The organism is Paenibacillus sp. GCM10027630 (assembly GCF_042676305.1).
GTDB lineage: Bacteria > Bacillota > Bacilli > Paenibacillales > NBRC-103111 > Paenibacillus_S.
The window spans coordinates 57,672-111,326 of record NZ_JBHTGY010000038.1; the positions used below are offsets into that span (position 1 = coordinate 57,672).

At 47.1% G+C, this 53,655-nt stretch carries 38 protein-coding genes (1 of these 38 cut by a window edge); 34 read left to right on the top strand and 4 right to left on the bottom strand.

The features are described from left to right. Window positions 1-24, bottom strand: the start of a protein-coding gene (locus ACFQ0C_RS20260; protein WP_379368944.1) for a hypothetical protein. 129 nt of this gene lie to the left of the window's left edge; the window shows 24 of its 153 coding nt (coding positions 1-24); its start codon is at window positions 22-24; its stop codon lies off the left edge, out of view. 231 nt (window positions 25-255) lie between these two features. Here ACFQ0C_RS20260 and ACFQ0C_RS20265 point away from each other — a divergent pair, with 231 nt between their 5' ends. The 11 genes from ACFQ0C_RS20265 to alr all read left to right on the top strand — a co-directional run bounded on the left by ACFQ0C_RS20265 (window position 256) and on the right by alr (window position 20,129). After that, window positions 256-2,019 (top strand): VWA domain-containing protein, encoded by a 1,764-nt coding sequence (locus tag ACFQ0C_RS20265; RefSeq protein ID WP_379369013.1) that lies wholly within the window; start codon window positions 256-258, stop codon window positions 2,017-2,019. Window positions 2,020-2,041: 22 nt separating this feature from the next. After that, a complete protein-coding gene (locus ACFQ0C_RS20270; protein WP_379368946.1) occupies window positions 2,042-5,431 on the top strand; it encodes a tubulin-like doman-containing protein in 3,390 nt (1,129 codons plus the stop codon). A 1,602-nt stretch (window positions 5,432-7,033) separates the two neighbouring features. After that, a complete protein-coding gene (locus ACFQ0C_RS20275; RefSeq protein WP_379368948.1) occupies window positions 7,034-9,385 on the top strand; it encodes a hypothetical protein in 2,352 nt (783 codons plus the stop codon). A gap of 54 nt (window positions 9,386-9,439) precedes the next feature. Continuing rightward, window positions 9,440-10,744, top strand: coding sequence for a vWA domain-containing protein (locus ACFQ0C_RS20280; protein WP_379368950.1), 1,305 nt, complete (start codon window positions 9,440-9,442; stop codon window positions 10,742-10,744). Between the two features lie 18 nt (window positions 10,745-10,762). Beyond that, the gene (locus tag ACFQ0C_RS20285; protein WP_379368952.1) at window positions 10,763-11,404 is read left to right on the top strand and encodes a hypothetical protein; all 642 of its coding nucleotides are present in this window, start codon (window positions 10,763-10,765) and stop codon (window positions 11,402-11,404) included. A gap of 130 nt (window positions 11,405-11,534) precedes the next feature. Next, a complete protein-coding gene (locus tag ACFQ0C_RS20290; RefSeq protein WP_258216815.1) occupies window positions 11,535-12,800 on the top strand; it encodes a TRAFAC clade GTPase domain-containing protein in 1,266 nt (421 codons plus the stop codon). Beyond that, window positions 12,797-15,694: a GAP1-N2 domain-containing protein gene (locus ACFQ0C_RS20295; protein WP_379368954.1), complete on the top strand. Its 2,898-nt coding sequence runs from the start codon at window positions 12,797-12,799 to the stop codon at window positions 15,692-15,694. The genes ACFQ0C_RS20290 and ACFQ0C_RS20295 overlap by 4 nt, the downstream gene beginning before the upstream one ends. A gap of 227 nt (window positions 15,695-15,921) precedes the next feature. Beyond that, window positions 15,922-16,215 carry a hypothetical protein gene (locus ACFQ0C_RS20300; protein ID WP_379368956.1) on the top strand — a complete coding sequence of 98 codons (294 nt, stop codon included), beginning with the start codon at window positions 15,922-15,924 and terminating at the stop codon, window positions 16,213-16,215. A 266-nt stretch (window positions 16,216-16,481) separates the two neighbouring features. Continuing rightward, window positions 16,482-17,717 carry a PucR family transcriptional regulator gene (locus ACFQ0C_RS20305; RefSeq protein WP_379368958.1) on the top strand — a complete coding sequence of 412 codons (1,236 nt, stop codon included), beginning with the start codon at window positions 16,482-16,484 and terminating at the stop codon, window positions 17,715-17,717. Window positions 17,718-17,832: 115 nt separating this feature from the next. Next, window positions 17,833-18,966 (top strand): alanine dehydrogenase, encoded by a 1,134-nt coding sequence (gene ald, locus ACFQ0C_RS20310; RefSeq protein ID WP_379368960.1) that lies wholly within the window; start codon window positions 17,833-17,835, stop codon window positions 18,964-18,966. A gap of 5 nt (window positions 18,967-18,971) precedes the next feature. Further along, complete coding sequence (gene alr / locus ACFQ0C_RS20315; RefSeq protein WP_379368962.1) at window positions 18,972-20,129, top strand: alanine racemase; 1,158 nt, start codon at window positions 18,972-18,974, stop codon at window positions 20,127-20,129. 3 nt (window positions 20,130-20,132) lie between these two features. On the opposite strand, the gene ACFQ0C_RS20320 is transcribed toward alr, so the two are convergent. After that, window positions 20,133-20,897: a sulfite exporter TauE/SafE family protein gene (locus tag ACFQ0C_RS20320; RefSeq protein ID WP_379368964.1), complete on the bottom strand. Its 765-nt coding sequence runs from the start codon at window positions 20,895-20,897 to the stop codon at window positions 20,133-20,135. Between the two features lie 469 nt (window positions 20,898-21,366). Here ACFQ0C_RS20320 and ACFQ0C_RS20325 point away from each other — a divergent pair, with 469 nt between their 5' ends. The 19 genes from ACFQ0C_RS20325 to ACFQ0C_RS20415 all read left to right on the top strand — a co-directional run bounded on the left by ACFQ0C_RS20325 (window position 21,367) and on the right by ACFQ0C_RS20415 (window position 45,956). Next, window positions 21,367-21,753 carry a VOC family protein gene (locus ACFQ0C_RS20325; RefSeq protein WP_258216822.1) on the top strand — a complete coding sequence of 129 codons (387 nt, stop codon included), beginning with the start codon at window positions 21,367-21,369 and terminating at the stop codon, window positions 21,751-21,753. A gap of 128 nt (window positions 21,754-21,881) precedes the next feature. Continuing rightward, a complete protein-coding gene (locus ACFQ0C_RS20330) occupies window positions 21,882-22,538 on the top strand; it encodes an oxidoreductase (RefSeq protein ID WP_379368967.1) in 657 nt (218 codons plus the stop codon). 39 nt (window positions 22,539-22,577) lie between these two features. Further along, the gene (locus ACFQ0C_RS20335; protein ID WP_379368969.1) at window positions 22,578-23,534 is read left to right on the top strand and encodes a D-2-hydroxyacid dehydrogenase; all 957 of its coding nucleotides are present in this window, start codon (window positions 22,578-22,580) and stop codon (window positions 23,532-23,534) included. Window positions 23,535-23,720: 186 nt separating this feature from the next. After that, complete coding sequence (locus tag ACFQ0C_RS20340) at window positions 23,721-25,427, top strand: extracellular solute-binding protein (protein ID WP_379368971.1); 1,707 nt, start codon at window positions 23,721-23,723, stop codon at window positions 25,425-25,427. A gap of 164 nt (window positions 25,428-25,591) precedes the next feature. Beyond that, window positions 25,592-26,485, top strand: a complete 894-nt coding sequence (locus ACFQ0C_RS20345; RefSeq protein ID WP_379369015.1) for an ABC transporter permease — start codon at window positions 25,592-25,594, stop codon at window positions 26,483-26,485. A 16-nt stretch (window positions 26,486-26,501) separates the two neighbouring features. Then, on the top strand, window positions 26,502-27,377 hold the full coding sequence (locus ACFQ0C_RS20350) for a carbohydrate ABC transporter permease (protein WP_258216826.1): 876 nt from the start codon (window positions 26,502-26,504) through the stop codon (window positions 27,375-27,377). A 123-nt stretch (window positions 27,378-27,500) separates the two neighbouring features. Next, window positions 27,501-29,234: a sensor histidine kinase gene (locus ACFQ0C_RS20355; protein WP_379368974.1), complete on the top strand. Its 1,734-nt coding sequence runs from the start codon at window positions 27,501-27,503 to the stop codon at window positions 29,232-29,234. A 37-nt stretch (window positions 29,235-29,271) separates the two neighbouring features. After that, on the top strand, window positions 29,272-30,912 hold the full coding sequence (locus ACFQ0C_RS20360; protein ID WP_379368976.1) for a response regulator transcription factor: 1,641 nt from the start codon (window positions 29,272-29,274) through the stop codon (window positions 30,910-30,912). Between the two features lie 130 nt (window positions 30,913-31,042). Further along, on the top strand, window positions 31,043-32,011 hold the full coding sequence (locus ACFQ0C_RS20365) for a D-2-hydroxyacid dehydrogenase (protein WP_379368978.1): 969 nt from the start codon (window positions 31,043-31,045) through the stop codon (window positions 32,009-32,011). Window positions 32,012-32,023: 12 nt separating this feature from the next. Next, a complete protein-coding gene (locus ACFQ0C_RS20370) occupies window positions 32,024-34,033 on the top strand; it encodes an alpha-amylase family protein (protein ID WP_379368980.1) in 2,010 nt (669 codons plus the stop codon). 25 nt (window positions 34,034-34,058) lie between these two features. After that, on the top strand, window positions 34,059-35,129 hold the full coding sequence (locus ACFQ0C_RS20375) for a bifunctional phosphoglucose/phosphomannose isomerase (protein WP_379368982.1): 1,071 nt from the start codon (window positions 34,059-34,061) through the stop codon (window positions 35,127-35,129). Between the two features lie 146 nt (window positions 35,130-35,275). Further along, window positions 35,276-36,064 (top strand): helix-turn-helix domain-containing protein, encoded by a 789-nt coding sequence (locus tag ACFQ0C_RS20380; RefSeq protein ID WP_379368984.1) that lies wholly within the window; start codon window positions 35,276-35,278, stop codon window positions 36,062-36,064. 183 nt (window positions 36,065-36,247) lie between these two features. Continuing rightward, a complete protein-coding gene (locus ACFQ0C_RS20385; protein ID WP_379368986.1) occupies window positions 36,248-38,584 on the top strand; it encodes an AraC family transcriptional regulator in 2,337 nt (778 codons plus the stop codon). A gap of 288 nt (window positions 38,585-38,872) precedes the next feature. Further along, window positions 38,873-39,778: an ABC transporter permease gene (locus ACFQ0C_RS20390; protein ID WP_379369017.1), complete on the top strand. Its 906-nt coding sequence runs from the start codon at window positions 38,873-38,875 to the stop codon at window positions 39,776-39,778. A gap of 35 nt (window positions 39,779-39,813) precedes the next feature. Then, window positions 39,814-40,695, top strand: a complete 882-nt coding sequence (locus ACFQ0C_RS20395) for a carbohydrate ABC transporter permease (protein WP_258216834.1) — start codon at window positions 39,814-39,816, stop codon at window positions 40,693-40,695. A gap of 63 nt (window positions 40,696-40,758) precedes the next feature. Beyond that, window positions 40,759-42,297, top strand: coding sequence for an extracellular solute-binding protein (locus ACFQ0C_RS20400; RefSeq protein ID WP_379368988.1), 1,539 nt, complete (start codon window positions 40,759-40,761; stop codon window positions 42,295-42,297). Window positions 42,298-42,336: 39 nt separating this feature from the next. Then, window positions 42,337-42,951 carry an MBL fold metallo-hydrolase gene (locus ACFQ0C_RS20405; protein WP_379368990.1) on the top strand — a complete coding sequence of 205 codons (615 nt, stop codon included), beginning with the start codon at window positions 42,337-42,339 and terminating at the stop codon, window positions 42,949-42,951. Between the two features lie 40 nt (window positions 42,952-42,991). After that, entirely contained in the window at window positions 42,992-45,049 is a 2,058-nt protein-coding gene (locus ACFQ0C_RS20410; RefSeq protein ID WP_379368992.1) for an alpha-amylase family protein, read from the top strand. A gap of 22 nt (window positions 45,050-45,071) precedes the next feature. Further along, window positions 45,072-45,956 carry a 2-hydroxy-3-oxopropionate reductase gene (locus ACFQ0C_RS20415; protein WP_379368994.1) on the top strand — a complete coding sequence of 295 codons (885 nt, stop codon included), beginning with the start codon at window positions 45,072-45,074 and terminating at the stop codon, window positions 45,954-45,956. Between the two features lie 172 nt (window positions 45,957-46,128). Here ACFQ0C_RS20415 and ACFQ0C_RS20420 read toward each other — a convergent pair whose 3' ends face one another. Together ACFQ0C_RS20420 and ACFQ0C_RS20425 are read right to left on the bottom strand one after the other, a co-directional pair. Then, entirely contained in the window at window positions 46,129-46,992 is an 864-nt protein-coding gene (locus ACFQ0C_RS20420) for a hypothetical protein (protein ID WP_379368996.1), read from the bottom strand. 128 nt (window positions 46,993-47,120) lie between these two features. Then, window positions 47,121-48,011 carry a LysR substrate-binding domain-containing protein gene (locus tag ACFQ0C_RS20425; protein WP_379368998.1) on the bottom strand — a complete coding sequence of 297 codons (891 nt, stop codon included), beginning with the start codon at window positions 48,009-48,011 and terminating at the stop codon, window positions 47,121-47,123. Window positions 48,012-48,175: 164 nt separating this feature from the next. On the opposite strand from ACFQ0C_RS20425, the gene ACFQ0C_RS20430 reads away from it, so the two are divergent. The 4 genes from ACFQ0C_RS20430 to ACFQ0C_RS20445 are packed head-to-tail and all read left to right on the top strand — an operon-like array spanning window position 48,176 to window position 53,339. After that, window positions 48,176-49,138 carry an ABC transporter ATP-binding protein gene (locus tag ACFQ0C_RS20430; RefSeq protein WP_379369000.1) on the top strand — a complete coding sequence of 321 codons (963 nt, stop codon included), beginning with the start codon at window positions 48,176-48,178 and terminating at the stop codon, window positions 49,136-49,138. Between the two features lie 20 nt (window positions 49,139-49,158). Continuing rightward, complete coding sequence (locus tag ACFQ0C_RS20435) at window positions 49,159-50,256, top strand: ABC transporter substrate-binding protein (RefSeq protein ID WP_379369002.1); 1,098 nt, start codon at window positions 49,159-49,161, stop codon at window positions 50,254-50,256. Window positions 50,257-50,264: 8 nt separating this feature from the next. Beyond that, window positions 50,265-51,932: an ABC transporter permease gene (locus ACFQ0C_RS20440; protein ID WP_258216843.1), complete on the top strand. Its 1,668-nt coding sequence runs from the start codon at window positions 50,265-50,267 to the stop codon at window positions 51,930-51,932. A gap of 33 nt (window positions 51,933-51,965) precedes the next feature. Beyond that, entirely contained in the window at window positions 51,966-53,339 is a 1,374-nt protein-coding gene (locus ACFQ0C_RS20445; RefSeq protein WP_379369005.1) for an MBL fold metallo-hydrolase, read from the top strand. Window positions 53,340-53,655: the final 316 nt, after the last annotated feature.

The following is a 53,655-nucleotide window of genomic DNA, read 5'->3' on the forward strand; positions in this document are numbered from 1 at the left end:
AGCCAGCAGGCAATAAGTCAGCATTTCAATCCTCCTATTAGATGCGTTAAGAACCGTGTTATGAAACTATTAAATCATGATAAGAATATCATAAGAGCGGGAGCAGTGGAATTTTACGTGTTAAAAGATTAATATGAGAAGTAGAAAGAATTCTATTTTACAACCACATTTACCAAATACCTACAAAACCAGACCACCGGTTCGACAATCCGGTTATCGATGAATTCGGAGGATTAACCCGTGAAGACAAATAAAATGATAATAACCCTAGCCGCAGCTGTACTTAGTCTGCTTATCAGCCTGCCGTTCAGTGCATTTGCCGCTCCTGCTGCCGGTGATACCAAAATTGATGCTGTGCTTTCTGTAGATGTCAGCAGCTCGATGAACGAAAGCGATGTTAACAAAGTAAGCTATGAAGCGATGAAAATGTTTATCGACATGGCTTCGGTACAAGGAGATAAAGTAGGTGTGGTCGCTTATACCGATCAGATTTTGCGGGAAAAGGCGCTGCTTAAAATCAATAGTGCGCAGGATAAGCAGAATCTCAAATCATTTATAGACCAATTGACGAGAGGACCCTATACAGATGTTGCAGTGGGGGTCAACGAAGCTGTAAAAATATTGGAATCCGGCGGGGGAGAGGCAGGCCATGTGCCGCTTATTGTCCTTCTGACGGATGGCAACAATTCGTTAAACACCGGCAAGACTCAGGAACAGTCCGATCAGATGCTCAATCAGGCTGTGAAAAAGGCGAAGGAAAAGAACATCCCCATATACACGATCGGCTTGAACGCGGATGGAAAGTTGAACAAGGATGCGCTTGAGCGGATCTCGAACGAGACCGGGGGCAAGCTGTTTATTACAAGCACAGCGGACAATTTGCCGAAAATCTTGAGTGAGATTTATGCGAGCCATTTGAAGCTGAAGGTTGTGCCTTTAACTGGGTTTACCGCGAATGGCGATTTCCAGGACGTGACGGTGAATATCCCGAATGCGAGTGTACTGGAGGCTAATATTTCGATTATGTCCTCCAAACCGGTAGAAGTAAAGCTGGTTAATCCGGCTGGCCAGGAGCAGACGATTCCGTCTGATAAAATTGTATTTTCGTCCTCCTCTGCCTATACGTTAATTAAGCTTTTGAGCCCGGCGCAAGGGGATTGGAAGCTTAGAATTAAAGGTGTTCCGAAAGAAAAAATCGATATTAATTTAATTTATAACTACGATGTGCAGGTGTCGATGGAACTTTCATCGTCTATATCATATAAGCCCGGGGATACTGTGCCGGTTAAAGCCTATCTTCAAGCTAACGGGCAGAAGGCAACGGATGCCAGTTTATATAAAAATGCGAAGGCAACGCTGCTCATAACCGATCTCGATACGAAGAAAACTTCAGAAGTTCCGCTCACCACGGCAGCACAGGGCTTTGAAGGTACAATGAAGGTGGCTGAAGCGCATGACTATGAAGTGAAAGTGAAGGTGGAGGATGCGAATTTCGTGCGCGAATCGCAGCCGGCATCCATTTCAGCGAAAAAGGCAGGAGCAGCGCCTGCGCCGACTGCTCCAAGCACCACACCAGCCGAAGGGAGCAGCGCTACACTAATCACTCCGATTGCATGGATCGGTGGGGCATTGGTGCTGCTGATTGCGGCAGCATTGTTCGCACTATCCATGTGGAAAAAGGCCAATAAAGGCTTTTTTGGGCAAATGGTTGTGGAAGTGAAGGATGAGGACACAGGGGATCGGACGAGCCCGCAATACCGGAAACTGAACACATTCAAGGGTAAGGTTGATTTGCATCAATTGCTGCAGCTGGCGCCTGAGTTTGCTGAGACGAAGCAGATTATTTTTAAGCCCGGCCCCGGAGATACAATCGTTCTGTACAATCAATCCAGCTGCATCATTGAAAAAGGCGGCCGTGTGTTTGATGCCGTGCAGGGCAAGGAGCTTAAGAATAACGACCGAATCAAAATTTCGCTTCAAAACGTAAATAAATCCGTAACTGTAGAATATTTGAAATAATTTGAATGCAGGAGGCAACCTTATGAAAGCAGTTGTAAGAGAGCATATTCAACAGCTGGACGTGTCTTTGGGCGGTGGCATTATTAGTGATAAGATTCGCGTAGATACGATCGACAACCCGATGCTCGTCATTGGTCTTGGCGGTACCGGAATCGATGCGCTTCTACGCCTTAAATATCAGATTAATCGCAGATTTAAGCTTCCTGAGGATCCCTTTACGAAGAAAAAGAAAGAGAAGCCGAATAATGTCGAGTTTCTCGCTTTGGAAACCAATGAGCATGACCGGAATAAGAAATACAAAGGGATCGGTCTTGATCCGTTGACTGAATTCGTGCTGTTGTCTAATGCCGAGATCGGCAGTGTGCTGCAGAACCGCAGCATTTTGGAGCCGTATATTAGGGAGTGGCTATCTCCTGAGTTGACGATTACGGACGGGATTAACGGAGCTTCAGGTGTACGGCAGGCAGGCCGCTTGCTGTTATTCACGAAGATCGTGCAGGTCGTGCAGACGATAGAACGGAAGATCAAGTCATTATCCGTCGGAACGAACAAGAAGCTGATGGTGTTTCTGCTGACGGGTCTGTCCGGTGGAACTGGAAGCGGCTGTTTCCTCGATATTTCTTATATCGTCAGAGGCATTATCGAGCGCGATTATGGCTCTGCTGGCGTAGATAAGGTGAATGTGCTCGGTTATCTTTTTACACCGGATGTGAATCTGGCCAATAAGAGCTTGACCGAACATTCACGCGAATATATCCGTAAGAATGGCTATGCTGCTATGAAGGAATTAGATTACTGGATGAACGTGGATGAGCGGAATGAGCGGTTTAAGCAGCAATATGCCAATATTTTGAATGTGAACTCGCCTATGCCGCCGTTCAATCTGGCCCATCTCATTTCGGCTACGAACTTGGAAGGCAAGCTGCTCGAAAATGCATACGATTATTGCATGAACGTGACGGCCGAAAATATTACGAACTTCATGGCAAGCGAGGACAAGCAGTCCGGCGAGGAATTTGCCATTCATGACTATATAAGCAACATTCGTACGAACATTAACCAAATGCCCAAAACCTATGCGGCCAATTACCAATACAACATCCTGGGTGCGTCCTCTGCCGTGCTGCCGATTGAAGAAATGACGACATATTTGGCTTTTAAGGTGTTCAAGCGGATGGAGAAAATGTTCGATGCTGGCCCGTCCCAAGAGGATGTGGAGAAGCTGGCGCATAAGCTGGGCATCGACCCTGACTCTGTGCATCGTGAATTTGGCAAACGGGTTCCCGAGCCGATTCCCGGCTACCAGAACAGCGAGCGAATGAGCTACAGCAATGTGATTAAACAGCAGGTGGTTAACATTGATACCGAGCTGGAGCAGAGCTTCCTGTCGCGAGCGCGCGAGGAATACATTAAAAGCCGGAGGCAGCTTCCAGGGCAGCTGAAAGAAGGCTTCACCGAGCAGATTACCAAAATGTTCCGCAATCCTGAACAGGGGCCGTTCTACGTTTCTCGTATTATTTTGCAGGATAAAGGCTTTTGTCTTCTTAAGCTGATTTCTTCTTATATTGAGGCTTTAAAAGAAAGCATCTACCGCATCCCGCGCGATATTGAGTCTGCTGAAGAGCAATCATTGCAAAAAATGACCGAGGCTCGCAGCGCCTTTATCTCCAAGGATAAGAAAAAGGATGCCTACATCGAGGCCAAAATTCAGGAATTTCTGCTGCATGCCGACCGTGAGCGAATGGAGCAAATGGTTGAGTTTTATGAGGATTTATATACTTTGATCAATGATGAAAATTCGCGCATTTATCAGGTATTTTCCGAGCTGCTAAGCGAGCTTAATAAAATATTCGAGAAGAACGGCCGAATTCTGGCCAACGGCGCAGAGGAAGTAGATCATAAGGGCAACCGCACCTATTATTGGAACGTTGTCAGTGTTCCGGACATTGCCAAATTAGTTGGAGATGTAACCAATGAGAAAAATGTGAATGATCTGATCCGGGATTTCACGAATGAAATGCTCATTAAATCGAATCAATGGATTAAAGAGCAGGAAGTGGACGTCATCAGCTCGATCTCCGAGTTTCTGACCGATCATTTTGGTGATTTAATTACGAAGTCGATGGAAGAATATTTGGTTATTAAATATGGTCATGAGGATTCAATCGAAAAGCTGGTTGAGTCCAAAATATCGGGACGTCTGTATGAGGAAGCCAAGCCGGTCTTCCATCTGAGCAACAGCTCGGGTAATTTTAACTTCCCTTCGTGGGGGTTTGTATCTGTACCTGTAAAAGCGCCGAACATTTTTAAAGGTATCCGAAATTTCCAGGATAATGCGATTGCTAATTCAAGGTTTACGATTAAGGAAAGTGAAGTCAAAAACCGTATTTTCTGGCTGAACACACAGAACGGCATTCCGCTGTTCCTGTACACGCCGATGAAGGTATATGAAGAAAGCTATGAAAGAACGATTCTTGAGCCCGAAGGCATTGGCCGCCATCTGGTCCAAACAGATAAGGTGAACTGGACGTATTTGCCGTCTCCAATCCCAGAGAAATCCTGGGGAGACACTTACGAGAATAATCGGGTCAAAAAATATAATGCCGAGGTGCGTTTCTCCTTCGAGAGGGCACTCGCGCTGCGTGTTATTCGTGAAAAAGGCGAGGACAGCGGTACGATTAACCGTTACGAATGCTTATTTACGAAGTCTTTCGATCTGAATCGCTGGCTGGAAGCTTACTCTCTTCAGCTATCGGCTTCGAAGCCTAATCTCGGTGAGCTACAGCGCTGTGTCGGCGACTTAAAGCGTTATATGGCTGAAGGGCTGGAAGCTGAGAGCCGCAAGGATATTTTTGGCAGTGTAAATTTGGATATGGCTAAGGAAAATTTGATCCGCTCGCCAGAGCTGTTGAGGCTGGTCAAAGAGGAGCTTCGCAAATACGATCGAATCGCCGATAAGATAGCTGAGTTTGAGAAGCTGCTTAATGCCTATAAGGACGAAGAGAAGCTGATTGCAAACTTTATCGAAGCTATGTATACCGGGGTTATTACGAAGAAAGGCGCACTTTACGTGTATGACCATGATGCTGAAGAAGATCCGTGGGAGCCTTTCATCAACCTGATGCAAGTTAACAAATTTGTGGAGTACGAAATTTATACCAAGCTCCGCGGCTTGGATGAGAAGCGCCAGAGCATCCTGCAGCGCAAAGCTGCGAAACGTAGCCAGCAGTTGACTGCATCAGAGGATATCGGCAGCTTGGTCTCCTTGCTGCGTGACATGGCGGGCTCCTATCAAGAGTCGAAAACGGCACTCGACTATGACCGTGCCGAGCTTGCGGATGGTGAAGAAATGTACCAATTCTACAAGCAAATCTCCACCAAAGTCAGCGATATGGTTAGAAGCCTGAAATAAATGTTTTACCCTATGGTCTGCTGCTGTTAGTTGGACGATGATTTTGTCGGTCTACTGTGGTCGTTGAATTGGATAGTACTTTTGAGTTCTTATGAGTGCTATCCCTTAGACTCAGGGCGTTAAGTGTTTAGGGTCGTTTATGGTTACTATCCCTTAGACTCAGGGAGTGAAGTGTTTGGGATTGTTTATGGTCACTATCCCTTAGGTTCAGGGTGAGAATTGTTTTGGATCGCTTATGGTTACTATCCTATAGGCTCAGGGAGTAAATGATTTGGGATTGCTTATGGTCACTATCCCTTAGACTCAGGGAGTAAATGATATGGGGTTGCTTATGGTCACTATCCCTTAGACTCAGGTTGAGAATTGTTTTGGGATTGCTTACGGTCACTATCCCATAGGCTCAGGGAGTAAATGATTTGGGATTGCTTATGGTCACTATCCCTTAGACTCAGGAAGTGAAGTGTTTGGGATTGCTTATGGACACTATCCCTTAGACTCAGGGAGTGAAGTGTTTGGGATTGCTTATGGTCACTATCCCTTAGACTCAGGGAGTGAAGTGGTTTGGGATTTCTTATGGTTATTATCCCTTAGACTCAGTTGAATAAGTACCTTATGTGCCATTTTACTTTGATCACTCATTAGGAGCGGTGAAGTTAAGCGTGTCCCACAGGGACGGTAGCGCTGAAAGCACAATAGATACAAAGCAGCTCAAACAGAGCTCTCCCACCAAGCTCTTCGAGGGTGTCCAGAGGGCAGAGCCCTTGGAGCCCTCCCTGTAGGGAGGGTTTGGAAGGGTAAGGACAAGGTAAAAACATGGTTAAGCGTGTCCCGCAGGGACGATAGCGCTGAAAGCACAATAGATACAAGACAGCTCAAACAGAGCTCCCCCACCAAGCCCTTCGAGGGTGTCCAGAGGGCAGAGCCCTTGGGGCCCTCCCTGTAGGGAGGGTTTGGGAGGGTAAATAGCACAATAGATACAAGGAAGCCCAAATAGAGCTCCCCTACCTAGCCCTTCGAGGGTGTCCAGAGGGCAGAGCCCTTGGAGCCCTCCCTGTAGGGATGGTTTGGGAGGGTAAAGACAAGGTAAAGCGTGTCCCGCAGGGACGGTAGCGCTGAAAGCACAATAGATAACAAGGCGGCTCAAACAGAGCTCCCCCACCAGGCCCTTCGAGGGTGTCCAGAGGGCAAAGCCCTTGGGGCCCTCCCTATAGGGAGGGTTTTGGAGGGTAAAGATAAGGTAAAAACATGGTTGAGCGTGTCCCGCAGGGACGGTAGCGCTGAAAGCACACTAGGTACAAGACGGCTCAAACAGAGCTCTCCCACCAAGCCCTTCGAGGGTGTCCAGAGGGCAAAGCCCTTGGGGCCCTCCCTGTAGGGAGGGTTTGGGAGGGTAAAGATAAGGTAAAGACAAAGTTAAGCGTGTCCCGCAGGGACGGTAGCGCTGAAAGCACAATAGATACAAGACGGCTCAAACAGAGCTCCCCCACCAAGCCCTTCGAGGGTGTCCAGAGGGCAGAGCCCTTGGGGCCCTCCCTGTAGGGAGGGTTTGGGAGGGTAAAAGCTTGAGGGCAGGGGTGTAATTAAGAAAGGCAGGGAAAAAGGATGAATATTAAAGGGGAATTGGATTCCTTTTCCAAACGATATGCCATGCAGATTGACAGCATGGGCAATGATGGGGATGAGATGCGCAGCATCAATCATCCTGTCGTTTTTGTGTTTCTTGGTGATCACTCAGCTGATGCTCTGGAGGCTGTGCATAGCTTAAACAGGACAAAGTGGAATAATTCTGCGGGTGTGGTTTATCTTCAGCTTGGAACCAAGCAGACTGCGCCACTTGATAACGTGTATGGCTGGAGCTTGCCCGCATCTGCGGAAAGCAAGCAAACCTTGCGCCCATCGATCCGGGAGCAATTTTATGCGGATGAAGCGAAGCGGCTGGAGCTGAATGTGACGTTGCGGCGAATGAACAGCCGCATAGCTGAATTCGGGCGGATGTACACGCATCTGCAGCGCTTGAATATTGCGATTGTCACACGGCTCGACGATCCCTTTAATGTGCTGCTGCCGGAAATAGCCGTGCTGATGGAGACGATCTTCGGAGAGCAATTCCGCTCCGTTGTATTGGATTTGTACGGTTTATTGGAGGAGAAGGCGGTAGGTGATGCTTTCGCTTTTCAATCCTCTCTAGGCGTCAGCTTCCTTCGTGAACTGGATATGTACCAAGGCAGGGATTACACATTTGAGGGGATGCTGCAGTTGACCGGGGAGGGTGTATCACTTCCTGCCGCGCACTCCCCATCCCCATTATTTGATATGGTTTACTTGTTAAGCGACAAGGATGAACGCGGTATTTTTGCCGAGAATGGGATGCAGGGCAATTACGAAGCCATCTGCAATCTCAATCTGCTCAAAAACCGCAAATCGAACAACGAGCTCGATCCGCAGCACGCAGTATACAATAACCAGCATTTTAAGCAGAATGCCACTCCTTCTGACGGCGATGGCCGCAGCTATGCATCGGCAGGCTTTTCTAAAATTACAAGACCCAGTCAGCCGGTTGCTTTGACCGTGCTTTATCATGTTTACCACCGCCTCATAGAGCGGATGCAGGAGAACGCGAGAATGGATCGCGGAAGCATTCAGGAAATGTTAGAGCTGGAACTTCATTACTGGGATCGTGACATTCAGTCGCTGCTGCCTGATCCACAGAAGGCTGTGGAAGGGATGTTCAGTCTTTTACATAGTAAAATTTCATACGCTGAATTAATGACATTAACCTTGCGACAAGCGGAGTCTGCCTTATATGGAGGTAATGCGCAGACCTTTTTTGAAACGAATGTAGTTCGAGGATTGGAAAAAGGTTTTGTGGAGAGCAATTTTGCCGGACGGTTGAAGACGCGATTGGAAAGCAAGGTCATCCGAAATTCGCTTTACGGATATTACAGCGCCTCCTTATGGACCTCATATGAAGAAAGCGGCAGTCTGATCAATGGAATTCGCGAGAAGGCGAAGGAAACGGCCAAGCTGCTGGAGCAAGGCAGAGCTGAGCTGGATCAAGTGTATGCGGAGCGGATAGAGCAGCAGTCTTTTGCGAAAATGTCTTTATGGGACCGATTCACGAACAAAGCCTCGGTCAAAGGCATGACACGTCCTTTTCTGGAGCTTGTGTATGGGATGAAGGTCGAGCTGCTGCTGCTTGAAATGAAGCTGCGGCTTTTGAATGCATATCTTCAGGAACTGGAGGAGCTGCATGACAGGGCTCAGCCATTCGTGGAGCGGTTCCGCCAATTGGAAAAAACTTTGCACGAAGCAAGCCGGGGCAGTATTTCGGTGACCAGCGATTACTTGGGCCGTAATATTAATGAATATTATGGTCACGCGGTGCAGGAGATTTTGACAGAGCTGGAGGGCCGCCGTGATGTACAGTTTTATTTTGACGAACGGCAGATGGGGAACATTTCACTGATGCTTGCAGAAGGGGAAGAGCATGTGCTTCAGCGGTTGATGGAGATGACTCGCAAGGAAGTGTTCAATCATCCCTTGTTTAACCAAACGTTCGAGGATGAGCTGTTGGAGCGCGCAAATGTGACGGCCGGCTATGAGAATCGCGAGGTCCTTTCGAAGGAGGATCTGTTCCGTGATTTGTACAGTACCTTGGAGAATGAAGCTGCAATCCGGGCTGATGTATATAACTCAACGCATAAGCACCGTTATGTTGAAAAATATTTCTTTGGCGATTTTGACAGTGAATTTATTCGTTATGCATTCGCTGTCGATCAGGGCAGCAGGACTTACAAGCTTGGCTGTGTACAGGAAATGAAGCGAAGCGGGATTGAGAAGCTTAATGTAATGGGCGGCTTCCGGATCGAGGATCTAATGTATTACCGGAATGGCAAACGATATTATGATACGTATGTTCAGAATGGATACAGCTTTCACAGCATGGATATATAGCAAAAGGATATAAAGGAAGATAGAGAGTTGCTTGAAAAAAAGGGGGCATGGCCGGTGAAACAGCGCAAATGGAATGGACTGCTAACCGTATGGAGCGTTATTGGCGGATTTATTGGCTTTATTATAGGAGAAATCATGCTTGCTGAATGGGAAGGCACGATGCATGAAACGCTGCTGATGGGTTTATACTTCGGCCAATTTGCTCTTGTTGTAGGTCTATGCTGCTTGTTGGCTGAAGTCATCTCACCTCAGCTGAACGGGAGAAGCTGGAGGCTGCGCTATGCTCGCGATGGTTGGAAGCTTCTTGTTCCAGCTACGCTTCTACTGCTGTTCGCCGCGGGAGTGTTGTTCCAATTTATTTATGGACTTCAGCTGGGCAATCGGGATAAGCCTCAAGATTATGTGCTGCTCATCGATATGTCGGAGAGTATGAAAACCACGGATCCCGAGAAGCAGAGCATTCAAGCCGCTCAAGCTTTGATCCGCAAATTGGATGACCGCAAACGGGTCGCGATCTACACATTTAATGAGCAGCCCAGTCAGATATATCCGTTGACGCAGCTGAAGGATGCAGGGACACGGGAGCAAATTGCCGCTAAGCTGAATACAATTGGAGCGCCTGTGGGACGCACTGATATAGGCAGGGCATTGACTGAGGCTATGGAGCATATGGAGAAGGAGCGTATTCCTAACCGCAGAGCCGCTGTAATTCTCATTTCCGATGGTTTTAGCGAGGTGGATAAAGCGAAGGTACTGGCTCCTTACCGACTGCAGCAGACGCAGGTTCATACAATCGGAATTGATTCAACGGAGAAGGAGGGCATCCAGCTTTTACAAAGCATTGCCGTCGAAACAGGAGGCACGTTCCATGATGTGAAGCGGGTCGAGGGGATTACGGGTGCTTTTGACCAAATATACCAAAATGGAAAGCGTTGGCACTTAATGAACGAGCGAGTGGACACGGCAGCGTCCAATGAATATCGCGGTCTGCTGCGTGTTGCGCTGATTCTGCTAATCGGTGCTTTGCTGGGGCTATCGCTTGGTGTCGTCTTCGACAACCGCTATTTAGCCAAAAGCTTCGCCATCGGTGGAGCAGTGGCGGGCCTCATCGCCGGTATCCTGCTCGAAACCGGGCTGCAGGGCTCAGCGGCGCCATTCCTTGTACGCGGCTTTGCCGACATGGTACTGGCGTTCGTGCTATCGCTCTCCACACTGCTCGTCGCAGTGGGTGATTCGAACGCAGGATCAGGAGTTGGATTACGCCGCGGTGGCGGCGGTACGCGGCGCAGCCAGCTGGAGCAAGGAGAGAGCCGTGGAAGAGGCAAGGATGCCTTGCCGGTTCGCAAGCAGTTTCGATGAGTAAGGAAACGGAGGTGAATGTTCTTGCAATGGGAGGAGCTCGAGGAGCCATATCGGATTAAGCAAACAGCCTGCTACATCCAGAACGGTGAATGCACCGTGACCTGGGCATGGCCGAGGGGTGTGGATTCCGTATACGTATACAGCTTTCCTGATGGAGCAGAGCAGCCGCCGGACTTGCTGGAGCCTAAGCAGCTGAAGCTATTTACCCGGGAGGAATACAAAGCAAGGTCAGGCTACCGGGAGCGCATTGAATATTTGGGTGTACAAGGCTATCGCATATTCCCATGTCTCATGCAAGCTGGCAAGCTGAGGCCCCTCAAGCAAGCGGATGCTGAAAATTATGCACGCGTGAGCGGTGGGAAGGCGAAGATTCGCTACAATATCAAATACAGCCATTCTTGGTTCAGCAAATATAAAACGGTGCGAATTCAGCTTTTTTGCGAGATTTCGGTGTCCAAAGAAGCGCTTTGCTACGTGAAGAAGGAAGGCTCGCCGCCTGCAAATAAGGAGGATGGGATTGCCTATCCATTTATGAGTGACTTCGCTTCGGGCCGTCATGTACTGCCGGAAGTGGAAGTGGGCAAAAATGACTATATCCGGCTGTTTTTTACCGACGGGAAGGCCTTCGGAGAGCTTTATGATTTAATACCTGAATAGTTTTTGCAGACGTAAAACTCGAGCTGTTGCTTACCATGAATTAACATTGCGCCTTCCTTGGGGGAAGAGCGCGTTTGTCGAGATTGAGCGAAGCAAAGCAAGTGTTGCCAGAGCAAAAGGAGGGATAAGCATGTTGGATTTTCTCAAGAAGATGTTTGATAAGAAGCCGCCTGTAAAGGAAAGACCTCCCTATTACAGCATTGTATGCCCGTACTGCTTCAGTAAATTCGAGCCGGATGATGTGGTATTCAGGGCTAGTCACGTCAAGGATAACGATGATGATTTCATGCTGCAGGAGGACCGCAAGCTAAGCGATTGGCGGCGAAAGTTTAACCTGTCGCAGGTGGATATGGAAGCGGTGATCGATCCGCATACCATACCTGATGAGAACAAGAAGTACATGCAAAATGTGCTCGTGGCCGTCACGGACCTGTATGGGGAAACGACGAATAGGAGGCTTTGCCCTAACTGCCATAACGAGCTGCCGATTTCGTCAGGCAAGGTGCCCAGCAATATCATCTCTATTGTCGGAGCCTCACAGGTGGGCAAATCCGTCTATATGACGTCGCTTATCCATACTCTGCAGAATACGACAGCTTCCAATTTCAACGCAGCCTGCATGCCGCTTAGCGCTGAAATTAGCAGGAAGTTTCGGCAAAATTACCACGAGCCGATTTTTGAGAGAGGCAGTATGCTGCAGTCAACGAATCCGAATGAGCAGCAGGAGCCGTTTATTTTTCAATTTGTGTTTAAGGATGAACGGGAGGCTCCCTTGACGCTGGTTTTCTTCGATGTTGCCGGTGAAGGTATGGTGGAGCGGGAATATTTGGACATTTATGCATCGCATATTAAAAATTCGTCTGGCATTCTATTTCTGGTCGATCCCCTTCAAATCCGCAGTATCCGCGATAAGGCCCGCATTCAAATTGGGGAGGAAGAGGGAGAGTTCGCTAATCGCTATGACGAGCCTCGCGAGGTTGTAATCAGCTTGTTCGAAAACTTCATTGCCCATCAGCAAAATAGTAAAACAGACATTCCAACCGCTATTGTGCTGACCAAAAGCGATATGCTGAAGTATTTAATGGAAGAGGATAGCGAATATATACGTCCTAACAGCAATGTGTTCCGCAATGTGGTGCATAAGGGATTTTTGAATCATACAGAATTTGAGAACATCAATGGGGAAATAGGTCGTTTTATCGAGAAGGTAGACAGACCGTTCAAGGACGCGATTGATGTTTATTTCAAAAATACGGCGTTTTTCGCTGTATCTGCGCTGGGCGCAAACCCGGTCAACAAGCAAATTGAGGGTGTCATTAACCCGATCCGGGTCGATGAGCCGTTCATTTGGCTGCTGTACCAGCTTGATTATGTTGCTAGGAGAGATGCGACGTGATAGAGCAAAGGAAACCCATCCAGCAGCAATATTTCACACGTGACCGGGAGGGTATTTTCCGTACTAGCGAAGGTTTCGATACCGTTGCCAAATCGGAAGGCTTGGACAATACTTTTATAAAAAACACGCTGCATCCTTATTGCGTTTACAAGGCTCCCAAGGAGCTGTTGGGACGGGCGGAGGAAGATAGCTCCCTCTATCCTGAGTCTATGGTTGTGTTCCATGCTGAGAACGGCGATATGGTGATAGGGCGCAGTGTCTATATAGGCACTGATTTCACAGGGCAGCGCAGCGCCTCGTTCACGCATCAGTTTATTGTGCCTAATGAGCGCAAGGACGAATTTCTTCGTGATCCTCAGCGTCTGTTCCGGATTCGCAGCTTCGAAAGCTCCTATGATATCCGCAATGGCAAGTCACTGCCGGAGCTGGACGGTATCAGCTACGGGACCGCACCCGTGGAAGCAGTGGAGCAAGAGCGGCTATTGACGAAGCTGGGTATCGATCAAACAAGATTTCAGCAGTTGATTTATGCCGTAATGTCATCAGTTACAAGCAAGAAGAAGGTGTATATCGCGCTTGATGAGGATATTGCAGAGACGGCCGAATCAGCCAAAAAGCTGCTGGAAATTGTCTACCGCTGCCTTCCGTACGCCATCCGGAGCCAGCTTGGCTTCATGACCTTCAACAGCGAGCCGGAAGGGAAGCAGCATCTTCATGTGATTTTTGTGGAAAAGGGAAGCATTAGACTGCCCGACCGTAACATGGAGAAGGAATACATATTTGATTTTCCAAGCAAACGTTTTGTAAATACGGACCTTCCGGGACAAGAGCACTCTTACCTTTCTTTTATTTGGAACAAGCGGAATGATTCGGAACAGCTGGAGCAGCTGTTTGGATTTTGCGAGGAAGCGCTGCAGGGGCTGGATAAAGCTGCTGCTCTTAATGTGCAGACCTATGTTCAGCTTCAAGCCTTATACGAAGTCGAGCAGGGCAATGAGGCGCTCTATGAGGCCAACCGAGCGGAAATAATGCAGAGCATTGTAACTTACGTGAACGCAGATACGGTCCGGCAAAAGCGCCGGCTGAACGAGCTGTTTATCCGCCTGTTAGGAAAGGAAGCAAGGGATAGCGACAGTCTGCCGACGGCTGATTATATCAAATATTTGCTGCACTATTACGGGTTTGCCGATGAGGGAGTCAAGACTCTGCTGGCACGCTGCTTCGTTATCTTCATCAGCCGGGTAGCTAAAAAGACGGAGGACGGCATCGAGAACGCAGCCCCGATTTTCGACCAGCTGCTAGGAAAGTCGTCCATGTTCGATTTGGTCATGAAGGAGCTGTATAACCAGCAATCGGGGACGGCTGAAAGCTACATCGCATACCGAATGGGCAAGGCGGGCACAGTCAAAGCGCTGCTGGAGGAAATCCGGTTCTGGATACAGCAGAGCGAGAGTATGGTTCAGCAGCGTTTTTTTGCCAATGAAGTGCTGAAAAAGGTGAAGCGTCTGCTGCAAACCGACAGCCTGCGCAAGCGAATCGAAGCTGCGAGCAGCTTGTACCGCTATTTCGAGGAGCTGCCTGAGCGGCAAGAGAGGCGTCAATACGAAGATTTCTGCGGCCAGCTGAAGCTGGAAATCAAGCTGCTGCTGCTTGATGGACTGAAGATAACCGATCTGGAGTATGAAGATATGATGCAGCTCAGCTTCATGCTGGAGTTAGTCGATCAGGAGCTGAACAGCCATTTGGACAAAAGCCAAAAGCTGAACCTGCAGCTGCTTGCTACCATCTATAGGGTACTGAAGGTGAATGAGAAGGAAGATTCCGAGCTCAGGAAGGCATTCGACTTTTTTGGGCCTCTCGACTTGGAAAGAGTACAGCAATCGCTGAAAAAGCTGTTAGGCATGCGCATTGCATCCGAGCATTTCAGTAAAATTGTTTATGCATTTTACCAGCCTGGTTCAAGTAACGGCTCCGGTTATGTGGCGGAGTTCGATTATTACGGTTTGCTCCAATATATCGCAGAGGCAACCAGGGGCACGGAAACGATCTATGATTTTCTCGTGTGGTCTGCCAATGATCAGCGGTTTCTAAACATGAAGCAGGAGATCGATGCTAATTACAAGGCGGCAGTAAGCAAATTCTTCGATATGAATGCTCCCAGAGCTTTCCGTGATAAGGAGATTCGATTGAAGCTGCTTGCAACCTCCAACGAGTCATTTGTTGCTTTGTATAAAGCTATCAAGCTTCGGCAGGCCGGTAAGCTAATTCGTTTTGTTGTTAAAAATAGACGAAGGCTGACTCGGCTTGGATTAATTATTTTGCCGCTCATTATACTTATCATTATTTTCCGCAATCCTATAGGAATAGGGCTGGCCGCAATAGGTCCGGCACCAGCTATCCTAATCGACGAGATTCCTGCGATTTCCAAAGAAGCTGTAATTACGGTAACGGTGAGTGCAAAGGGTGAAGATCCCACTGTGTCACTATATGTAAATGGGCAGTTAGAAGGGAATGGAAAAGTTACCAAAAACTTGGACCTGCTTGACGGGGACAATACGTTCGAATTCAAGGCGGTGAACCGCGGCGGCAAAGCATCTGAGGTTGTGAAGAAAAAGGTTTCCTTCAGCTCACCGACTCCGATTGTAACTGTGGAGGCCTTGCCTGAGACTACACGAAACAATAGCATTACGGTTAAAATAACAGCTCTCGACAGGAACGATCCTAGCCCGACTTTATATATTAACGGACAAGCTGTCGGACAAAGCAGTGCGAGTAAAGCAGTCAGCCTTACGCCGGGGGAAAACTTGATAGAAATCAAAGCCGGCAACAAGCAGGGTAAAATGAGCGAGCCGATTGTGAAAAAAATCAAAATGGAGCCTGCTCCAGCTCGCTGACAATCAAAATATAGCAAATTAAGAGCCGGTGATCCTATCTAACTAGGAAAACGGGCTCTTTTTTTTAAAATGTTGGATTTTTAATAGGCCACTTTTGCAAGAAAGCTATCATTATCCGAGGCGGCTGCCCAAATATACAGGATTTTAACAAAACGGGTTCATACATTTAACAATTGGTTTATATAATGAATATTACATTCTTTATATCAGACTGAAGGGGTGGAACGATGAACCTAGTTACTCACAACAATTATAAGAATCAGGATGGACACATATATTGCTGTCTCCGCAATAAAGTCGTAGAGCTTAACAAACAACAGGAGGAGCAATTTTGCCAAGGCTGTAAAATGTTCGGTGGCATGATAGCGGGCGGACAGGGAGTGACCTGTGTATGGGAGGATTTGCGGAATGTGAACCAGCCTCATGTTGTATATGATCCCATCCACGAATTTAATAAAAATCAGAAGCGCTACATTACGTCAGATTTTTTAATCACGTTATCCGCGGCAAGCTTGGGTTAAAGGAATCGACCCATGATACGCGATCGGGCCGGTGCGTGTCAAACCAACGCCGGCTCTTTTGGCGATCCTTCCTCTATCATTTTCCTCATTTTTCGATTGTTAAGCTGTCAGAATGGACGTGTTATCGCCCAACACTGGAGCTCGCCCCTCGGTTACTTTACCATCCACTATATTGATAGTCTTTTTCTTCGATGGGAACCGTGTATAATTACATATAAGTTATTAACTTTGTTCCTTTATATTATTTTTTGAGGAGTCATTTAAACATGCCTGATGAAAAAGATCCCTTCGATAGAAGCTTTGACAGTTTGGAGGCGCTCGCTGATACCATTAGTGATGTGCTGCAATGCCCTATAACCATCGAAGATTCCAATCACCGTCTAATCGCCTATAGCTCCCATGACCCACATACCGATCAGGTGCGAGTTGCAACGATTATAGGACGTCGTGTTCCCGAGAAAGTGATTAGCACTTTATGGAGAGATGGCGTTATTCAAAAAATAATGGAGAGTGACGAGCCTGTTCGTGTTTCCCCTATAAATGATATTGGACTTGGACATCGTCTTGCTGTAGCGATTCGGAAAAACAACGATATTCTCGGGTACATATGGCTATTGGAGGAACAAAAACAGCTTGACGACAATGCCATACAGCAGGTGAAAAAAGCCGCCCTCGCCGCAAAAACGAAGCTGCTGCAGCTTCAATTGAAAAAACGAAAAGAAGAGATGGGTTACCAGGACTTTTTCTGGCAGCTCTTAACCGGACATCTGCATTCAGACATAGTGATCAAGGAAAAGGCGGACAAGCTAGGTATGAATCTTCCTTCATCCTTTCATATCATCGTCCTGCAATTCGAACCTGAAATCACTGAGAGCATGCAGCAGCAGATCGAATACATCCTAACAACAACGCAGCGATTGCGGATTGTATGTCATACGATTGATCATAATCAGTTAATCCTGCTTTCTACAACGCCGGTGAAGCGGTTAAAGAATGAAGATTATTCCGTCGCTTTACAGCATATCATCGAGCAAATGAGACAACGCTTCGGTTTTTCTCCAGTTTATGGAGGTATCGGATCTTTATATGAGAATTACGCTATGGTAGAAAGAAGCTATCAGGAAGCGCTAGCGGTACTCCAAATCAAACGGTGCTTTCCGGAAGAAACACGTAATATCCATTATTATCCAGACATGGGCTACTATCGTTTTTTACAGAAGATTTTGGACGAGGCTCGCATCAATCCCATTGAGAATCAATGTCTCAAAAAACTGAAGCAATATGACAGCGAACATAACAGCGAGCTGCTGCATACTTTGGAGGCTTATTTGTCCCATGACAGCAATATGAAGGCTGTATCGGAGATTCTTCATATCCATGCCAATACATTAAGCTACCGCTTAAAACGAATTTCCGAAATTGGCGGCATCGATTTAAATAATATGGATCAGAAGGTGACCGTCTATCTGGATTTAAAAACTGAGAAGCTTAAGAGCATGTAGCGGTTTTGTGAAATTACACAAACAACTGGATTTTTTTTCTTGTATCCAGACAAAGAAAAAATGTTTATTCGCCCTTATACTTGGCGTAGAGTCCCAACAATAAGGAGCGATTGCCATGATAATCGGAGTACCCAAAGAAATAAAAAACAATGAAAACCGCGTTGCCATAACCCCTGCAGCTGTTGCTGCCTTTGTTAAAGCAGGTCATCATGTCTACATCGAAAACAATGCCGGAATGGGCAGCGGTTTTACGAATGCGGATTACATGGCAGCAGGAGCCGTTGTCCTAGAGCAAGCTGCTGAGGTTTGGTCCGCCGCCGAGATGGTGATGAAAGTAAAGGAGCCTTTAGCTTCCGAATATGCTTTTTTCCGGCAGGGTCTAATCTTGTTTACGTATTTGCATTTGGCGGCAGAACCGGAATTGGCCCAGGCACTAATGGAAAACTGCGTAACAGCGATAGCCTACGAAACGGTAGAAGTTAACCGTACCTTGCCGCTGTTGACACCAATGAGCGAGGTCGCCGGACGTATGTCTGCACAAATCGGCGCTCAATTTCTGGAGAAATCCCATGGAGGCAGAGGAATCCTGCTGGGAGGAGTGCCGGGAGTGAAGCGCGGTAAAGTAGCGATTGTAGGTGGAGGAGTTGTTGGAACGAATGCAGCCAAGATTGCTTTAGGGCTTGGTGCCGAGGTTACCGTTATTGACTTGAGTGCGGAGCGTCTTCGTTTATTGGATGATATGTTCAATGCACAAATCAATACGCTAGTATCTAATTCATTTAATATTGCCGAAGCGGTTGCTGAAGCTGACCTCGTGATCGGAGCCGTACTAATTCCAGGTGCCAAAGCTCCAAAGCTGGTCACCGAGGAGATGATTAAAGCGATGCAGCCAGGTGCTGTTGTAGTTGATGTCGCTATTGATCAAGGCGGCATTATCGAAACGGTGGATCGTATTACGACCCATGACAGCCCTACATACGAAAAAAACGGCGTTGTTCATTATGCTGTTGCGAATATGCCTGGAGCGGTTCCAAGAACGTCAACCTTCGCCTTAACGAATGCTACCGTTCCTTATGCTTTGCAAATCGCCAATAAAGGCGTAAAGCAAGCGGTTACGGACAATAAATCGCTATATCTCGGGGTTAATGCTGCTGGCGGTTCTATTACTTACGAAGCCGTGGCAAGAGATCTTGGCTATGCTCATGTCCCAGTTGAACTTGCATGGGAGAAAGAATTTTCGAGGTCTTAATCCAAATGCAAACAATAAGCTATCGAGATACGTGGGTGGAAATTTCTTTGGATGCCATTATACATAACGCGAAAACTTTCAAATCGAGCCTCCACGAAAAATGCCGCTTCATGGCCGTCGTCAAAGCGGACGGCTACGGACATGGTGCTGTTGAGGTGGCAAGTGCAGCGATCAGTGCAGGCGCTGATTATTTGGGCGTCGCTTTTTTGGACGAGGCACTGCAGCTGCGAAATGCGGGAATCGACGGACCTATCCTCATTCTCGGTTATACCCCTCTGCATTCCGTGGAGACTGCAATCAAGCACGACATTACAATGACCGTCTTTTCCGCTGATGTATTAGAGGAAGTCATAGTATGCAGCAAACGGCTCCAGCACTACGCCCGCATTCATTTGAAGATTGATACAGGCATGTCTCGTGTGGGCGTATCTACGATAGAAGAGGCATTTATGCTAGCTTCTAAGACAGTTTCCTCGCGCTTTGTCAGCTTGGAGGGGATGTTTACTCATTTCGCCGATGCCGATAATGAAGACCAATCTTATACGCGGCAGCAGTTCCAGCTGTTTAACTATTTTATCGATGAATTAGAGAAGAGACATATTCACATTCCAATCAAACACTGCTGTAATAGTGCAGCCGCTATGAAGACGCCAGAGATGCATTTGAATATGGTGCGAATCGGAATTAGCTTGTATGGCTTGCTGCCCTCCGAGCAGCTACGGAGCGACAGACATCCAATCCTTCAAGCTATGGGCTTTAAAACTAAAATATCAGCGTTAAAAACAGTACCCGCCAATCATCCTGTCAGCTATGGCTGTACATTTAAGCCGAATAAGGACAGCAGGATTGCCACCATTCCTGTTGGTTATGCGGACGGGCTTTCACGACTACTTTCCAACAAGGGTTATGTTCTTGTGCACGGGCAGAGGGTGCCGATCATCGGTAGAATATGCATGGATCAAACGATGATCGACGTGACTTCGGTTTCTCATGTCTTGGTTGGCGATGAAGTTACATTATTCGGCTGGTCTGAAGAGAGCTTGCTTCCGGTAGATGAACTTGCGGATTGTATGAATACGATCAATTATGAGGTTGTTTGTTCGATAGGCAAAAGAGTTCCACGCGTTTATGTACGTAACAGGGCAAATCGTAAAGGCTCATAAGCCTTATTGCAGCAGATCCCACAGCTGTTTACCGATCAGGATTGTGGTCACGGTCACAAATAAAGGCTTAATGTAACGCGATCCGTGCCGGATAGCGAATTTGGAGCCGACAAATGCGCCAGCGATCATTGCGATCCCCATAGGCAGTCCATAGCCGATATGGACCGATTTGAGCAGTAAAAACGAGCATAAGCTGGCCAGGTTGCTGGCTAAATTCAGCACCTTGGCATTGGCGGAAGCACCGACAAAGTCGAAGCCGAGCAGCAGGAACATAAACAGTAGAAACGAGCCTGTTCCCGGGCCAAAAAAGCCGTCATAAAATCCAATAATAAAGGCTAAGGCTGCTACAGCCACCTTGAGATTAACGGTCATAGCACGCGGAGCGGCGTCTTTTCCCCAGTTCTTTTTTATTAATGTATAAACCAGCATTAGCACAAGCATAATGACGACCAAAGGTTTCAAAAAGTCCGAAGGCAGCAAATGCACCGTGTAGGCCCCGAGAACAGCGCCAATGAAGGATAGTGGAAATAATGCGAGCACCAGCTTTCCATTCATCTTGCCTGATGTGAAGAAGGACAAGCTGCTTGTTATTGTTGAAAAGGTGCTGCCTAATTTGTTGGTTCCGAGAACCAAGGCGGGAGGCATTCCCGTCATCATAAGGGCGGGGACGGAAATTAAGCCTCCTCCACCGACGACGGAATCAATAAAAGCCGCTATAAATCCGGCTGCGAGTAAAAATAAAAGCATTTCCATTGAAGGCAGTTCCATGATGTTTCTCCTTTTGGCTGTTGTAAAGAGGGTCGGTAAGAATCAAATTTAGTATATAGAATGAGCAACATTTCTACAATACTTATTCTAGGAGTCTATCCGACGTTTTGATCTTCGTGAATATATGTTCATTTGGTTATGGAGGGATAAGGGAATGGTACGGAAAGTTTACGGCCGCCTTTGAAATGAAGTTGTTACCGCAAGGTAAATTAAAGACAACTTTAATTTCTAGAGCGGTGGAGTACCATCCCTTTCCCGCAGTAACCACAATAGTGAATAAATATTCACGGATTTGTTTTCGTCTGACAGACTCCTAGGTGACAGGGACGGTTATGCCGCCGAATTACAAGAGTCATAGAGTTGAATAGTAAAGCGATCTGCGGACTATTGTTCATTATGCATTCCATCCTTTCAAGAGAAGTGATAGAATGGAAAGGATTACATTTATGCTGGGAGAGGTGTGTGTACTATGATTCGCAAGCTGGAGCATATTGGAGTAAAGGTTAAGGATATGGATGCTTCCGTCCGTTTCTATACGGAGGTTCTCGGTATGAAGCTGAGAAAACGCGCAAAGCTGCAAGATGGCGTCGAGCTGGGCTTCCTGTCTTTTCCAGATTCCGACAACATTGAGATTGAGCTGATTGGCCGTGGTCACGACGGGTTGCCTAACGATTCTATCGTGCATCATATTGCATTCACAGTAACGGATATCCAAGCTGAGATAGATCGGTTGAAAGGCTTCGGCGTAGAACTTATGGACGAAACGCCTCGTACTATCCTGGACGGGGATCAGATCGCGTTCTTTTTCGGACCGGACGGCGAACGTTTAGAGTTTTTCCAACCAGCAGGCCAATAATAGAAAATGATTCAAGTAACAGAGAATCTCCAGAACCACAGTATAACTAGTGGAGAAAGGGGATTCTTTTTTCAAAACAGCTATATGTACTCTTGTCTATATTCGATAGATATGGGGGGACAGTTATTATGGGGCATACGGCAGTAATTGCCGGCGCGACGGGGCTGATAGGCGGGGAATTAGTCCGCGGCCTTCTGGAGGATCCCTTCTTTGATCAAGTCATTGCTCTGGTTAGAAAAGAGACAAGCTTGGCTCATGAGAAATTGATTCAAGTTGTCACAGACTATGAAGCACTCGAAGACGCTGTTAAGCAGTATTTGTCTGACGCTTATGTGTTTTGCTGCTTGGGTACAACGATTAAAAAGGCTGGTTCCAAGGAGCAATTTCGTAAGGTTGATTATGAATATCCGATGCTGCTGGGGAGGCTGGCGCTTCAATATGGAGCTGCGGAGTATCTCATCGTTACGTCAATGGGGGCTAGCGCGGGATCCGCTTTTTTTTACAATCAGATAAAAGGCGAGGTTGAAGAGGGCTTGAGCAAATTGCAATTGCCATCTCTGCAAATTTTTCGTCCTTCGCTGCTGCTGGGAGACAGACAAGAAGTTCGTTTGGGGGAGCGGTTTGGAGCTGCTGTTTCAAGGGTAGTTACTCCTATAATGGTTGGCGCTTTACGCCAATATAGACCGATTCAGGCCCAGACCGTAGCCAAAGCAATGCTGAAATCTTCGAAAAAAAGTAACAAAGGAACCTGGATTTATGAGTCCGATCAGATAGAAGAGCTATAAAGTAAGCTTTTATAAACGAAACTCTCGGGAGGTAATAAAATGGCTAGAAAAATAGTGTCCGTACAAACATTCAGCGCGGCTCATGAAGAACAAATCCGTAGTATTGCACCGGAATGGGAGTTTATTAATGGAAAAGAAAGCGAGCAATGGTTAGCCCATTTGGCTGATGCTGAAGTATTGATCGGTTGGAGCAGCGCTGTGGTCCAGCATTGCTTGCAGCCGGGAACTCGACTTCGCTGGGCACAGAATTGGGGTGCGGGCGTCGATAGAATACCGCTTGATTCATTGGCCGAATTCGGTGTAATGCTGACTAATGCCAGTGGAGTTCACCCGAATCCTATATCTGAGACGGTATTGGGCATGATGCTTGCTTTAACACGAAACATTCACCTGGCTATTGGCAATCAGCTTCAGAAGAAATGGACTTCGCTAGGTGAGCTTGGAGAAATGCATGGAAAAACAGTCGGCATTATCGGTGTGGGAGCTATCGGTACAGAGGTTGCCAAGCTTTGTAAAGCATTTGGCATGAAGGTGCTGGGGGTAAAAAGGTCGTTGTCCGAATCTGAGTATGTGGATCGGATGGTTACGATGGACAGGCTCGATGAAGTGCTGTGCGAGAGCGACTACGTGGTGGTGACACTTCCGCTCACCAAAGATACCCGGCATGCCATTGGCAGCGGCCAGTTCGAGTTGATGAAGCAGACCGCCTTCTACATCAATATTGGCAGAGGAGGAACGACGGATGAGCAAGCATTGGTCGAAGCCCTTCGCAATGGTGAAATTGCCGGTGCAGGCTTGGATGTGTTCGAAGTGGAGCCGCTTCCGGAATACAGTCCTCTGTGGGAAATGAGCAACGTCATCCTGACTCCTCATAACTCCGGCTCGACTGTTTACTATAATGAGAGAGCTATGGACATCTTTTTGCAAAATTTACGCGACTATGTTGAAGGCAAAGAGCCGCAGTTGAATCGGGTGGACTTAAGTAATCAATATTAAGCATTACATATAAGGCAGCAGGGTAAACATAAATGTCTTTTCTTAATAAGGGAGACATTTATGTTTACCCTTGTTTGCGTTTAAAGCCATTGTGGTATCATCTTAAAATGTTTGTATATAATTGCCTAATTCCCTGCACTACAATAAAAACAAGTAAAATCATTTGTATATAGGGGGAGGAGCAGGATGAACATTTTAAACAAAAGCTATTTGGCTGCCATGACGGCTGTTATTCTGAGTGTCGCGGTCGCAGGCTGTTCAGGAACAAATGGTGGTAAAGAGGGGAATGCCTTAACCACATCTAAAGCAACCAACGGTAAATATGATCCGCCAATTACCATTACGACAGCGCGTGTACTTGATCCGAATGTAAAATTTAAGCCTGGTGAAACGATTGAGGACAATGTCCATAGCCGATGGATGTCCGACAAAATGGGAATTAATATGAAGCACACGTTTGTCGTGAACAACGAAAAGGATTTTAATACAAAGCTCCGCCTGCTGCTTGCCGGCAGCGAACCACTGCCGGATGTATTTCAAGTATCGGACCCTACTCTAATCAGCGAGTTAATCCAGTCGGGTAAGGTAATGGCTCTGGACGATGCGATTGCCAAGTTTGCCCCACAGAACATTAAGGACTTGTATCAGAAATATCCAGACGGTTTCAATATGTTTATAAACAACGGTAAAACCTACGGCATACCGATGTATGAAAGCTTGACGGGTGGAACCATTCTATGGGTCCGGCAGGATTGGTTGAAGAAACTGAATCTCCCTGATCCCAAAACAATCGATGATATGGATAAAGTGCTCGAAGCCTTCACTAACCAGGATCCGGACGGTAACAATAAGAAGGATACATTCGGATTGGCTCTATCGATGCTGGACCGGGTTAATGGAACAAGGGCGACAGCGGATTGGGTGTTTGGGGCATACGGCAATTACATGCCGTTTCAATGGAGTAAGGATAAGGATGGAAATCTAGTGTACGGGTCTATTCAGCCGTCAATTAAGGAAGCGCTTTCAAAACTTCGTGATTGGATGTCCAAAGGTTATATTGATCCCGAGGCAGGTATTAAGGATAAGAACAAAGCAACGGAAAGCTTTGTCAACGGTTCCGCAGGCTTGGTAGCCGGAGAATATCATATGTATCCGGTACCGTTGCTGGACACCGTTAAAAACAACGCAAAGGCGGAATTTAAACCGCTCTACCTTCCGGCTGGACCAACCGGAAATATTGGTAGAGTTGAGACGCCGATGGTTAAGAGAGGTATTCTCTTCAGCAAAGATTTTCAGCATGTAGATGCCTGGTTCGCGTATTACAAGAAACTGTTCGAATACCAGTTCTTCGTTAAGGATTCCGAGTTTTATTTAGGCAACCACGAGGGGTATGACTATGTAATGAAGGACGGTAAGCCGGTTTACCAGCAGTTTGAGCAGGCCGGAATTCCCAAAGAGCAGTGGCCGCTCCCTGATGGGAAGACCCCGATTGAAGCGAAAGCTTATGCATCCCTCATCGGTGGAACGAATTTGAACAGACCGTACTCCTACGATGAAGGAATTTTAAAATTTGCCAATGACCCTAAAGCGGTGCCTGCTAATCCAATCGAGGACAGCATTAAGGATAGAGTGCCTGTTCACCAGTTGGCCGGCAAGATCCGAATTGAACAGAATAAATATGATTTGCCCAATGAGTTCAAAGGCTCGCCAACTAAGACGATGAGGACGAAGCTGGAGCTGCTTGAGAAAATGGAGAAGGAAACCTTCAACCAAATTATTTATGGAAAGCTCCCGATCGATGCCTTCGACAAATATGTTGCCGATTGGAAGGCTAGCGGCGGAGATGAGATAACGAAGGAAGTCAATGAATGGTATAAATCGTTAAAGAAATAAGATGAATCTAATAGCAAGCATAAGTAGGTGAGCCTGCAAACTATTTCGGCCGCAGCAGGCTCGCCTCTTTTGCTTAAGGAAAGGTGCTGAAAACCATGAGTGAACTGATCCGACCAATCACCGGTTCCGAGTCTGCCGCTGCGGCTAAGAAACGATCCAAATTTATGTCATACATGAGGCAAACCTGGAGCTTTCATTTGCTTCTGCTGCCTGCTCTGATCATCGTCATTATATACCAATACGTCCCGATGCTCGGCGTTGTTATAGCTTTTAAAGAATACAAACCATGGCTTGGCATCATGAACTCGGAGTGGGTCGGGCTGGACCATTTTAAATATTTGTTTACATACCCTGACAGTGTTCAGGTCATCATCAATACAATTATTATTTCTTCCTTAAAAATCAGTACGAATATTGTAATTCCATTCATTTTTGCCCTGCTGCTTAACGAGGTGCGAAAAACGTATATAAAACGCTGCATTCAAACACTGGTGTACTTGCCTCATTTTTTATCATGGGTTATTCTCGGAGGCATCTTAATTGATTTGTTGTCGGTAAAAACGGGCATAATTAATCGCTTTATCGAACTGCTCGGGTTTCCGCCGGTGTTCTTTCTGGGGGATGGCGATTGGTTCAGGGTTACGGTTATTGTCAGTGATGTGTGGAAAGATTTCGGGTTCTCAGCCATTGTGTATCTTGCAGCCTTAGCCGGTATTAATCCTGCCCTTTATGAGGCTGCAGAAGTCGATGGGGCGAACCGCTGGGAGCAAACGATGTATATTACGATACCCTCCGTCCTGCCTATTGTTGCTGTAGTGACGACGCTTGCACTTGGGAAAATATTGGATGGAGGTTTTGATCAAATTTTTAACCTGTATAACCCGCTGGTTTACAACAAGGGTGACATTATAGATACATTCGTTTACAGGGTTGGTCTTGTCGGGGGGCAGTTCAGCTTTGCTTCAGCTGTCGGCTTATTCAAATCATTGATCGGATTTATACTTGTTGTTGTTTCGTACAGACTAGCCTATAAATTTGCGAATTATCGAATATTCTAAAAGCGGGTGAGCAGCCATGTATAAGTCATTACCTTATAAAATATTTTCATATTGTAATCATGCTTTATTGACTGTATTGGCGATCTTATGCATTTTACCCCTGATTCATGTATTTGCCATTTCTTTAAGCTCGAGTGCCGCAGCGACTGGAAATATCGTCACCTTTTGGCCAGTGCAATTTACGTTTGAGGCCTATGCGGAGACATTGGGCAACAGCAACTTTCTGCATTCATTGTATATCGGGATTAAACGTGTTGTATTAGGCACCTTCATCTCCATGCTGCTTGTTGTTTTGGCGGCTTATCCGCTCTCCAAGGAGGAGACGAAATTTCAGGGGCGCACTGTCTACGCTTGGCTGTTCGTGTTTACGATGCTGTTTCATGCAGGACTTATTCCCACCTATCTGGTTGTAAAAGGAACGGGACTGATGAACACGATCTGGGCGCTCGTTCTGCCTGGGGCGGTAAGCGTGTGGAACCTGATTCTGATGCTCAACTTCTTTCGCACGATTCCGAAGGAGCTGGAAGAAGCTGCTTTAATGGATGGAGCCAGCCACCTCCGAATTTTGTTCACGATTTATTTGCCTATATCTATGCCTTCCGTGGCGACACTATCCTTATTTGCTATGGTGACCCATTGGAACGCCTGGTTTGACGGAATGATTTACTTATCCAACGCGAAGGACTATCCGATATCGACCTTTTTGAGATCAATCATTGTATCGGAAAATTTCTCAGTGCTAGGTCTTACTGAAGATGAGATCAAAAATATTTCGCCGCGTACAGTCAAGGCATCTCAGGTGTTTATTGGTGCATTGCCGATCCTGCTTGTATATCCCTTTTTGCAAAGATACTTTGTGAAGGGTGTTATTGTCGGCTCCGTTAAGGAATAGATTGACTCAAAGGAGGGGGTAAGCCATTTATTTATCCCCAAAATGGTTGTGTTCCCCAGATGCCTATGTACAATAACAGTAAAGAGTATTTTACAGGGAACAGGTGACGGGATGCCTAGGATCATGCTAAAAAACATCAGTATTTTCAGCAAAATTATGATCATTATAGGATTAATGCTAATTCCACTGCTGCTGATGTTCGCTTATTCCAACCAAGTGAGCATGAACGTGGTCAAGTCTGAGATTGAGAAGTCTAACGTGAACCGTCTTTCTTTTTTTCTGAATCAAATGGATACGAATGCTGAACAGCTCTCCAAAGTTGCTTTTACATTGGGAAGAGAGCCGGAGGCTATCAAATTTCAGTCGATTCATATGTCGTATGACCTGTTCGATACCATCCAAATCAGGCAAACCTTAATAGAAAAAATCAATTTGCAAAGCGCATCCTACAGCTGGACGAATAAATTATCAATGTATTCGCCGAACTTAAAGCAACTGGTTTCTACAAATCCATCCGAGAACTATGATCTGGACTATTTCAAGAGCCATATGTCCTCGGATTGGACCTACCGACCGATCATGCGGGATAATGGCAAGCAAAACTACTTTTACCGGTATTCGACCGAGCCTTCGCTCTTATTCAGCGACCTGAGTCATGTTAATTTGATTATCGAGGTAGCTTTTGCAGCACATAATATCGAACGGATGCTCGATCAGTTTAAAGAGGGGAGTATTGGAGACCCATTTTTTTATAATGACAACTACGACCCTATTATGAACGCTACGGCCAATCAGGAAATTATTCAGGAGCTTGTAGGCTTGCTTAAACACGAAAAGCTGCTTCCTTCGGGCAGTCAGGTCATCGAAGTCAAAGGAATTAAATATATGCTCAACTATGCCAAATCGAATTCGCTGGACTGGTATTTAGTGGATGTGGTTCCGCTTCAGAATGTACTGGCGCCCATCACGACCAGCCGGAATCTATTTTATACAACAATCTCCATGCTGCTGCTGACCAGTATCTTAAGTTCTTATCTTTTGTTCAAAAATGTACAGGTTCCGATCACCCGTTTAATTGCAAGTGTAAACCATTTGAAACGGGGCAATTTCTCCACGAGATTGACGTATCAAGCAAACAGAGAGTTCACCATCTTGTTCAATCATTTTAATAATATGGCTGAGCAGATTCAGGATTTGGTAGAGAAGGTGCTTCGTGAAAAGATAAGGGTAAGAGACGCTAATTTAAAGCAGCTGCAATCCCAAATCAATCCCCACTTTTTATACAACTGTCTGGCCTTTATTCAAAGTATGGCACAGCTCGAAAACAAGCAGGCTATTATTGCTATGACCCGACACCTAAGCAAATATTACCGGTATACGACCCGGATAGAGCATCAGGAGGTTTCGCTTGCAAGTGAATTGGAGCTAATAACCAATTATTTGGAAATTCAAAAGCTGCAAACCCGCAGGCTGGAATACTGCATTGATGTGCCTGAAACGATGAAAGGAAGCCTGATCCCGAGACTGCTTGTCCAGCCTATAGTGGAAAATGCTATCATACACGGTATTGAGTGCAAAGCCGGTATAGGGACGATCATGATTACAGGCTGCGAGACGGAAACCATCAGCACTCTGACCATAGAAGACAGCGGAATAGGGACGAGTTTAGATGAGATAGCGAAGTTTAACGAGAAGTTCAGCATAGATAGGGGCGAGGAGATTGGGCACGGGATGTGGAATGTTCATCAACGGCTGCGGCATCAGTTTGGAGGCCGATCGGGTGTACTGGTTTCCGAGTCCGTGCTGGGAGGCTGGAAGGTTACTCTGACCATGGAAAAAGTTAGCGTCTCTGCTTAACATCTTCTTTACATAGTTCTCAGAGGAGGGGCTGTGCATGCTGCAGTTGCTGATAGTAGATGATCATCCGGATCAGGTTGAAAGTATGGCTCAAACGATTCCTTGGTGTAATTACGGTATTGAAGCGGTCTACAAGGCTTATTCCGCACATGAAGCGCTCGATTACATCAAATCCCGTGCAATCGATATTATGATTACCGATATCCGGATGCCTGAGATGAATGGATTGGAGCTGATCCGATCTGTTCGTGCTATTTCCGAGAAAATAAAATGCGTGCTCATGTCCGGCTTCAGTGACTTTGAATATGCGAAGCAGGCGATTCAATATAAAACGGCAGGTTATTTAATGAAGCCTGTTGATACCCAAGAATTAACGACGCTTATCAAACAGATTCATGTGGAGTTTCAAAACGAGTGGAATGTTAATGAGGTGGTTCAGAATGCACTGTACACCTTGCGTGAAAACATTCCTTTTCTGCGTGCTCAGTTATTAATGGATTTATTGCAAGGAAGACAACTCTCGCATTCCGCCTTAGGCAAAAAGATGAAAGCGCTGAATCTTTCATTTGCAGCAGAGGATGAGGTGTGCATGATGGTAATCCGGTTGGATGGGGATTCTGCCGCTAACGATGAAGAGAATGTCTCGCTGCTGGAATATGCGGTGACGAATATGGCGGAGGAGGTATTCGGGGAGGCTTTCACTCTGTGGCATTGCAAAGATGCTGATGGTCAGTTGGTGTTTCTGGTAAGAGCCAATAAAGCGTGGGAGCAGCAGCCGCACCAGGAGCCTACGAGGGAAGCTTATCTCAGACAAATGGAATTGTATGCAGAGGAATTGCAAAAGAAAACCAGGGTCTACTTGAAGCGTAAAGTGTCCGTGCTCCTCATGAACCAATGGATGCGTTTGTCAGGACCGGTTGCTTCTATGTATCAAGCTGCTGCTGCTGGAGTACGCAAGCATCTGGGCGGTGACAAGCAGTTTGTGGCCGTTGTGTCCGGTGACATGGAGATCGTGCAAGTGGGTGCTCTTCAAACCTTGTATGAGCCGCCGCTGCTGCTGCATTTGCTGGAAACAGGACGCTGGGAGCTGGCGAGTGACCGGCTGGAGCTGATTTTCGCGGAGCTGGCTGTTAAATGGAGGGAATCGCCGGAGTACTTAAGCGAAGCCTTTTTCTTCATCGCTGGAGCCTTTATGCGCATCTCTCATAAAAACGGCAGGCCGCTGCAGAATCTAATCGGTGACTACGGAATGAAATTGCAGCAGAACCGCCCGTTCTCCTCGCTTAACCAGCTTCGCGATTGGGTAGTTCATGTGTTTGAGCTGCTCAAGGGCGAGCATCAGAAGGAATCGCTTGAATCCAAGATGACTGTGGTCGAACGTATTCAAGCTTATATTGGGCAGCACATGGACGGGGATGCCTCATTGCAGGCCATAGCTGACCATGTCGGTCTCCATCCAGCCTATATATCCAAAGTGTACAAGGTTGAAACCGGCTGCTGCATCAGTGATTATGTGATGAAGATCAAGATGGATAAGGCGGTTGAGCTGTTAAGAAACAAGAATGAGAAGGTTTACAATATTGCAAGCCAATTGGGGTATCAAACTCCCCACTATTTTATTAAGGTGTTCAAGAAATATTATGGGATGACCCCCCAGGAATTTAAGCTAAAGCAGTAAGGGAATGAAACTTTAAGAGACCAAGCAAAGTGGTATGACCTTAAAACATTTGTATATTTATCCGCTTGGATTCCTTTTAAACTGAGTATATGTAAACGATTTCGTTTGAAAATTGGAGGAGGACACCCGTATGAAATTAGTATCGACTTATCCGTTTGACCAAAAACAGCTTGCCGAAATGGACAGCAAAGGAATTACCGTGAAGCTTTTTAAAGGAGAGCAGGATCTCATACAGTCTGATGAATATACGGATGCCGATATCATTATCGCTAATCACCGCACGCTGCAGCAAGATTTTCTGGAGAAATGCGAGAAAGTTAAATGGGTTCAGGTGGCTCATATCGGAATCGAGCGGCTGCCTATGGATTATTTGAAGGAAAGAGGAGTAACGGTGATCAATGCGCGCGGTTCCCTGGGACTGCCGATTGCTGAAGATATATTATGCAAAATGCTCATGCTTTCACGTAAAAGCGTCAGGGTCGTAAAAAATCAATTCGATCATTTGTGGGGAAATACCGGCGGAGGTTTTATTAATCTATATGGTAAAACGGCAGGTATTATAGGTGCGGGGGATGTAGGTACAGAGACGGCGATTCGTGCTAGAGCATTCGGTATGAAAGTTATCGGCATCAATACAACCGGAAATGAGCTGCCCGCATTTGATGCTATGTATAAGCCTGAGCAGCTAAACGAGGTCATAGCCCAGAGCGATTATATTATTTTGACGCTTCCGCTTACCGATCAATCGGTCAATTTGCTCGGAGAAGAGCAGTTCAAGCTGATGAAGCCGACCGCTTTTATTATCAATATTTCCCGTGGAGCTTTAATTAATGAAGAAATTTTACTGGATTATTTGCAAAACAAGAAAATTGCCGGAGCTGGCTTGGACGTATTTGTGGAGGAATTTAAGCTTGGCAAGCTGCCAGCCGAAAGCCCGTTCTGGGAACTGGACAATGTCCTCATTACCCCTCATTGCGCAGGAGGCGGAGATCAGTTCCATCAAAGGTTCTCAGCAGGCTTCATGCATAACCTGGATTTATTCTTGCAAGGTAAAGCCGATGAAATGATTAACGTACGACAATTCGGCAAAGGGTATTGAGGAGGTATTCCCATGGCATGGTGGAGCAGAAACAATCTGCGCTTGATCCAAAATAACCTTCGCGAAACAGACGCGAATCTTGATGTGGATAGACTGATCGGGGAGCTCCAGGAGCTCTCCGCCAACGTACTGATGATGAATGCCGGAGGAATTGTTGCCTTCTACCCGACCAAGCTGGAATATCATTACCGTGCGGCGGGCCAGCAGAAGGACATGCTGAAGGAAGCCATCGAGAAAGCGCATGCGGCCGGAATGAGGTTCATTGCCCGATTTGACTTCAGCAAAGCTCATGAGAGTATTTTTGCGAAGCGGCCCGAGTGGTTTTACCGCACGAAGGAGGGCAAGGAGGTTAATTATCACGGCATTGTCCATACGTGCATCAATGGCTACTACCAGCGTGAGTACTCGCTGCAGCTGATCGACGAAGTCATCTCCAATTATGCGGTGGACGGCATCTTCTTTAATATGTTTGGCTACCAGACCCGCGATTACAGCGGTCATCATTACGGTATCTGCTTTTGTGACAGCTGCAAAGACCGGTTTCGGGAATGGTCGGGAGGTTTGGAGCTGCCGCAAAGCGAGAGCCTAAGCGATCCGGTGTACCGCCAATATAAGGCGTTCCAGGATGCGACGACAAAGGAGATGCTGGATCGAATCCATGACTTCGTGAAGAGCAGGTCTACGGATATTGCGATCTCCACGTACAACGAGCACAAGGTGGATATTGTCCGTAAAGAATCGAACACGGACCCGATTCGTCCGCATCCGGTGTGGCTGTATTCAGCCTCCGAAAATGTGAAATCGCTGGAAGATTCATGGGACGATAAGCTGATCAGCAACTGCTGCATCAATGCCATTGACCTGATTCACCGGTTTACCGCCGTGTCCAAGCATGAGATGAATATCCGCCTGAAGGAAAGCCTGGCGAGCGGCTCAGGACTGGACTTCTGCATTATCGGCGTGTTCGAGGATTACCCGGACCGTGAGAATCTGCCGACGGTAGCGGATATATTCAAGTATCACAAGGAGCATGAGGCGTACTATGGAAGCTTCCAGAGTGCAGCTGACGTGGCATTGATCAAACCGGGGGGACCGGCTCCGGCGAATATGAAGGAGTATCAGGGCTTGTTCAAGATGCTCAAGGAACGGCATATCTTGTTCGATGTCATTCACGAGAACAATCTGCTGAACAAGAAGCAGGACTTGAGCCGGTATCAGGCGGTGCTCATTCCAGACATTCCCGAGCTGGGAGCAAGCGAGCTGGAAGTGCTGGAGGAGCTGTACCGCGAGGGCGTACAGCTGATCGGCACGGGCCGCTCCTTCACCACAGGCGCAGCTAATGAAGCATTCCTGCAGCGCATATTCGATGTGCGGGCGGGCAGCCTGCAGGTGTACGAGCGGGAAGCGGCATATTTGCAGACAGCGGATAAAGCGCTGTTCAAGAGCTTCCCGGAGCGGGACTGGATGTTTCTGAAGGGCCCCTTCCGCGAGCTGGAATTCGGCCCGCAGGCTCAGAAGCAGCTGCCGTTTGTCGTGCCATCAACGTTTGGGCCGCCGGAACGCGCCTCCGGGCACCGTGTTTCTGAGGATTGCTTCGGCGCGTCGATCCGCGAGGATGGCTCCTGCCGAGCCATCTATGTCCCGTGGCAGCCGGGCGAGCTGTACTATCGGTACGGCTATGCCGACCATAAGCATATCGCGCTGGATTTGCTGGACTACGCCGTAGACGGAAAATATAAGCTGACGACGAACGCTCCGCAAAATGTTGAGGTGTTCTTCAACAAGCTGGATGAGCAAACGTATATTCTGCACCTGCTGAACCTGTCCGGATTTAACGGAGTCACTTATTTTGAGCCGGTGCCGGTGTATGATCTGGAAGTTACCCTTCATGGCATCGGGGAATGCAGGCAGGTGAACAGCTTGGTAGACCCGACCGCGGCAGTATATTCGATGGTTGGCGGCGATGTGACCCTGCGATGCCGTGAACTGAAGGATTTTGCGGCTATTGTGATACAAGTATAGATCTGGAAATGGAGGGTGCGAAGCGATGAAAATCAGTTTAGACGAAATAGACACATTGCTGCAAATAGACAAGTCCCAGCTGCTTGAGGCAACCACGAATTATCCTAAGTGGATCTTGGAGGGGTATGATCAGGCAAAAGCGTTCGAAGTTATGCCTCTGGATAAAAAAGTGGATGAAATTGTTATATGCAGTGTTGGAGGCGGTCCAGTAGCCAGTCTGCTCCAATTGAAATCGATGCTGTCCGACGAGATCAAGGCTCCGATCATTCTCTCTCAAGCTTATACAATGCCTGCTTATGTGGATGCGGATTCGCTTGTTTTTATCGTTAATTATTCGGGAGGCTCCGAGGAGGTAGTGAGCGCGTACCGTCATGCTATCGACACAGGTGCAACGATTGTTGTTCTGACCGTCGGCGGAAAGGCCAAGGAACTTGCCGAGCAGCATGGGCATTTACTGTTTCAGCTTCCAGCGGGAAAGGTCCCGCGCATCATCTCTACGAGTCATGTCCTGATCCCTATGCTTGTCATTCTTCATCGTATGGGACTCATTGCCGACCAGGAGCCAGCCATTATGGAAACGGTGGCGCTGCTGGAGCAATTGTCTGTACATTACGCGCCTGCTGAGCCGATAAGCAGGAACGAGGCCAAGCAAATCGCGGTGGAAATGGACGGTCTCATTCCCGTTATTTACGGAACGCTGCCGTTTACCGATTCCATTGCTGTACGATTTAAGAACCAGTTGGCGGAGAACAGTAAAGTTATGGCTTTTAGCAATGCGATGTCTGGACTTCACCATGATGAGGCGAACGGCTGGGATGCAGACAGCGCTATGCTGAGACAATTTCATTTTACTTTGATTAAGGACCTTGAGGATACCGAGCCGATGACAAGAAGACTGGCGGCAACACGTGATGTGCTTAAGACAAGAGCCGGAGCTGTGCGTGAAATCTCTTCCGTCGGGAGCAGCAGACTGGCTCGAATGTGCTCCTTGGTATATCTCATCGATCATGCTGCGCTTTATGCCGCCCTGATCCGGGGTGTGAATCCGACTCAAGGTGAGGCACTGAATGAGTTTAGAAAAAGATTCAACGGCTAAGGTTCGTTAGAAGTTCATATGCCATTCCAAGGAAAGAAGCCGGGGCTATCTGCTGCCGGCTTTCTTGGTTTGTATGATATAATCAATAACTGGGATATTGGGTTATCAGCTCCCCGCAGTCTCCACCGGAAGGGAAGGAATGGACGTTGATCAAATTGCATTCTTGCTATGTAAGAGATCTGGATAGCAGTTGGAGTATGAAACGAGCGGTAACGCCCTATAACCTGCTGATGATTATTTCCAATGGTTCCTTGACTTATTGGGTAGATGGCGAGGATCTATCTCTGCAAGCGGGAGACGTCTTATTCATTCCGGCAGGGTCTGTACGCGGCGGTACTTCGAACGAACAGCACCAAAGGTATGCGACCCATTTCAGCAGCCTTGGCGATGAAGAGCTGCTTCCGCTTCTGGCTAGTAAACAGCCCTGCAAGCTGAGGCTGCAGAATATAGCTTATTTTAAGCAAAGGTTTTCCTTGCTAAATCATCATTGGCTAACAAAGGGACCCTACTCGTCTGTCATTTGCTGCGGGATTTTATTGGAAATGCTTGGGATTGTCAATCATGAGCTAGATCATCAGGACATCTCTACCAAAAAAGTAAAGCTGGTGGAGGATCTAAAGGCATATATTCACAGTCACTATAAAAGCCTGTTAAAACTACAGGAGCTTGCCGATTATACCGGAAGGACGCCTAATTATATTTCCTATGTGTTTAAGGAAGCAACCGGCTTTACACCGATAGAGTATCTTCATAATGTTAGAATATCTGTAGCCAAGGATCTTATGCTTTCCAAGCTGATCCCCATTCGGGAAATTGCAGACCAAACCGGTTTTAGCGATCAGGCCTATTTCAACAGAGTTTTTAAAAAAGTAACCGGCTATTCTCCTACCTACTTTGTTAATAAAACAACAGAAAAAACGGTGTGGACGGAGTAGTGGCAGCTGAAACGCACAGGTCTTGCGTAAGTTTTTGTTTAAAAGCGTAGAATCGTGCAAAAATATAAATTCTGTCGATGGATATTTTAATGGAAAAGCACTACCATAAAGAGAAGCTAGACCGTCAGGTCGTAACCGCAGGCTGCGCCCATGTATTCTTAATGGCTAAAGGAAGTGACTCCCATGCAAATAAACATGTTGAATGACGGCAGAAGAGGTGTTGTTTTCTGGAAAAATCTAGGGCTCGTCCTCTTGATAACCTGCCTTCCTATGGTTTTTATAGGTGTCATTTTATACTACGTAGGGACTGAGCGTATTGGGGCTGAAGTCGATAGAGCTCATCAAGTTCAGCTTAAGCAATCGATCCAGCAAATGGATGAATATTTATCCAGCCTGGAGAAATTCGCAGTAAGGATTGCGTTTGATCCGACGTTTGACGAGTCCTTGAACCGCATGGATTTTACCGATGAATTCCAGAAAACAAAGGATTTAATGAAATCGCTTACTTTATTATCGGAGTCAAACTCCCTTGTTCATAGCGTTGGTTTATTTTTGCGTGATGCGGATAAGATCGTTGGGGATGAATCCGGCATTCGTCCTATTCAGACGGAGGAGGACCGCAGGCTGTTCCGATCCTTACTGGATAAGGAGCAACTGATTTATTGGGACTATTCGTTAAAACAGATCCATAAACCGGGATCATCATACAAAACGGTCGTCATCAGGCTTCCCGGGGGGCAGATGCATAATTCCTTCGGCGCCTTTCTGATTTATTTGAATCAAGACAAATTGGATGGAATGGTTCAAAAATTATCTTCGGAGCATGCCGTTTCCTTTTTAATTAATGATCAGGGCGAATATTTGACGTCACTTCACAGCGATGATTCGAATCCGAGGGAGGAGCTGCTTGAAGAAGCACTTCGAAGCCGTATCATGCAGGAGCAGCTGGGAGAAAATTCATTCAAATTTATGTGGGATGAGGAGATCTACTTCGTATCCTACGGTAAAATCTCAAAGCTTGGGGGTAAATGGACCGTTATTTCAGCGACTCCTTTATCCCAAATCATCGCTCCGGTTTCTTCGATGTCCAGAATGATTATTAGTATAAGCAGTCTCGGTTTGCTAATAGGACTTCTGCTGTCATGGTTTGCTTCCAACAAAATTTATGCACCCATTCAACGATTAAAAAGTATGCTGGAAATAGGGAAGCATAACAAGCCCGAAGAAAAAAATGAAATTATTTATATTGAGAACGAATGGAAACGCCGCCTGCAGGAGCAGCAGGCTTTGTCTGCACAGATCAAACAGTCGATACCAGCGCTCAGAGAAAGCTTTTTGCTGCAATTTTTACAGGGTAATCTATACACCCATACACAATCGGAAATTTTAGGGAAAATGAAGCAGTTAGAATGGGAAGCGGAGCATAAAAAATTTGCTTTTCTAGTGGCGAATCTGCATGGCTTCGCTGAATTGGGCAGCAAATATTCCGAGCGGGATGTTCAACTCATTACGTTCGCCGCCTCTAATATTATGCTGGAGCTCAGCTTGGAGAGAATACCTATGGCTCATGTTATGAACTTTCAGGACTTGTCTGTAGGGGTGTTCCTTGTATTGAACAACCACAAATCACATGACGAGATCAAACAGGAGCTCAGCAAGCTCGCGCAAGATTTCATAACGGCGCTGAACAATGTGCTGCGGATGAAGGCGACCCTTGTAATTAGTAAAATAACCGAGTCAGTAATGGAAGCCCCGGATGTATTGGAGCAGACCCGAAAGGCACTGCACTTTAGAGATCTTAAGACATCGAACCAAATGCTGGATATGAGCCATTTCATATTGGAGCATTCAGGCCGTACCAGGTATCCGTTCGAGCTGGAACGGGAAATTGTAACCGCTATAGGAATGGGACTTGAAGATGAAGCAGTCCGTCTCATTAGAGCGTTTATGCTTGCTTTGCAAAGCAATGACAGCACGGAGTGGATGGTTCATCAAGGGATGATGAAGCTGCTGGGAGCCATCCATGATACGATCATCAGGTATGATGTGGATTTGTACACGTTATATGATGGCATGCATGTGTATGAACAGCTTGTAAAGATTTATGAGCCTGATGAAATGGTCCACTGGTTCCAATACAAGCTTATCCAACCTTTTATCAAAACATTGTCTATGGCTTATGACGCTGATTTGCGAGGAATCATAGAGGAACTGCTCAAGCGAATTCAAAATGAATTTTTGTCCGATGTTTCCCTGGAACTGTATGCCGAACAGCTGCAAATGAGCTCATCGAAGCTCAGCAAAGCATTCAAGCAAATAACAGGTATCAACTTTATTGATTATATCGTTCAGCTGCGGATTGAAAAGTGCAAGGAGCTGCTGTTCAAAACCGATATGAAGATCAACGATATTGCAGGCATACTCAGCTACCAGCCTTCTTATCTGATCCGTATTTTTAAAAAGAGCGAAGGAATGACGCCCGGACAATATCGTGAGAAACATGCGCAGGGATTATGCTGAAAACTATAGCCGTTTCTAATTCTTTAATGGGATTAGAGCGGTTTTTTTGACATGTCAAAAAAGTGTTATCGCCGGAAACCCGCGTCCAGCCTGAGGAAAAATGTTGTCATTGCCTGAAATGAGCTGGCTGCGTACAGTTAGGGCATCGCTGAACCAAGAGGAGCTTAAGGGGAGGAGCAAGACGCTGAAGGCATTACGAATTTGATGAATTTGATAAGGAGGTAGCGATTCATGTTAACGCAGTCGGACTTGAAATTAAACAGCGGTAGTGAAGCGAAGAAGAGCCGAATGGATATCGTATGGAAAGGCTTGGTAAGGGATAAAGTGCTGTATCTCCTTATGCTGCCAGGACTGTTATTTTTTCTTATTTTCAAATACGTTCCCATGTGGGGTGTCATTATTTCTTTTCAGGATTATTCGCCGTATTTGGGGATGTTAGGGAGCCCTTGGGTCGGCTTTGATCATTTCACACGTTTTTTTGCCAATCCTGATTTTTGGCTGCTGTTCCGCAATACGATGATGATCAGCTTGCTGAGTCTGGTGTTCTTCTTCCCTGTGCCTATTGTCATGTCACTGCTGCTGAGCGAAGTGAAGCATAGGGTATTCAAAAGAGTGGTTCAATCGATTGTGTATTTGCCTCATTTTCTTTCCTGGGTGGTGGTAGTGGGCATTACATTCCTGTTATTCTCGCAATCCTCAGGAATTGTGAACTTGGTGCTGGAATTCATAGGGTTCTCCAGAGTAGACTTCCTGTCTAATCCCAATTGGTTCTGGGGTATGCTGACCGCGCAAAATATTTGGAAGGAAACGGGCTGGGGCACCATTATATTCCTTGCGGCGATTGCAGGCGTTGATCCTCAATTGTATGAAGCCGCTAAGATTGACGGGGCCAACCGTCTAAGGCAGACCTGGCATATTACACTTCCTGCTATTCGAAGCGTCATTATTATTTTGTTAATTTTACGGATCGGGCAAATTATGGATGTCGGTTTCGAGCAAGTATTTCTGATGATGAACGGGGCGGTATCCGAGGTGTCGGATGTTTTTGAAACCTATGTATATCGAGTCGGTATACAGGGCGGTCAGCTAAGCTACAGCACTGCCGTAGGCCTGTTTAAATCATTCATTGGTCTGGTGCTGGTCATTCTGGCCAATCGGTTGGCTAAGCGGTTCGGAGAAGAAGGAGTCTATTAGTCGCCGGTAATTTGTTGAAAAGGAGAGCGGATTGTATGAAAGAAAGCAAAGGAGACCGTTTATTTAATGGGTTCAATATTTCAATCCTGATTCTGGTATGTATCGTCACGGTGTTTCCGCTGTATTATGTGTTTGCCGTTTCATTTACAAGCCCATCGGAATATTTGCAGAAGCAAGGGTTCGTGCTTTTTCCCGAGCACTGGACCATGAAATCCTATCAATACCTGCTATCTACCTCGGCTTTTAAGGATGCCTCATTGGTCAGTATATTTCTGGCTACAGTAGGCACGTTTCTGAGCTTAATGGTAACCTCGGCGATTTCTTACGGTTTATCTAGAAAGCGGTTGCAGGGGCGAAGGCTGTTCCAATTGCTCATTCTGATTACGATTTTATTCAGCCCCGGCATTATTCCGCCTTATTTATTAGTGAGAGATTTAGGCTTGATCAACAGTATCTGGTCATTGATTTTACCGGTGCTTACAAGCGGCTGGTATGTCATCTTGATGAAAAGCTTCTTTGACAGCATCCCTGTCGAGCTGGAGGAAGCGGGAATGATTGATGGCTGTAATGATGCCGGTATTTTCTTCCGTATCATTCTTCCGTTATCTTTACCGGCGTTAGCGGCTTTCGGGCTTTTCTACGCTGTGTCGTATTGGAATACATTTTTCAACGCGATTCTCTATATCAATGACAATACCAAATGGCCCCTGCAGCTGGTGCTTCGCAATATGCTGATCGAATCCTCTACATCCATGGGTGGCTCGGCAGCGATGGAGATGAGGTCAGAAGAACAGATTCCGGGACAGACTTTAAAGATGGCAGCGGTCGTAATTGCGACCTTGCCAATAATCGTTGTGTATCCGTTTCTGCAAAAGCATTTTGACAAGGGGGTGATGCTGGGATCGGTAAAAGGGTGAGCGGTGAAGGCATGAACACGGAAGTATGGCTAAGGTTTTCATTATAAAAGGGAGGTTTTCGAATTGAAAGCTAAATCAAAAGTACTTCGTATTGGAACTTATGCTGCTATATCAGGAATGATGGTGTCCATGCTGGCTGCATGCTCAGGCGGCGCTCAACAAGCAGCGCCGGGAGCTGCGGGCAAAGATGCTCCAGCCTCAAGCGGAGACACCGCTAAACAGGGTCCTCCTACCGAAATCAGCATCATTACCGAATTTCATACAACAGAACCTCCAGGTGCCAATAATCCGGTTACGAAGGAGTTCGAGAAACGGACGAATACGAAGCTGAATATTATTTGGGTATCGCCAAACAACTGGACAGAGAAGCAGAATGTGGTGCTGGCCTCAGGTGATATACCCGATCTGATGAAAGTGTCCGACATTCGCAACCCGTTGATGCAGCAAATGGTTAGACAGGGCGCATTCTGGGATTTGACGCCTTTTCTAAAGGATTATCCGAATTTGATGGAATATCCGAAAAACGTCATGGACAGCACAAAAATAAACGGCAAAAATTATTTGCTGCCATCTGTTCGTCCACTTGAGGGCAGTACGGTTATGGGCGTGCGCAAGGACTGGCTGGATAAGCTTGGGCTCAAGGTTCCTACTACAACGGATGAAATGTATGAGGTAATGAAAGCCTTCGTCAACAATGACCCTGACGGCAACGGCAAGAAGGATACGTATGGCTATAATATGCGGGATACCGGTCTGTTCTTTGAGAACGTATTTAATAAAGCAAACGGCAAGTGGAAGCTTGTTGATAACAAGCTGGTGGATACGGTGCTGGAGCCGGGGACACGGGAAATGCTCGTCTGGCTGAATAAAGTATACAAGGAAGGACTCATTCCTCAGGATTATATGGTTATGAAAACAACCCAGACCGAGGAGCTGGCAACCTCTAACCGTTCAGGCTTTACAACTGATGGGATGCCGGGCTTGTGGCGGCAGATCGAAAATCCGATGAAGATCGATCCGAAGGCTGATTACCTGGCGCTTGTTGCATTGAATGGGGTAACGACACAATCAACTGGCTTTAACGGTGCCTACCTGATACCGAAGAAGGTACCGGAAGCCAAGGTGAAGAAAATTCTCGCATTGATGGACTATGGTGCTACAGAAGAAGGCTTCTATCTGGGCATTTACGGAATTAAAGGTGTGCACTATAACGAAGTGGACGGCTTCAAGGTTAGCACGAAGCAGGCTGATACGGACAGTGTATCGATAAGCTCCTTCGGTAAAATTTTCGAACGCAATGAGAAATATTTATTTGCTACTGCAACCGGCATGACGAAGGAAGTATTCGAGCGCAACAAAAAAATTCTGGATGAGAAATCCAAAATCAGCATCCCCGATCCATCCATTGGATTGATCTCGGAGACGGAAACAAGAGTAGGTACGGAATATAAAAAGAAAATAGATGATCTGAAGGTTAAGGTCATCATGGGCAAAGAACCGATTGAAGCTTGGGATACGTTTGTTAGCGGGCTGAAGAAGGATGCAGACTACCAGAAGATTATTGCTGAGATGAACAAGGCTTTTCAAGAAAGAGGCAAGTAACTTTTGAACTACCTTTATTAAAGGGAAGGTTGTGCTGGCATGAAAGAATATGGCTATAAAGTATTAATCAATGGGCAATTATCGACTAACAAATACCGTTATCCGAATGAGAAACGCGAGGTTATTTGTTCTACAACATTAATACAGGGCCACGGTATGAATATTATCGTCGACCCCGGCTGGCGCGATGAACCGCTGCTTGACAAAATGCGAGAAGAGCAAATTTCTCCTGAGGCTATCGACCTCATTTATGTGACGCATATGCATGCCGACCATATCCGGTCCATCCGGTTGTTTCCGAACGCCAAATGGCTTGGCTATGGAAAGGAGATCGACAATTGGCGGGATAAAATTTCCGATGCGGACCGTGATATATTGGAGCAGCTTCAACCGGTAGCCGGTGAAATTTGCGAGGATATAACAATCATAGAAACTCCAGGGCATACATTGGAGCATACCTCAGTGTTGTTTCATAGTGGGGGGAAACGTATTCTGGTGGCGGCCGATGCCGTATTGGTCAAAGAATATTACGAGCATCGGGAGGTTCACGTTATTTCCGAGGACAAGGAGCTGGCTAAGCAGTCCATAGATCTGGCCAAGCAAATTGCGGACATTATTATACCGGGACATGATGAGCCGTTTGAAGCATTCTAAGAGATAATCTGTCCGCATTAAAATGAAAAGGAGCTCTTACATGACTTGGTGGAAAAAGAACAATCTGCGCTTGATCCAAAATAACCTTCGCGAAACAGACGCGAATCTTGATGTGGATAGACTGATCGGAGAGCTCCAGGAGCTCTCCGCCAACGTACTGATGATGAATGCCGGGGGAATTGTTGCCTTCTACCCAACCAAGCTGGAATATCATTACCGTGCGGCGGGCCAGCAGAAAGATATGCTGAAGGAAGCCATCGAGAAGGCGCATGCGGCCGGAATGAGGTTCATTGCCCGATTTGACTTCAGCAAAGCTCATGAGAGTATTTTCGCCAAGCGGCCCGAGTGGTTTTACCGCACGAAGGAGGGTAAGGAGGTTAATTATCACGGCATTGTCCATACGTGCATCAACGGCTACTACCAGCGTGAGTACTCGCTGCAGCTGATCGACGAAGTCATCTCCAATTATGCGGTGGACGGTATCTTCTTTAATATGTTCGGCTACCAGACCCGCGATTACAGCGGTCATCATTACGGTATTTGCTTTTGTGACAGCTGCAAGGACCGGTTTCGGGAATGGTCGGGAGGCTTGGAGCTGCCGCAAAGCGAGAGTTTAAGCGATCCGGTGTACCGCCAATATAAGGCGTTCCAGGATGCGACGACGAAAGAGATGCTGGATCGAATCCATGATTTCGTGAAGAGCAGATCTACGGATATTGCGATCTCCACATACAACGAGCACAAGGTGGATATTGTCCGTAAGGAGTCGAACACGGACCCGGTTCGTCCGCATCCGGTGTGGCTGTATTCAGCCTCCGAAAATGTAAAATCGCTGGAAGATTCATGGGACGATAAGCTGATCAGCAACTGCTGCATCAATGCGATTGACCTGATTCACCGGTTTACCGCCGTGTCCAAGCATGAGATGAATATCCGCTTGAAGGAAAGCCTGGCGAGCGGCTCAGGACTGGACTTCTGCATCATCGGCGTGTTCGAGGATTACCCGGACCGTGAGAATTTGCCGACGGTAGCGGATATATTCAAGTATCACAAGGAGCATGAGGCGTACTATGGAAGCTTCCAGAGTGCAGCTGACGTGGCATTGATCAAGCCTGGGGGACCGGCTCCGGCGAATATGAAGGAGTATCAGGGCTTGTTTAAGATGCTCAAGGAGCGGCATATCTTGTTCGATGTCATTCACGAGAACAATCTGCTGAACAAGAAGCAGGACTTGAGCCGGTATCAGGCGGTGCTCATTCCAGACATTCCCGAGCTCGGAGCAAGCGAGCTGGAAGTGCTGGAGGAGCTGTACCGCGAAGGCGTACAGCTGATCGGCACGGGCCGCTCCTTCACCACAGGCGCAGCAAATGAAGCATTCCTGCACCGCATATTCGATGTGCAGGCGGGCAGCCTGCAGGTGTACGAGCGGGAAGCGGCATATTTGCAGACAGCGGATAAAGCGCTGTTCAAGAGCTTCCCGGAGCGGGACTGGATGTTTCTGAAGGGCCCCTTCCGCGAGCTGGAATTCGGCCCGCAGGNCCCCTTCCGCGAGCTGGAATTCGGCCCGCAGGCTCGAAAGCAGCTGCCGTTTGTCGCGCCGTCAACGTTTGGTCCGCCGGAACGCGCCTCCGGGCACCGTATTTCCGAGGACTGCTTCGGCGCGTCGATCCGCGAGGATGGCTCCTGCCGAGCCGTCTATGTCCCGTGGCAGCCAGGCGAGCTGTACTATCGGTACGGCTATGCCGACCATAAGCATATCGCGCTGGATTTGCTGGACTACGCCGTAGACGGAAAATATAAGCTGACGACGAACGCACCGCAAAATGTAGAGGTGTTCTTCAACAAGCTGGATGAGCAAACGTATATTCTGCACCTGCTGAACCTGTCGGGATTTAACGGAGTCACTTATTTTGAGCCGGTGCCGGTGTATGACCTTGAAGTTACTCTTCATGATATAGGGGAATGTATACAGCTCCACAGCCTGGTTGATTCCGATATGGTGCCCTATTCAACAGCACGTAATGACGTTACAGTCGTTTGCAGCGAGTTAAAGGACTTTGCAGCTTTTGTAATTAAAGTAGAAGAGGCATTGGGTTAACTAGCCCAGAAGGAGGCTCGGCATGAAAGTAGGATTTATAGGGCTTGGCATTATGGGCAAGCCGATGGCCAAGCATATCATAAAAGCGGGTTACAGCCTGAATGTGTATAACCGAAGCCAAGCCTCTATAGAGGAACTAGCTGCGTTGGGAGCCCATTCGCAGCCGAGTCCCAAAGAGGTCGCGGAGCAGTCCGATGTGGTAATAACCATGCTTCCTGATTCACCTCAAGTGCAGGAGGTAATAACAGGCTTTAATGGTGTTGCGGATGGAATCAGCGCAGGGAAAATCGTTGTAGATATGAGTTCAATCGATCCCGGCACAGCGAGGTCCACAGCCGAGGTCATCGCCAGAAAAGGCGGTTCCATGCTGGATGCTCCGGTGAGCGGAGGGGAGATAGGAGCCATTGAGGGCAAGCTGTCGATTATGGTAGGCGGTGATGCTGCGGTGTTTCAACAAGCGCTTCCGCTTTTGCAAACTATGGGCAAGTCGGTCACTTTGGTTGGGGAGATTGGAGCGGGCAATACGGTCAAGCTCATGAATCAGATGATTGTGGCCGTAAACCTGGCTGCTGTTTCCGAGGCGTTTGCTTTCGGGAGAAAGGCCGGAATTGACTTGGAAACAGCGTATCAGGCCATAAAAGGAGGTTTGGCAGGCAGCAGAGTTATGGATACGAAGAAAGATAACATGATTAGTGGATCATTTCAGCCTGGCTTCCGTATCGATTTGCACCGCAAGGATTTGAACAATGCCCTCCGTATGGGGTATGATACGGGAGCGTCACTCCAGCTTACAGAGCTTATGGCGGAGCAATTAAATGCTCTAAGTAGGGAGGGCTTTGGCTCCGAGGATCACAGCGCTTTATACAGATGGTATGCGCGACTCGGCATTGAGACTGTGGCCGATTGACAAGCAGAGCTATACATTAAAAGCTTTTCATGTGTAATCGAAACAGGCGGAATAGATTCGAATAGACTATCGAATTGACTATAACGAAGAGGGACTGTCCCAAGGTAGCTTGTGCTGCCGAAGAGACGGTCCCTATTTATAATGAAACGAAATTGTATAACGGCTAGCTAGCTTAGTAACGATCCATAATCAACTGGGTTTTTAACGAATCCTGGGCTAGAAACCAGCCGTTGTTTTGCAGATAAGTGATAAGCTCGTCATGCTTTTGCGAAGCGGTCGTGCTGCTTGTCGTTTTGAACGAAATTTCTACTATGTATTCGGTACCGGTACCTGCTGCATTGTTAATAGGCCAAATCTCAATGTAGGTTTTAATGCCGCTCCATGTTCCGATATATCGCTTAGCCAAGATAGGGCCGAATTTGCGCGAATCATCAAGCATGTCTGTGCCCCAGCCGTTGTATAACCAATCGTCCATCTTGCCGGGAATATTATCCTTCAGCAGTTTGCGGGAATCACTGGCGGACGGAAGATCCATACCGCTGTAGCCGGATTTGCTGGCGGTTTTCGTAGTGGAGATGCTCAAAGCTTTGTTCTGATATCCCCATTCCACTTGAGCTTCATAGTTGGTGTCAGTGGAATCAAATCCTTCCAGATTAGCCAGAGTAAGAGCTGCGTCGATATTTCCGTTGGAGATCGGGTACCGCTTCTTGTACGTAAGCTCGAACTTGCTCTCTCCCTCGGTTTTACGGATACGCGGAATCCAGCCGTTGCTGTAGATGTCCTGATTGTCGGTATCCATGAATTGGATATTCATCTTGGTCACGGTTTCCGGCATTCCGAAAGCGCTGCGGACCGTGCTGGTCAGCTTGTTATCGGAACCAAGCACAGCGCTCGGCTGCATAAGCAGCTTGACCTCGTAATCAGGTACCATGTTGCTGGCAGCTTTCACCGGTGCAGGCGTGCTGAGGGATACTGCGAGCAAAGCTGTGCATACCGTGGTGGCCAATGCCCCAATCCATTTAGTTCTTTTCACCATCCATCTCATCTCCCTAAAAAAGTTGATTGGCTTACAAGTTAGACTATAAATAGCGATTGTAAGAGGAATGTCAACACGGTTTGTTCTTATTGTAAATGATTTTTCCACAAAAAGGGAATCAGACTTCGTTAAATTGGAATTGATTTTTGCAGATGCTCGACAAAGCTGTCCATTAAAGCAGAAGGGCTGCGGTCCAGATTATAAGTGTAGTAAACATATCTTTTATGCACATTTTGCGGGATTGGACGGCATTCCAGCTCTCCCCGCGCAACCTCCTTGTTCACAGCTAAACGTGAGACGAAAGAAATTCCTTCCCCCAGCATGACCACTTGTTTGATTGCCTCCAAGGAATCCATCTCCAGTTGGCCGTTCAGCTCAATACGGTTGCTTTGCTCCCATTTCATTGTCATTTGCCGAGTGCTCGATTCAGGGCTATGCAGGATAAACGGAATATTCAACAGTTGTTCAGGAGCAAGCTGCGCACAGCTTGCCAATTTGTGCAGAGGAGAGAAGACTAGCACCATTTCATCTTCACAAAAAGTTTCCGCCGATAAGGGCGGCAGCTCGAATGGCTCACAGGATACGACACCCAGATCGATGTCGTGGTTCAACAGCAGGTCTTTAATAACCGGTGCAGTCTTGACGACCAAGGTCAGGTTAATTCTTGGATACAGCTTGGTAAAGCTGCTTATAATCCGTGGCAGGATATAGGTTCCGGGTACATAGCTTGCCCCGATCTTTAGCGTCCCTCTGCCAAGCTGGTCGAATTCTTTAACGACCCGCTGGGCTTCATGCGCGAGTGAATTGATTTTGATGGAATAGTGGTACAGAGCCCGCCCGGCTTCGGTTAAATATATTTTGCCTGACCGGGTTTCGAACAGCTTAACGCCAAGCTCCTGCTCCAGACTTTTCATATGGAAGGTGACTGTAGGCTGCTTTAAGCCCAGGGCATCGGCTACGGCTGTAATCTTCTTATGCTGCTCCAGCAATTCGACAATGCGCAGCTTCGTCAGGTTCATTCTGCACTTCCTTTACCAGGTTTGTATGCCACTAGTATAGAGAAAATCTATGCGATTGAACAGATAGCATTGATTTATTTAACAAAACCTTTACGTGAAGATAATACTTCTCTGCATTTCAGCTAGTAAACTAAAGTTAGTTACACAGATGGGAAGGTAATAGCATGGATGTTGTGATTCGAGGCGTACAAAAAACGTTTGATAAGCTGCAAGCATTGCAGCCGACCGATTTGCGGATTAAGCAAGGACAGTTCACCACACTTTTGGGTCCATCGGGCTGTGGTAAGACCACATTGCTGCGGATGATTGCCGGATTGGAAACACCGGACAGCGGTGAGATGTTCGTTGGTGAAGAATGTATTTTTTCCAGTGCAAGAAGGATTGACAAGCCGGCCAGCCGCAGAAATTTTGGAATGGTGTTCCAGGATTTCGCGCTTTGGCCCCACATGACGGTTTTTGAGAATATCGCCTTTGGTTTACGCGCTTCCGGACGGACGAAACAGCTTAAAGAGCAAGTACAGGGGGCTGTTAGGACGGTACGCCTGCAAGGGCTGGAGGAGCGGTATCCTCATCAATTATCGGGTGGGCAGCAGCAGCGTGTCGCATTTGCCCGAGCCGTAATTACGAGGCCGCAGCTTGTGCTGTTCGATGAACCGCTCAGTGCACTTGATGCAATGCTGCGGGATGAGATGAGGCTGGAGCTGATCAATCTGGTAAGGGAAATAGGGCTGACTGCGCTGTATGTCACACATGATCAGATTGAAGCGATGTCTATGTCGGATGAAATTGTTGTTATGCAAAGCGGTAAAATTCTGCAAAGCGGCAAGCCGGAGCATATTTACAATAAACCGGAGCATCCTTTTGTAGCGAAATTTATCGGTAAATCCAATTGGCTGGAGAAGGACAAGCGGATGCTGCGTCCGGAGCATATTCACTGGCATACAGATGGGCTAAAGGAAGCTTACAGTGGGACCATTCACAGCGTCAGCTATCTGGGTGACCGCTATGAAATGCAGCTCGATATGGGCGATATGGGAATGTGGACAGCTTACCATCAGATTCGAATGACGGTAGGGGAGCAAATAAAGGTCTATATATCCCAGGAACACATACATCAGATTCAATAATAATGAGGAGGATTTTTCACATGAAAATGAGCAAGGGGTTCAAAAACGGAGCATTACTGATGTTAACGGCAATGGTAGGGTTTGGAGTCGCAGGCTGCGGTACAACAGAAAAGCCGGCCAATACGAATGCATCGGCGCCTAAAGCCGAACAACCCGTACAACCTGCAAAAGAAACGAAGGTTGAGGAGAAGAAGGAAGAGAAGAAGCTTAGCGGCAAGCTGGTCGTATACAGTGCAGGACCTAAAGAGCTTGCAGAGGCTATTCAAAAAGGGTATGAAACAAAAACCGGTGTGAAGATTGAAATGTTCCAGGGAACAACAGGGAAAATTCTGTCACGTATGGAAGCTGAGAAAGCGAATCCGGCTGTAGACGTAGTCGTACTTGCTTCGTTGCCTTCTACCCAGGGCCTGAAGAAAAGCGGAATGACATTAGAATACAAAGATGCGAAGAACGCGGATAAAATGGTTCCGGAATGGTCAGATAAGGAAGGTCATTTCTATGGCTACAGCGCTTCTGCACTCGGAATTGGTTATAACACGAAGCTCGTTAAAACTCCTCCCAAGGAATGGGATGATCTGACCAAGGAAGAATGGAAGGGCAAGATTAACATTCCCGATCCTGCATTGTCCGGATCTGCCCTTGATTTTGTTACCGGCTATTTGAGCATGAAGGGTGATTCCGGCTGGCAGCTGCTGGAGCAGTACAAGAAGAACGGCGTTGCGATGGCAGGAGCCAATCAAGAAGCTCTTGATCCCGTTATTACCGGGTCCAAAAGCATTATAGCAGCAGGTGTCGATTACCTGACCTATCAGGCAAAAGCTAAGGGTGAGCCGGTTGACATGCTGTATCCTGCGAGCGGAACTGTAATTAGCCCGCGTCCTGCAGCTATTATCAAGACAAGCAAAAACGTGGATAATGCCAAAGCTTATATCGATTATCTGCTATCGGACGAAGCGCAAAAGCTGGTAGCCGAAACTTACCTGCTGCCAGGCCGCAAAGACGTGAAAGCCAAAGATCGTCCGGGTATGGATCAAATTCCTCAAATGAAAATCGATTGGACTTGGATGGATACGAACGGCGATGCAGTAACCAAAAAATTTACGCAGCTCTTTAAGTAGTGGCTTCCATGCACAATATAAACAGGATTTCTTATCAAAAACTCGGGATAGCCCTTGCCTTGTTGATTCTGGCAATGCTGGTGGTCGTCCCTCTTTTTTTCATCTTTATGACCAGCGTTTACTCGGGGGAGCAGCTAGATCTGCTCGCTCCGCTCCGGGTTATTATGGAAAATGAGCTGAGTCAGGTGTTCTGGAATTCGATCTGGCTCGGTATTTGCGTTGTGCTGGGGACGACCCTTCTGGCATTGCCTTTGGCATGGATTTTCTCCAGAACGAACTGGGCAAGGCATACATGGCTGGATGTGGTGTTCATGATCCCTTTTATGACGCCGCCCTACATTGGGTCGATGGGTTGGATTTTGTTTATGCAAAAGAATGGGTATATAGAGCAGCTAATCCCTTCTTCAAGTATTGTGACGCCGATGTTTTTCAGTATGTTCGGTATGGTTGCTATTATGAGTCTTCATTTGTTTCCTTTTCTATATTTGATATTACGCAATGCTCTGGTTCAAATTGCAGGCAGCAAAGAGGAAGCGGCCAGCGTGCATGGGGGAGGCTTTCTGTACAGCTTCCGTCGGGTTGTTATGCCGCTGCTTCTGTCCAGCTATGCGATGGGAGCGCTGCTTGTCTTCGTCAAAACGATTGCCGAGTTCGGTACGCCGGCGACCTTTGGCCGCAAAATCGGTTATTATGTGCTGACCTCGGAGATTCATAAATACATCTCAAGCTGGCCGATAGATTTCGGTAAAGCGACTTCGATGGCCTCCATTTTATTAACGGCCTGTCTGATGATCTGGTATGTGCAAACATTGGTTAGCCAACGCTACACCTATTCGCTGATCAGTGGCAAGGGCTCGCGAGGGAAGCTGTATCGATTGCAAGTATGGCAGCTTGTGCTTGTATGGATATATGTGGCTGGTTTGCTGCTGTTTTCCGTCGGAGTTCCCTATTTTTCTATTATTGCGGCATCTTTATTGAAGCTTCGCGGTGTAGGGCTTGCATGGAATAACTTGACTCTGCAGTACTATGTGGATTTATTAACCTGGGGCTCCAAGAGCATGCAGGCGCTAATGAACAGCTTGAGTCTTTCCTTGGTGGCGGCAACGATTTCGGTTCTGTTAGGAACCTATTTTGCCTTGATGATCAGTCGCTCGAAGACTTGGCCTCAGCGTATAACCGACTTATTCAGCTTGCTGCCGAATACGGTTCCGGGAATTGTTATCGTCGTAGGGTTAATTCTTTTATGGAATTCGCCGTGGATGCCTATTCCACTTTACAATACTTACGGTATGGTCGTTTTGACTTATGTTGTATTTTTCTTGCCCTACACGGTACAGTATGTGAAATCGAATTTTGCCCAACTGGATGAGTCGCTGTTTCAGGCAGGCAGAGTATTCGGAGGCAGTGCGACCTACATTTTCCGCAAAATTTTACTGCCGCTGATCATCCCGGGAATGCTGGCCGGTTGGATGATGACTTTTACTATATCGGTACGAGAGCTGGTTGCTTCCTTGATGATTTTACCTCCTTCGATGGAGACATCGGCAACGTATATCTTCTCTCAATTTGAACAGGGCAAAGTTTCGCTTGGTATGGCAATGGCGGTTATATCGGTTGGCTTGACGACGCTGATGCTGCTCGGGATCAATAAGCTGAGCGCGAAGAGCAAGCTGTAGCATGGACAACAGGAATAAAGGTGGAGTGTGATAATGCAGGCAACTGTATGGGGCGGAGCTGGTGAGCATGGCCGCTCCTGCTATTTGATTGAACATCAGGGAACCCGCGTATTATTGGATTGCGGAGTAAAGAAAGAAGGGGAGGGGGAATATCCGTTAATCGATCCGCTGCTTATTAGCAAGCTTGATGCGGTATTCCTCTCTCATGCGCATGAAGATCATTCGATGGCGATCCCCATGCTGTACCAAATGGGTTATCAAGGGAAGGTATGGACGACGCGAGCAACCTCGCGGCAGCTTCCTGCGTATTTTACCGCGTGGAAGCAGTACGTCGCTTCACAGCAGGCGAAGCTGCCCTATGAGGATGAGCATATAGAAGCGATAGACTATGCTTATATCGATGAAGCCGCATCAGCCTGCGAATGGCTGGTGATTACTCCCGCGCTCCGTGTCTGCTGGGGGAGAAGCGGGCATTTGGCCGGATCGATTTGGCTGCTGCTGGATATCGAGGGCAGCGTTGTTTTCTTTTCCGGCGATTATACGACGGAGTCGAGCCTTCTGGCGGTTGATTGGCCGGAGCTGCCTTCGTTGGATCAGGGCTTGCCGGACGGCGCTGATCGTGATCGCAAGTCGGTTACTGATGTACAGGGTGGGATTCAACTGTCCATCATCGATGCAGCTTATGGTACGGACGCGGAAGCGCAGGCAGAGAAGCTGGATAAGCTCCAGCATCTCATCCAGGCCGCTCTCGCGGAAGGGGGAATGGTGCTGCTGCCTGTGCCCGTTTATGGGAGGGGACAGGAGCTGCTGTTATGGGCTAGCGAAGCGTTCCCGGACACCCGGCTTATAGTGGAAAAGGAAATTGCACAAGCTTTCGAACAGCTGCTGCAGGAGCCAGACTGGCTTCAAGAGGAGGCCGTCGGGCGCATTGCGCAATTCTTGAAGGATCCGAAGGTTGTGGTTGTGGAAACCAAAGAGCAAAGGGAGCAGGCTGCCGCAGCTGCTTCAAGCTCTCTGGTATTCACGAATGACGGCATGATGCAATCGGCGAAAAGCCAATGGTATTACGAGCATCTGAGCCAGCAGGGAAGGGGCAGTGTCATTCTGACCGGCCACTTGGCTAAGGGCAGCTTCGCAAAGCAGCTTTTGCAAGCAGCGCAGACCAAGATGCAGGAGACGGATGCCGGCTTAGGCGAAGGCAAGCGCGCCGTTGTACCTGTTCATTTTCTCCGCTTTAAGGTGCATCAGGGCGTATCTGACGTAAGGGCGATGCTGGATGCTATTAACAGCGAACAAACCTTACTGGTTCATGCAAACAAACAGATCACCGATGCCGTATGTGTTCAGCTTGAGATGAGCGGGTATAGAAATATTTATTCGTTGACTGCTGGAGATACCTTAAGTTGAAGTAAGGCGGGGCTGTCCAATTAGTGGCAGCCGCTCCGCCACTTTATCCAGAACGCTCCTTCAGCACTTTATACTGAATGCTCCTTCACCACTTTATCCTGAATATAGGGTTGTAAAAGATCCCTCAATTCCAATTTGGGCTTGAAGGATCTTTTCCACATTTATGGGATTCACTCACTAGGGTTCACCCTTTGGAGACAACCCTTTCTTACATATATAGCGTACTATGTCAATAAGCTTTAAACTGACTTTTGAGTAACTCAAACACACCTAACCTTAAAAATTTTTAAAAATTAGTTAGCAACTGACGAAGAGT

What these genes read in the sequence shown, in the direction of transcription:
- ACFQ0C_RS20265 (WP_379369013.1), top strand. Translation starts at nt 256, where the DNA reads ATGATAATAACCCTAGCCGCAGCTGTACTTAGTCTGCTTATCAGCCTG.
- ACFQ0C_RS20270 (WP_379368946.1), top strand. Translation starts at nt 2,042, where the DNA reads ATGAAAGCAGTTGTAAGAGAGCATATTCAACAGCTGGACGTGTCTTTG.
- ACFQ0C_RS20275 (WP_379368948.1), top strand. Translation starts at nt 7,034, where the DNA reads ATGAATATTAAAGGGGAATTGGATTCCTTTTCCAAACGATATGCCATG.
- ACFQ0C_RS20285 (WP_379368952.1), top strand. Translation starts at nt 10,763, where the DNA reads ATGTTCTTGCAATGGGAGGAGCTCGAGGAGCCATATCGGATTAAGCAA.
- ACFQ0C_RS20290 (WP_258216815.1), top strand. Translation starts at nt 11,535, where the DNA reads ATGTTGGATTTTCTCAAGAAGATGTTTGATAAGAAGCCGCCTGTAAAG.
- ACFQ0C_RS20300 (WP_379368956.1), top strand. Translation starts at nt 15,922, where the DNA reads ATGAACCTAGTTACTCACAACAATTATAAGAATCAGGATGGACACATA.
- ACFQ0C_RS20305 (WP_379368958.1), top strand. Translation starts at nt 16,482, where the DNA reads ATGCCTGATGAAAAAGATCCCTTCGATAGAAGCTTTGACAGTTTGGAG.
- ald (WP_379368960.1), top strand. Translation starts at nt 17,833, where the DNA reads ATGATAATCGGAGTACCCAAAGAAATAAAAAACAATGAAAACCGCGTT.
- alr (WP_379368962.1), top strand. Translation starts at nt 18,972, where the DNA reads ATGCAAACAATAAGCTATCGAGATACGTGGGTGGAAATTTCTTTGGAT.
- ACFQ0C_RS20320 (WP_379368964.1), bottom strand. Translation starts at nt 20,897, where the DNA reads ATGGAACTGCCTTCAATGGAAATGCTTTTATTTTTACTCGCAGCCGGA.
- ACFQ0C_RS20325 (WP_258216822.1), top strand. Translation starts at nt 21,367, where the DNA reads ATGATTCGCAAGCTGGAGCATATTGGAGTAAAGGTTAAGGATATGGAT.
- ACFQ0C_RS20330 (WP_379368967.1), top strand. Translation starts at nt 21,882, where the DNA reads ATGGGGCATACGGCAGTAATTGCCGGCGCGACGGGGCTGATAGGCGGG.
- ACFQ0C_RS20335 (WP_379368969.1), top strand. Translation starts at nt 22,578, where the DNA reads ATGGCTAGAAAAATAGTGTCCGTACAAACATTCAGCGCGGCTCATGAA.
- ACFQ0C_RS20340 (WP_379368971.1), top strand. Translation starts at nt 23,721, where the DNA reads ATGAACATTTTAAACAAAAGCTATTTGGCTGCCATGACGGCTGTTATT.
- ACFQ0C_RS20345 (WP_379369015.1), top strand. Translation starts at nt 25,592, where the DNA reads ATGTCATACATGAGGCAAACCTGGAGCTTTCATTTGCTTCTGCTGCCT.
- ACFQ0C_RS20350 (WP_258216826.1), top strand. Translation starts at nt 26,502, where the DNA reads ATGTATAAGTCATTACCTTATAAAATATTTTCATATTGTAATCATGCT.
- ACFQ0C_RS20355 (WP_379368974.1), top strand. Translation starts at nt 27,501, where the DNA reads ATGCTAAAAAACATCAGTATTTTCAGCAAAATTATGATCATTATAGGA.
- ACFQ0C_RS20360 (WP_379368976.1), top strand. Translation starts at nt 29,272, where the DNA reads ATGCTGCAGTTGCTGATAGTAGATGATCATCCGGATCAGGTTGAAAGT.
- ACFQ0C_RS20365 (WP_379368978.1), top strand. Translation starts at nt 31,043, where the DNA reads ATGAAATTAGTATCGACTTATCCGTTTGACCAAAAACAGCTTGCCGAA.
- ACFQ0C_RS20370 (WP_379368980.1), top strand. Translation starts at nt 32,024, where the DNA reads ATGGCATGGTGGAGCAGAAACAATCTGCGCTTGATCCAAAATAACCTT.
- ACFQ0C_RS20375 (WP_379368982.1), top strand. Translation starts at nt 34,059, where the DNA reads ATGAAAATCAGTTTAGACGAAATAGACACATTGCTGCAAATAGACAAG.
- ACFQ0C_RS20385 (WP_379368986.1), top strand. Translation starts at nt 36,248, where the DNA reads ATGCAAATAAACATGTTGAATGACGGCAGAAGAGGTGTTGTTTTCTGG.
- ACFQ0C_RS20390 (WP_379369017.1), top strand. Translation starts at nt 38,873, where the DNA reads ATGGATATCGTATGGAAAGGCTTGGTAAGGGATAAAGTGCTGTATCTC.
- ACFQ0C_RS20395 (WP_258216834.1), top strand. Translation starts at nt 39,814, where the DNA reads ATGAAAGAAAGCAAAGGAGACCGTTTATTTAATGGGTTCAATATTTCA.
- ACFQ0C_RS20405 (WP_379368990.1), top strand. Translation starts at nt 42,337, where the DNA reads ATGAAAGAATATGGCTATAAAGTATTAATCAATGGGCAATTATCGACT.
- ACFQ0C_RS20415 (WP_379368994.1), top strand. Translation starts at nt 45,072, where the DNA reads ATGAAAGTAGGATTTATAGGGCTTGGCATTATGGGCAAGCCGATGGCC.
- ACFQ0C_RS20420 (WP_379368996.1), bottom strand. Translation starts at nt 46,992, where the DNA reads ATGGTGAAAAGAACTAAATGGATTGGGGCATTGGCCACCACGGTATGC.
- ACFQ0C_RS20425 (WP_379368998.1), bottom strand. Translation starts at nt 48,011, where the DNA reads ATGAACCTGACGAAGCTGCGCATTGTCGAATTGCTGGAGCAGCATAAG.
- ACFQ0C_RS20430 (WP_379369000.1), top strand. Translation starts at nt 48,176, where the DNA reads ATGGATGTTGTGATTCGAGGCGTACAAAAAACGTTTGATAAGCTGCAA.
- ACFQ0C_RS20435 (WP_379369002.1), top strand. Translation starts at nt 49,159, where the DNA reads ATGAAAATGAGCAAGGGGTTCAAAAACGGAGCATTACTGATGTTAACG.
- ACFQ0C_RS20440 (WP_258216843.1), top strand. Translation starts at nt 50,265, where the DNA reads ATGCACAATATAAACAGGATTTCTTATCAAAAACTCGGGATAGCCCTT.
- ACFQ0C_RS20445 (WP_379369005.1), top strand. Translation starts at nt 51,966, where the DNA reads ATGCAGGCAACTGTATGGGGCGGAGCTGGTGAGCATGGCCGCTCCTGC.